At 38.3% G+C, this 57671-nt stretch carries 39 protein-coding genes (2 of these 39 only partly in view); 22 read left to right on the top strand and 17 right to left on the bottom strand.

The window, feature by feature from the left end; translation table 11 throughout:
* The 3 genes from CWD90_RS04815 to CWD90_RS04805 form a co-directional block, all read left to right on the top strand.
* Positions 1-1184: the 3' portion of a response regulator gene (locus CWD90_RS04815; RefSeq protein WP_103474783.1), read on the top strand. The gene continues 487 nt to the left of window position 1, outside the view; only the last 1184 of its 1671 coding nucleotides appear in the window; its start codon lies beyond the left edge, outside the window; its stop codon occupies positions 1182-1184.
* 521 nt (positions 1185-1705) lie between these two features.
* Positions 1706-4117, top strand: coding sequence for an amino acid permease (locus tag CWD90_RS04810; protein WP_103474782.1), 2412 nt, complete (start codon positions 1706-1708; stop codon positions 4115-4117).
* A 213-nt stretch (positions 4118-4330) separates the two neighbouring features.
* Positions 4331-6586: a ligand-binding sensor domain-containing protein gene (locus CWD90_RS04805; protein WP_103474781.1), complete on the top strand. Its 2256-nt coding sequence runs from the start codon at positions 4331-4333 to the stop codon at positions 6584-6586.
* A gap of 379 nt (positions 6587-6965) precedes the next feature.
* Here CWD90_RS04805 and CWD90_RS04800 read toward each other — a convergent pair whose 3' ends face one another.
* Both CWD90_RS04800 and CWD90_RS04795 read right to left on the bottom strand, forming a co-directional pair.
* The gene (locus CWD90_RS04800) at positions 6966-8426 is read right to left on the bottom strand and encodes a sulfatase (protein ID WP_103474780.1); all 1461 of its coding nucleotides are present in this window, start codon (positions 8424-8426) and stop codon (positions 6966-6968) included.
* 180 nt (positions 8427-8606) lie between these two features.
* Positions 8607-12695: a hybrid sensor histidine kinase/response regulator transcription factor gene (locus tag CWD90_RS04795; RefSeq protein ID WP_103474779.1), complete on the bottom strand. Its 4089-nt coding sequence runs from the start codon at positions 12693-12695 to the stop codon at positions 8607-8609.
* 317 nt (positions 12696-13012) lie between these two features.
* Here CWD90_RS04795 and CWD90_RS04790 point away from each other — a divergent pair, with 317 nt between their 5' ends.
* From CWD90_RS04790 to CWD90_RS04765, 6 genes are all read left to right on the top strand, one after another.
* A complete protein-coding gene (locus CWD90_RS04790; RefSeq protein ID WP_103474778.1) occupies positions 13013-16060 on the top strand; it encodes a SusC/RagA family TonB-linked outer membrane protein in 3048 nt (1015 codons plus the stop codon).
* Positions 16061-16072: 12 nt separating this feature from the next.
* Positions 16073-17632 carry a RagB/SusD family nutrient uptake outer membrane protein gene (locus CWD90_RS04785; protein WP_103474777.1) on the top strand — a complete coding sequence of 520 codons (1560 nt, stop codon included), beginning with the start codon at positions 16073-16075 and terminating at the stop codon, positions 17630-17632.
* A gap of 72 nt (positions 17633-17704) precedes the next feature.
* Positions 17705-19192 (top strand): arylsulfatase, encoded by a 1488-nt coding sequence (locus tag CWD90_RS04780; protein ID WP_103474820.1) that lies wholly within the window; start codon positions 17705-17707, stop codon positions 19190-19192.
* A 252-nt stretch (positions 19193-19444) separates the two neighbouring features.
* Positions 19445-20872, top strand: coding sequence for an arylsulfatase (locus tag CWD90_RS04775; RefSeq protein WP_103474776.1), 1428 nt, complete (start codon positions 19445-19447; stop codon positions 20870-20872).
* Positions 20873-20886: 14 nt separating this feature from the next.
* A complete protein-coding gene (locus CWD90_RS04770) occupies positions 20887-22485 on the top strand; it encodes a glycoside hydrolase (RefSeq protein WP_103474775.1) in 1599 nt (532 codons plus the stop codon).
* A 448-nt stretch (positions 22486-22933) separates the two neighbouring features.
* Complete coding sequence (locus CWD90_RS04765; protein WP_103474774.1) at positions 22934-25675, top strand: family 78 glycoside hydrolase catalytic domain; 2742 nt, start codon at positions 22934-22936, stop codon at positions 25673-25675.
* A gap of 9 nt (positions 25676-25684) precedes the next feature.
* Here CWD90_RS04765 and CWD90_RS04760 read toward each other — a convergent pair whose 3' ends face one another.
* The 3 genes from CWD90_RS04760 to CWD90_RS04750 form a co-directional block, all read right to left on the bottom strand.
* A complete protein-coding gene (locus CWD90_RS04760) occupies positions 25685-28372 on the bottom strand; it encodes a glucosidase family protein (protein WP_157941157.1) in 2688 nt (895 codons plus the stop codon).
* A gap of 716 nt (positions 28373-29088) precedes the next feature.
* Complete coding sequence (locus tag CWD90_RS04755; protein ID WP_192877987.1) at positions 29089-29766, bottom strand: LytR/AlgR family response regulator transcription factor; 678 nt, start codon at positions 29764-29766, stop codon at positions 29089-29091.
* A complete protein-coding gene (locus tag CWD90_RS04750) occupies positions 29753-30784 on the bottom strand; it encodes a sensor histidine kinase (protein ID WP_103474772.1) in 1032 nt (343 codons plus the stop codon). The genes CWD90_RS04755 and CWD90_RS04750 overlap by 14 nt, the downstream gene beginning before the upstream one ends.
* 191 nt (positions 30785-30975) lie before the next feature.
* On the opposite strand from CWD90_RS04750, the gene CWD90_RS04745 reads away from it, so the two are divergent.
* The 9 genes from CWD90_RS04745 (at position 30976) to CWD90_RS04705 (ending at position 39431) form a co-directional block, all read left to right on the top strand.
* A complete protein-coding gene (locus CWD90_RS04745; protein WP_103474771.1) occupies positions 30976-31266 on the top strand; it encodes an EF-hand domain-containing protein in 291 nt (96 codons plus the stop codon).
* 36 nt (positions 31267-31302) lie between these two features.
* Positions 31303-32286, top strand: a complete 984-nt coding sequence (locus CWD90_RS04740) for a YHYH protein (protein WP_103474770.1) — start codon at positions 31303-31305, stop codon at positions 32284-32286.
* Between the two features lie 69 nt (positions 32287-32355).
* Positions 32356-33018, top strand: coding sequence for a DUF6702 family protein (locus tag CWD90_RS04735; protein WP_157941156.1), 663 nt, complete (start codon positions 32356-32358; stop codon positions 33016-33018).
* A 152-nt stretch (positions 33019-33170) separates the two neighbouring features.
* Positions 33171-33935: a YHYH protein gene (locus CWD90_RS04730; protein WP_103474768.1), complete on the top strand. Its 765-nt coding sequence runs from the start codon at positions 33171-33173 to the stop codon at positions 33933-33935.
* 11 nt (positions 33936-33946) lie between these two features.
* The gene (locus CWD90_RS04725) at positions 33947-34546 is read left to right on the top strand and encodes a toxin-antitoxin system YwqK family antitoxin (RefSeq protein WP_103474767.1); all 600 of its coding nucleotides are present in this window, start codon (positions 33947-33949) and stop codon (positions 34544-34546) included.
* Positions 34524-35216 carry an SCO family protein gene (locus CWD90_RS04720; protein WP_103474766.1) on the top strand — a complete coding sequence of 231 codons (693 nt, stop codon included), beginning with the start codon at positions 34524-34526 and terminating at the stop codon, positions 35214-35216. The genes CWD90_RS04725 and CWD90_RS04720 overlap by 23 nt, the downstream gene beginning before the upstream one ends.
* 5 nt (positions 35217-35221) lie before the next feature.
* The gene (locus tag CWD90_RS04715) at positions 35222-35983 is read left to right on the top strand and encodes a hypothetical protein (RefSeq protein ID WP_103474765.1); all 762 of its coding nucleotides are present in this window, start codon (positions 35222-35224) and stop codon (positions 35981-35983) included.
* 446 nt (positions 35984-36429) lie between these two features.
* A complete protein-coding gene (locus CWD90_RS04710; protein WP_239986461.1) occupies positions 36430-38022 on the top strand; it encodes a sulfatase family protein in 1593 nt (530 codons plus the stop codon).
* A gap of 41 nt (positions 38023-38063) precedes the next feature.
* The gene (locus CWD90_RS04705; RefSeq protein ID WP_103474763.1) at positions 38064-39431 is read left to right on the top strand and encodes a sulfatase family protein; all 1368 of its coding nucleotides are present in this window, start codon (positions 38064-38066) and stop codon (positions 39429-39431) included.
* Positions 39432-39698: 267 nt separating this feature from the next.
* On the opposite strand, the gene CWD90_RS04700 is transcribed toward CWD90_RS04705, so the two are convergent.
* From CWD90_RS04700 to CWD90_RS04685, 4 genes are all read right to left on the bottom strand, one after another.
* A complete protein-coding gene (locus CWD90_RS04700; RefSeq protein ID WP_103474762.1) occupies positions 39699-40424 on the bottom strand; it encodes a LytR/AlgR family response regulator transcription factor in 726 nt (241 codons plus the stop codon).
* Positions 40405-41265 (bottom strand): sensor histidine kinase, encoded by an 861-nt coding sequence (locus CWD90_RS04695; protein ID WP_239986460.1) that lies wholly within the window; start codon positions 41263-41265, stop codon positions 40405-40407. The genes CWD90_RS04700 and CWD90_RS04695 overlap by 20 nt, the downstream gene beginning before the upstream one ends.
* 209 nt (positions 41266-41474) lie before the next feature.
* Complete coding sequence (locus CWD90_RS04690; RefSeq protein ID WP_103474760.1) at positions 41475-41819, bottom strand: DUF4907 domain-containing protein; 345 nt, start codon at positions 41817-41819, stop codon at positions 41475-41477.
* 76 nt (positions 41820-41895) lie between these two features.
* Positions 41896-42912: a Kelch repeat-containing protein gene (locus CWD90_RS04685; protein ID WP_239986459.1), complete on the bottom strand. Its 1017-nt coding sequence runs from the start codon at positions 42910-42912 to the stop codon at positions 41896-41898.
* A 220-nt stretch (positions 42913-43132) separates the two neighbouring features.
* Here CWD90_RS04685 and CWD90_RS04680 point away from each other — a divergent pair, with 220 nt between their 5' ends.
* Positions 43133-44452 carry a DUF4270 family protein gene (locus CWD90_RS04680; RefSeq protein ID WP_103474758.1) on the top strand — a complete coding sequence of 440 codons (1320 nt, stop codon included), beginning with the start codon at positions 43133-43135 and terminating at the stop codon, positions 44450-44452.
* A complete protein-coding gene (locus CWD90_RS04675; RefSeq protein WP_103474757.1) occupies positions 44445-45692 on the top strand; it encodes an OmpP1/FadL family transporter in 1248 nt (415 codons plus the stop codon). Before CWD90_RS04680 ends, CWD90_RS04675 begins: the two co-directional genes overlap by 8 nt.
* Positions 45693-45900: 208 nt before the next feature.
* On the opposite strand, the gene CWD90_RS04670 is transcribed toward CWD90_RS04675, so the two are convergent.
* The 7 genes from CWD90_RS04670 to CWD90_RS04640 form a co-directional block, all read right to left on the bottom strand.
* On the bottom strand, positions 45901-46632 hold the full coding sequence (locus CWD90_RS04670) for a LytR/AlgR family response regulator transcription factor (RefSeq protein ID WP_103474756.1): 732 nt from the start codon (positions 46630-46632) through the stop codon (positions 45901-45903).
* Between the two features lie 3 nt (positions 46633-46635).
* The gene (locus CWD90_RS04665; RefSeq protein ID WP_103474755.1) at positions 46636-47676 is read right to left on the bottom strand and encodes a sensor histidine kinase; all 1041 of its coding nucleotides are present in this window, start codon (positions 47674-47676) and stop codon (positions 46636-46638) included.
* Between the two features lie 6 nt (positions 47677-47682).
* Positions 47683-48903 carry an ABC transporter permease gene (locus CWD90_RS04660; RefSeq protein ID WP_103474754.1) on the bottom strand — a complete coding sequence of 407 codons (1221 nt, stop codon included), beginning with the start codon at positions 48901-48903 and terminating at the stop codon, positions 47683-47685.
* A 2-nt stretch (positions 48904-48905) separates the two neighbouring features.
* Positions 48906-49649 carry an ABC transporter ATP-binding protein gene (locus tag CWD90_RS04655; protein ID WP_103474753.1) on the bottom strand — a complete coding sequence of 248 codons (744 nt, stop codon included), beginning with the start codon at positions 49647-49649 and terminating at the stop codon, positions 48906-48908.
* Positions 49650-49655: 6 nt separating this feature from the next.
* The gene (locus CWD90_RS04650; protein ID WP_103474752.1) at positions 49656-50879 is read right to left on the bottom strand and encodes an efflux RND transporter periplasmic adaptor subunit; all 1224 of its coding nucleotides are present in this window, start codon (positions 50877-50879) and stop codon (positions 49656-49658) included.
* A gap of 11 nt (positions 50880-50890) precedes the next feature.
* The gene (locus tag CWD90_RS04645; protein ID WP_103474751.1) at positions 50891-52222 is read right to left on the bottom strand and encodes a TolC family protein; all 1332 of its coding nucleotides are present in this window, start codon (positions 52220-52222) and stop codon (positions 50891-50893) included.
* Positions 52223-52504: 282 nt separating this feature from the next.
* Positions 52505-53254, bottom strand: coding sequence for a hypothetical protein (locus CWD90_RS04640; RefSeq protein WP_103474750.1), 750 nt, complete (start codon positions 53252-53254; stop codon positions 52505-52507).
* Between the two features lie 590 nt (positions 53255-53844).
* Between CWD90_RS04640 and CWD90_RS04635 the strand changes: the two genes are divergently transcribed.
* Complete coding sequence (locus CWD90_RS04635) at positions 53845-54660, top strand: AraC family transcriptional regulator (protein ID WP_103474749.1); 816 nt, start codon at positions 53845-53847, stop codon at positions 54658-54660.
* 70 nt (positions 54661-54730) lie between these two features.
* On the top strand, positions 54731-57205 hold the full coding sequence (locus tag CWD90_RS04630) for a TonB-dependent receptor domain-containing protein (RefSeq protein ID WP_103474748.1): 2475 nt from the start codon (positions 54731-54733) through the stop codon (positions 57203-57205).
* A 104-nt stretch (positions 57206-57309) separates the two neighbouring features.
* On the opposite strand, the gene CWD90_RS04625 is transcribed toward CWD90_RS04630, so the two are convergent.
* Positions 57310-57671, bottom strand: the 3' portion of a protein-coding gene (locus tag CWD90_RS04625) for a T9SS type B sorting domain-containing protein (RefSeq protein ID WP_103474747.1). Its footprint extends 487 nt past the window's final position; 362 of the gene's 849 nt are visible here — the last part of the coding sequence; its start codon lies beyond the right edge, outside the window; it ends in the stop codon at positions 57310-57312.

The following is a 57671-nucleotide window of genomic DNA, read 5'->3' as shown; positions in this document are numbered from 1 at the left end:
ATCAATTAATCTATTTCTCTTATATAAACGCGGGATTCTATTCTAAAATACATAATCAACGGGAAGTAGCCATAGAGGCATCAAATGCCAAGTCTAGGTTTTTAAGTATGATGAGCCATGAAATAAGGACTCCCCTTAATGCCATCACTGGTCTCTCACATATATTGGGCGACTCTAATCCACGCGAGGACCAAAAGCAGAATATTGAAGCCTTGAACTACTCTGGCAAAATTCTACTGAATTTACTGAACAATGTTTTGGATTTCAGTAAAATGGAATCAACAAAAATTGAACTTGATCCAATTCCCACAGACATTATGGCGGCTGTGAAGCAGATAAAAAAGATTCACGAGCCCAGTTGTTTGCGAAAGGGTATTGCCTTTGAATTGGAAATTGATAAAGAACTACCTGTTGTATGGTTGGATATTGTTCGTTTTAATCAAGTAATCAATAATCTCGTTACTAATGCCATAAAGTTTACGGACAAAGGAGGCGTAACATTGAAAATTGTAAAACAAGAAGAAACTGATGGCCATGTACTCATGCGTACAGAAATCATAGATACTGGAATTGGTATTCCCGAAGAGCAACAAGAGAAAATATGGCAGGCATTTACTCAGGCATCAAGTAGTACAAATCGTTTATATGGAGGTACCGGACTTGGCTTGCCAATTGTTAAAGGTATAGTTGAGGCCATGGGCTCCATGGTAAAAGTTGAAAGTGAGATGGAAGTCGGAAGTCGTTTTTATTTCGATTTAGAATTGAAGTTGGCCTCTAGTAAAGAGTTGGATCAAATCACACAAAAAAAAGTGCACGATCTAAAAGGCAAAAAAGTATTGTTGGTCGAAGATAATCAGATCAATGTTATGGTAGGTAGGCAGATATTGGAGAAGGCAAACCTAGTGGTAGATGTAGCCTATGACGGTCTTATTGCAGTAAACAAAGTACGTGAAAGTAATTACGATGCGCTACTTATGGATATTCAAATGCCCGTAATGGATGGATATACCGCATCCAGAGAAATCAGAAAATTTAATACCACTGTTCCTATCTTGGCGCTATCGGCTTCTGTATTTCAAGAGGTGAAAGACAAAATGATCGAAAGTGGTATGGATGGCTTTATTTTTAAACCTTTTGATCCTATAGACCTGCTCAACAAAATAGAAGAAATAATGGAGAAATAGTGCTTGATACTCAATGCCAAATAACATCAGAGGTGTAGGTATCTTGTAAGTTGATGATTTCTGAAATAGAAAATTTCATATCAGGCTGGTCTACCTTGTTGTTGGAGGAAATGTAATTTTCGGGTTGGTGATTGCTCCTCGGCTTAATCCGACTATTATTTAAAAATCCACCCTTGTTAATCTGAGGATTTTATACAATGCCTTGACTTCCAAAAGTTAGTTGCCCAGAATACTAGTTCAACAAGGCGGACAGTATACCCTAATTGTCTTAATTTTTACTAAAATTATTTGGAAGCTTGACTAATTGGGCCTTTTAATTACCTTCATTATCGAAATAAGGATACTCTTTTGTATCTTGTTAGTAGCAGTATGGAAATAGGGTCCGGTTGGGATCCTCAAGACAAATCTACCATTTGTTTTATAGTTTTCGCTAAAACTTTCCTAGGGAAGGTTTTATCCATCAATAATGCAATTATAATTAGCTTATAATTTTGGTGAACCAGTATCAATATTAACAACATATGCAACAGAACTTCGTAAATAAAGTTCAGACATTTGGTACCGCACCCGTTTTTTTTACGGCCATAGCCACAATTTTGGGTGCCATTATGTTTCTCCGATTTGGTTTTGCCGTTGGGCAAGTAGGATTTTTGGGAGCTATTGCCATAATTTTAATCGGGCATGCGGTAACGATTCCCACAGCCATGGCCATTGCAGAAATTGCGACCAACCAGAAAGTGGAAGGAGGAGGGGAGTACTACATTATTTCCCGTTCTTTTGGACTGGTTATTGGCACCACCATTGGCATTGCCCTTTATTTTTCCCAAGCCATAAGTGTAGCTTTTTACGTGATGGCTTTTTCGGAGGCATTTACCATCTTTTTTGATTGGTTGATCGCTGCCATGTCTATGCCGGATTGGCTAGTATGGCTCTTAAGGCAAAAACAGACCGTTGGTATTCCCGGTTTGTTACTGCTTACGTATGTTATGCTGACCAAAGGTGCGGATTTGGGGGTAAAGCTTCTCTACACGGTTGTGGCAATTCTTGCCATTTCGTTAATGGCATTTTTTATAGGTACAACAGAATACAGCAAGTCCCATGATTTTGATCCTTTTGAGTCCATAGCCGATGTGGTGGAAAGACCGGAGGCTTTTGTTATAAATCCACCTGCTTCGGAAAACAAAAGCAATAATGAATCTGATAGTCTTACAGAGGGAGGACCATTTAAGAATGATAAGAAGGCTGAAATTAGTGCGAATTCAGAAAATAATAAGGATAATGGCCTGCCTGAGGCCATTAGTTTTTTCATTGTTTTTTCAATCATCTTTCCTGCTTTTACGGGGATGACCGCTGGCGTGGGATTGTCCGGTGACCTTAAGAATCCAGGAAGATCTATTCCGCTGGGTACCTTGGCAGCTACCCTTTGTGGGATGCTCATGTATTTTTTAATTGCATGGAAATTAGCTGTTTCGGCACCACCTCAGGAGTTGGCCGATACATCCCGATTGATTATGGCCGATATCGCCTGGCAGGGCTGGTGGATAATTCCCATTGGACTTGCAGCAGCTACTATTTCTTCGGCCCTGGGGAGTATTATGGTTGCTCCCCGTACGCTGCAGGCCATTGCTCGCGACGGTATTTTTCCAACACCAAAATTCAACCACTGGTTATCCAAGGGGAAAGGTGAAAAAGATGAACCTTATAATGCCTCGGTCTTAACTATAATAATTGCAGGTGTATTTATTCTTATGGGTGCCCTAGATAGCGTAGCCCAGATTATTTCAATGTTTTTTATGGTGGCCTATGGGTCGCTATGCCTTATTTCTTTTTTGAACCATTTTGCAGCCGACCCTTCTTACCGGCCAAAATTTAAATCACGTTGGTATGTGTCTTTGTTTGGCGCCATTAGTTGTTTTGCGCTGATGTTTTTTATGAATGCTGCCTATGCCCTAATGGCCATTCTTATGATTTTGATTTTATTCTTATGGATAGTGAATTACAATCAGGATAAAAGAAATCTTGCCGTGATATTTCAGGGTGTTATTTTTCAGTTAAGTCGGCAGATGCAGGTATTTCTTCAAAAAGCGGAAAAAGAAAAGTCCCATAGTTGGCGACCCTCAACCATTGCTATTTCAGAAGACAGTTTTACGAGATTTTCCGCGTTTCAGCTGCTAAGGTGGATCGCCTATCGTTATGGTTTTGGGACCTATATCCATTATGTTAAGGGATATTTGTCCAAAGAGACGAATACGGAAGCTGCTCGCTGTAAAAGACAGTTGATCGCTATGGCCGATGTTAGTAAGAGCAATGTTTTTATCGATACCTTGGTTTCCCCTTCCTTTACCTCTACGGTAGCGCAGATTATCCAGTTGCCAGGAATAGCTGGCAAGGAAAATAATCTTCTTTTGTTTGAGTATCATAAAAACCATCCGGATAATGTGATGGACATAGTGGATAACTTGGGACTTATTAAATCGGTTGATTTCGACCTTATTATTCTGGCCAGTTCGGAGAGGGGATTTGGTCTAATGAAACACATTCACCTGTGGATTTCTCCCTATGATTTTGAAAATGCCAACCTAATGATCCTCCTCGCTTATATTTTGTTGGGACATCCGGACTGGAAAAAAGCAACGATTAAAATTCATGCTGTTTTTCCCGAAGATTCCATTGATGAGGAGCGGGAGCGGCTATTTCTGCTCATCCAAACAGGACAGTTGCCCATTTCACCTAAAAACATTGAGTTTATCGCCCAAAAATCCGCAGTGAGTATTAAACATATTATTAATGAAAAATCCCGGGAAGCAGATTTAACCATCGTCGGGTTTGTGGAAAAGGCTGTTGATCACCTGGGAATTCAGGCCTTTGACGGTTATGGGGATATTGGAAATGTGCTTTTCGTAAATGCAGCTGCATCCAAAGAGATAAAATAATTTTCTTGAAGGCAAAATTATTCTTCTGATGGGAGTTCTAGAATTCTCAAATACTAACCAATTTAGAATTGGCAATACACTTTTAGCATATCGGGGTTGTTGTTATTTTCGTTTAAAATCTGATAAAAGTTAAGGATCAGAAATCAATTTATATTGATTGTACAATATCAGCCTAGCTTGTATTAACTTTATAGGCCATAATTAGCTACATCAATGAAAAAAATCATTTTCTTTCTATTTCTTATTCCTATTCTTTCTTTTGGTCAAAATAACAATCTAGGAGCCGAATCAATTACAAACCTTAAAGCATCTTATATAGACAGCCCTTTTAATCAGGAATATCATGAGGGGTTTATTGTAGATGAAAATAACGCAGATGCCAATAATGTACGGGCAATTCAACCAGCCTTGGATGGTACTATATGGATTGCAACGAAAGGTGGGATTTATCAGAAAAAAGTCAATTCCAGAGAATGGCATTTGGTGGTGATGGGAGAAGATCAAGGTCCAGCTTATGACGTTGAAATAGACAAGGACCAAAACGTTTGGATGGCGACTTGGAACGGGGTCTATAGGTATAGACGAGGCAGTATTGAAAAAATGGGAGGCCCTAGGGCGCCCTTAGCCAAAATAGTTTCGGCAAAAGAGGGTGTTTATGCGTTGGGACCATACGGAATATGGTTGTATAAGAATAAAAAATGGCAAAAGAAAAAATATAAGACAGCCAGTAGTATAAGAACAGTGCTTTCTGATAATGCAGATGGACTGTGGATTGGTACAGATGTGGGGCTCTATCATTGCAATGATGAAGGAACCCAAGTATATCAAGGAAACGACGATTTGATAAGCGCCTATATCAAAGGAATGGATTTTGATCAAGAAGGAAACTTGTGGATTGGTGGTCTGGGAGGGGTGTCCATTAGGAACCAGGCTTCCAAAATTGGAGAAAAAACACCCAAAGACGGCATTCCCAATTCCAACGTAAATACTGTGGCAAAAGCCCTAGATGGCAGAATGTGGGTAGGTACCGAATATGGGATTACAAGATTTGATCTGGGAAAGGATGAATATTCGGTAAGGGTAGGTAGACGTTGGCTGGTATCGGACGAGGTAAGGGATATAGCCTTTGATATTAATGGAAATGCATGGATAGCTACTGCCAATGGGGTAAGTGCCATAAAAAAGAGACAGATGACACTTGCTGAAAAAGCGGATCATTTTTATGACAAATTAATACGGCGCCATGTAAGGGACCCTTGGATCATAGCAAGGTCAAGGTTGGCCATACCCGGTGATACTACATCCATTGAACCCGAGGATGATGATAACGACGGCGAATTTACCTCGAACTATTTAGCGATGGAATCCTTTAGGTACGCTGCCACCAAAGATCCAGAGGCAAAGGAACGGGCAAAAAAGGCTTTTAATTTTTTACAACTTTTGAGAGAAGTGACGGGTGACGATGGGTTTTTTGCAAGAAGTATAATCCCTGTTTCTTGGAATCCTTTACATGATGTAAACAGAACTTACACCGAGCGGGAATTTGCGGAGGAAATAATTGAAAATCCCAGACAAAAGCCGGTTGAAAAACGTTGGCATGTTTCCAAGGATGGAAAATGGAAATGGAAAGGCGATACCAGCAGTGATGAAATATCCGGACATTTATTCGGATATTATTGTTACTATACCTTAGTGGCCGATGATGATGAAAAGCAACGGGTAGCGGATCATTTCAGTAAAATTATGGACCACCTAATTCGGAACGATTTTAATCTTGTGGATGTGGACGGTACCCATACAAAATGGGGCGTTTGGTCCCCGAATATTCTTAACCATAATCCGGATTGGTCCCCGGAACGGGCATTGAATTCTTTGGAATTGCTAGCTTTCTTAAAATTCACTTTCCACGTAACGAAAAACGAAAAGTATCAAAAAGAATATTTGAAATTGATAAGGGAAGACGGGTACTTGGAAAACGCAAAAATGTTGCACAATACCAACCCGTCATGGGAAACGTACTTTGATATCTTTTTGTCTTTGTATATGTATCCAACCCTAATCAACTTTGAAGATGACCCAACTTTAAATAGGGCGTATCAAGACCATTTAGATCAATGGTTTAATAAACATAAAAGGGCAAAAAGTCCATTGGTTAATTTTACGTATAATTTTTTAACTGGAGGTTCTGATGAGTTGGCTAATTCAATAGATTTTCTTAAAGATGCCCCCTTGGACTTGGTAGATTGGTATATTGATAATGGAAAACGTGAAGACCTCAATGTTATTAGACAACCTATACTAGAGGAGCTTCAAACAGTATTGCGCCCTCCAAGTGAATATAGAACTACCCGTTGGGATCAAAATCCATATGTTGCGGTTACTGGTGACCCATCTCAGGAAAAAGAACCAGTCTATTGGCTTTTGCCATATTGGATGGGTCGCTATTTAGATTTGATAACAACTGAATAAGTTTTGTTCCTAATTATAAATGAAAATCTTCGATTGCACGACCCCGCATATGATAAACACAGCCAATAATGGATTCCTGCCTCTGCAGGAATGACATTTAAAATAAAAGCGAATTCTCCCATTCAAAATTCCTGCCAATGGTAAGGGTGGGAAATCTTCATAAATTTTAATTTTATTCCTATAATAGTAAAATCGCTCCAAACGATATACTCAAATTCATTTTGTCATTCCTGCGCAGGCAGGAATCCACTGGACTAATATCTTCTTTTGGGAACAAACAAATCATACATAATAAAGTGTAGGCCTAGCGCCCAATTTGCAATCCTAATTCATTAGTTCATATTCAACTACATCAATCATTTAAAAAGGGCTTGCACCTCTATTTCATATCAACTTTTTTGATCATCTCTTGTTCAAAAACAGCATCGTATTCAGGATTTTTTAGTGTTGGTACAGGGGCATGCGTATTTATTCTCCAAGCTTTGAGTTTTTTAAGTAGTTCTTGGGTCTTTTCCGGATGTTGTTCCGCTAGGTTATTTTTTTCTCCCGGATCTGATTTTAGGTCATAGAGTTCCAAACGGCTATCTTCAAAATATTCATGCAATTTCCAATCGGCGGAAATAATCACGGAACCCGGTCTAGTCCTAAATAAGGGATCGCTGCCTTGATCTTGGACTTTGCTATAGTCCTGCAGATAAATGGGGAAATGGAAGAAGAGGTCTCTTTCTTTTGGGGTTTTAGCTTCCAAAATGGGATTCAGATCTACACCGTCCAAAACATAAGCCTTCTTCCTAGGGTTTGCAATTTGTTGCAGGGTGGGGTAAAAATCCAAATTGCTCACACGGGCCATGGAGCTCGAATTAGGTTTTACCTTTCCAGGCCATTTAATCACCATTGGAACCCTAATTCCTCCTTCATAATACGAACCTTTACCGGCACGTAAGGGGTTTTGTTCAGAAATGGCCCTAATACCTCCATTATCCGAGGTAAATATTACCAGCGTTTTTTTTTCCAAGTCGGTTTTTTTTAGTGCAGTAAGTAATTTGCCCACATTTTCATCCATTGAGGCTACCATAGCCGCATAGTCTGGCCTATTTTGTCCATCGGATCCTTTCTTGTCCTTAAATCTTTCAATAAGTTCCTCTTTACCCATAATAGGCGTGTGTACCGTATAGAAGGGTAGGTAAAGAAAAAAGGTACTGTCCTTATATTTTTCTACAAAAGAGATAGCCTCCTGCGTAATACGGTCGGTTAAATACTCGCCATCGGGTCCATTGGTTATATGGTCTATTTTATATGGGGAAAAGTAACCGTCTTTGCCAGGGTTCCCTTTGGAACTACCTCCTATATTTACATCTATACCCTGTATGGCGGGGTCGTTACCTACATGCCATTTCCCAAAACTTCCAGTGATATATCCTGCCGACTTCAACATTTGGGGCAGGGTGTAAATGGTGTCATTCAGGTGTTCCGTATTTTTTATGGGTATCAATTTTCGGGTTTTGGAATTGCCGCGTTCCGAAGGACTTACAGTAAAAACTCCATGCCGGGGTGTATTGAGTCCGGAAAGCATACTAGCCCTGCTCGGTGCGCAATTTGCAGCGCCGGCATAGGCATTGTAGAATACCATTCCTTCTTTGGCCAAAATATCCAAATTAGGTGTCTCATAATATTGGCTGCCCATAAAACCTAAATCCTTCCAGCCTAGATCGTCAACATTAATGAGTACTATATTGGGAAGGGTGTTATCCGTAATGTTGTCGTTATATGACTTACAGGATAGAAAGGCAGTCACCAAAACTAAGGTGATAACGATGTGGTGGTTTTTTATGTGTTTCATATGTGAAAGGAATCCAGTGCGGTTGATTCGGTAAATTAATGAATATTGAAACAAAATTATCCTAAGGAAATTACTTTAATGATAGATTATGTATCAAAAACAGGGCTCATATGTTGAGAGGGGCGAAAATGGTGCTCATTTCACATTTTTATGCCAGTCTTTTTGAATATTGGATTTCTTTTAGGCCTTCTCGGTTGAAAATTGTTTGGCATATTCGGTTGGACTCTTCCCAAACTCTTTGCTAAAACATTTACTGAAATATTTTTGATTATTAAAGCCTGTCATATAGGCCACTTCCGAAATATACATCTTGTTTTTCTTTAATAATTGGGCCGCCCTTTTTAACCGTATTTGCTTTATAAAGTTCACTGGAGTGTCGTTGACAATGGCTTGGAGTTTTCTGTATAAATTGGCTCTGCTCATACCCACTTCCGAGGCCAGGTATTCTACACTTAGCAAATTGTCGTCCATAGAATCTTCGATGATTTGGATCAGTTTTTTTATAAACCTTTCTTCGTTGGATTCCACTTCAATATCCGAGGGTTCAGAGGTAATTATTTTGCTATACTTTTCCTTAAGTTCCTGGCGGGAAATTAATATGTTTTTTACTTTCCATTTCACAAATTCTAGACTGAATGGTTTTTCTATATAATCCGCTGCTCCGAGACTCAGGCATTCTATTTTTGTTTCTTCAGAATTTTTTGCGGTCAGCATAAAAATGGGAATGGTATTCACATTATTATTTTCTTTAACCCTCTTAAGCATGGATATGCCATCTTCAACGGGCATAAGTATGTCACATATGACCAATTGTGGTTTTTCTTCAAGAATGATGTTGTAGCCCTCTTGGCCATTGGTGGCTTCCAGTACATAGAAATCATGTTTCAATTCCTCTTTGACCATAAACCGTAGGTCATCATTATCCTCGACGAGAAGTATTTTTGGTTTACCAGGGGAGATAGACTGTGACTTGGCTTCAAATTCAGTAGAAATTTCATCAATTACCTGAAATTCAGAATTGTGAATAAAACTTTTTGTCAGTGGTTTACCCGTATTGATCCTTTCTTTTTTATCGAAAGCATTTTTGTTGATCGGTAGAAAAAAGGTAAACTCTGTGAATACGCCTTCTTCACTTTCTACGCCTATAGTACCATGATGTCTCTCTACAAGTTTTTGTACCAATTCCATCCCTATGCCGGTGCCAGGAATTTGATTACTATAGGCCTTTGTTGCTTGGTAATAGCGATCAAAAATATGTGGTAAATCTTTTTTAGGGATTCCAATACCATTATCCCGAACGCTGCATTTAATGTATTTGTCTTTTCCTTTAAGCTTTGTTATAGAATATAGATCATTGGTATTGGCGAATTCAAAGGCAACACGGATTTCTCCCTTTTTTGGGGTATACTTGAATGCATTTGACAAAAGATTAAAAAGTATTTTTTCCAAAATGTCAACATCGTACCAACCCCTAATTTCTTCTTTTTCGCAAAGGAGGTCATATTTTATATTGTAAATCCTAGCAAAATCGTTAAAGGCATTTTTTATGATACTTATGTCTTTTACAATATCATTTTTGGAAATATTTAGTTTTAGTTTGCCTTCATCAAACTTTCTGATGTCCATTATTTGATTGATCAGCCTATGCATTCTAAGAGTGTTGTTGTAAATGCGTTGGGAGGTTAGGGGACTTAAAGTAAACTTCTTTTCCTTGACTACTTTTTCAATTGTCCCGAGAATTAAGGCCAAAGGCGTGCGCAATTCATGGGAAATATCAGTAAAAAAGACCATTTTCATTCGGTTAATTTCATTGTCTTTTTCTCTGCTGATTGTCTCGGCGACTAAATTTTTCTTCAATTTATACCATCGTTTCACCAGTAAGAATGTGATGTAAATCAAGATCGTTAGGAGCAAAGTATATATGAAATAGGCTAAATTACTTTTCCAATAGGGAGGGGAAATTATGAAGTCAAGTTCTGTTGGCTCCGTATTCCATACGCCATCACTATTGGAGCTTTTTACTTTAAATATAAATTTCCCGGGAGGTAGGTCATTATAATTGGCATTTCTATTTGAAGCCTTGGTATAGTGCCAGAAATCATTGATGCCTTCCAATTTATAGGCATATTCATTTTTATTAGGGGAGGTAAGGTCTAAGGTGGAGAATTCAATCGCAATATTGTTGTTGTTGAAAGGTAATTCCAACCTTTTGTTGGCAATATTGTAGGGTTGTGTGGACGGTATTGGTTCTATTTTAGATGCTTCAGTTTCATTGCCAAGGATACTGAATTTGGTGATAATAGTATTGGGCAAAAGGTTGGATTTTTGATAATTTTTTGTGCGAACACTATAAAAACCGCCTGGACAGCCGAAATATAGTGTCCCATCTTCGTCATTGGAATGTGAGTTGAAAATGAAATGACTTTCTGCTAGTCCGTCTTCTATTCCAAAATTCACGAATTTCTTATCCAAGACATTGAACCGTGAAATCCCTCCATGGGTACTTAACCATAAATTACCGGACATATCCATTTCAATACTGGAAATGGTGGTAGACAATAAGCCTTCTTTTTTGCCATAGGATTTTATGGTTTGCTTCTTGGCGTCGTAAAAATTTAATCCTCCACCCCTTGTTCCAATCCATAAGTTTCCTTGTCCTGTTTCCAAAAGGCTAAGTATGGCGTTGGAAGAGAGGCCACCCTTGATGGTAGGATTGTATGTATCTATTTTTTCATTAATTAGGTCAACCTTAAAAAGACCTTCTCCCCTTGTGCCGATCCAAAGGTTTTGCATTTGGTCTAAAAGCATTACGGATACATTCTTTCCCATTAAAAGGGAAATAGTTTTTAATTTAAAATCTGACATACTTGTCTTGGAATTCACAATATCGATTCCACCTCCCCATAGGCCTACCCATATTTCATTTTTATCTAGGGGAATAATGTCTTTTATGCCTTTGGAAAATTGTTGAAGGGTATCTACTTCCAAAGTTTCGCTTTTGTTGTTATAGTTGATAGATTTTAAAAGAGATGTACCAAACCCGATTAAGAGTTCTTTATTTTGATAATCTTTTTTTACGACGGTGTAATTTTCATTGGTGCCCAGTAGTAGTTCGCTTGTGTTTGAGGCTATTTTAAACCGGTAAAGACCTTTTTGATTTATGGTCATTAGAACCTCTCCGCTATTCTCCCTCATAAACGATTGAGGGAAGAAATTGGTCAAATGCTCATCTATGCTGGTATATTCGAAAATGGAAGTTCTGCCAATATATTTGTTCACTCCTTTGTTCGTCGCAATCCATAAGTTATTATATTGGTCAAGGGCCAAGGAGTTGATTCTGCTTTCCGAAGATTCGTTCTGATTGTTGGAGTTATTTATGTTCTCAAAAGTATATTTGGTGTTATTTAATGTTCCTTTTATTAGGCCGGACTGGGTTCCGACCCATAGTGTTCCAGTTTCCTCATCTTGTATTAGTGAGGTAACTTGGGTAAGAATTGGTCTGGAGTCCGGAAAATCTGTATAGGTTTCTAATACCTCCAATTGGTAATTGTCCTTTCCATAGCCAAGAACAAATATGCCTTCATTTGTAGTGGCAATAAATGCGTTGTTTTTTGTGTTAATTAGGGCCTCGGTACTTAATTTAAACCCAGACTCCATTAATTTATTGTCATTTCCTAAAACAATAATGCCATTGGGAGTTGCAAACCAAATTCTACCAAACTTGTCTTCTGCAAAATGATTGATTTGTTTATCAGAAGACCAAATCCTACTTTCTTGCTTATAATTAAATTCCGTTTGAAATTCAATTTTTTCTAATGCTTCATTTGGAATTATTTTCACGATTCCAGTGTTCCTCAAATTGGCCCAAATAGTTCCATCCGAGGATTTTCCTAAAACCGTGCTGGTGCTGTTTTTGTAATAGCCTTTGAAACTGTTTGTTTTTCTTTCGTAGAATATTAAATAGCTTTCACTCCCTATCCATAAATTTCCTAGATTATCTTCAATAATGGAATTTACACTATTGTTGGGAATCGAATTCTCATCAAAGACATCGTATTGATTTTCTATTAGGGAATGACCATCATATCTATACAGTCCGCTATCTGTGCCTAGCCATAGAAACCCAAAGTGGTCCTCAAAAACAACATTGGTCTTTCTGTTAAACGGAATGCCATCTATGTTCAATTTATGAATGTAGGTTCTATTTTCCTGGGCCATACTGCCGAGGTGGAATAGTAGTACAAAAAAGTAAATTGTGATGAACTTCATGGCTTTCAAATTGAACCCTTAAATTATTAGGTAGCAACCATAGTACTATTATGGTCCGCCTACTTTGGCTATTACAGATTAAACAAATCGTATTCGACAGTTAATAAATGTACGGGTCTATTAAGGAGTGCGGGGGCATGTCATGTCAATAATTAAGGGTAATAATGTTGCAATTTAAGCCATTTAAGCCTTTAAAACAAGGAAGTGCAACATAAGTGCACCTATTTGGGATTTATAGTCTTAGATCCCATTATACATTTACAGCAAGCTGATTGTAGTGGAATAATCGGGTTTAATATTAACCAACATATACCAATATGAATTTAAAAAGAATTTTATTGCTACTGCTGTTTTTCAGTATGGTGTCGCTTCAAGCGCAGCAAGTTATTAGCGGAACTGTTACCGATGCGTCAGGTCAGCCGCTTCCTGGAGTGAATGTCTTAGTTAAGGGCACTACTACAGGAGCTGTCGCAGATTTTGATGGAAATTATTCGATTAAGGCGGCAGAAGGTGCTGTTCTGGAATTTAGTTATTTGGGCTTTATTGCTCAAAACGTTGAAGTGGGAAAAACAACCACTGTGAATATGGTGCTACAGGAAGATGTTTCTCTTTTGGATGAGGTAGTGGTTATAGGATATGGTACCTCTACCAAAAAGGATTTGGTTTCTTCGGTATCAAGTATAAAATCCGATGTATTGGAAAACCAACCTGTCGCTAGGGTAGATCAAGCCTTACAAGGTCGAGCTACAGGGGTAGAGGTTACTTCTAATAATGGAACACCTGGTACAGGCTCTACCATTCGTATTAGGGGTAATAGCTCTATTAACGGTAATAATGATCCACTTTATGTCATAGATGGTTTTATTGCCGGTACCGGTTTTAATCTCAATACGATTAATGTCAATGACATTGCATCTATAGAAATATTAAAGGATGCTACCGCTCTTTCCATTTACGGAACTAGGGGCGCCTCTGGTGTAATATTGATTACAACCAAAAATGGTAAGGGAATGGCTCCTGGAAAGCCAGTAATTGCCATTAATCATTATCAAAGTCTACAAGAAACGGCGAACCGAATCAATATTCTAGGAGGGCGGGATTTCATTGACTACAAAAACGAATCTTATCAGTTTGTACCTGGACCTGACGGTTTCGGGTTTACGGACACTTCGCTTCCATTGGTTTTGAATCCTGAAAATACCACAACTACAGATTGGTTGGATTTAGTAGAGCAACCTGGTTCTATCTCCAATACTGATTTATCCATTACTGGGAATTCTGAAAACGCCAATTATTTTATTTCTGGAAATTACTTTAATCAAAAGGGATTGCTAAGAGGGTCTGGTTTAGAAAGGGTAAACTTTCGAACCAATATTGATGTCAAGGTTTCTGATAGGTTTAAGACCGGTATTAGAACGAACATAACGCATTATAAAATAGAGAACAATAAAGTGGATTATGGCAATATTGTTTCAAGCGTATTGCCAACAAGGCCAGTTTATCTTGAAGATGGAAGTTTCTCTTTTGAAAATCCAATAAGTGCCGGTCTGGAGCGAAACCCGGAAGCGGATATACAACATAGGGTTGATCACGACTTGGTTACCCAAATCATAACTAATGCCTATGCCGAGTATGAATTGGCAAAAAACCTTTCTTTTAAATCTACTTTTGGTGCACAGTTAAACTATGTTAAGCAAAACAACTACTTGCCAGGGATTTTGCCCGAACGTGTAAATGGTGGGTTTGGTAGAATCAATACCAATTTCTCTAAAAGTATCTTGAATGAGAATACGCTTAATTATGACTTGGATTTAGATGACCACTCCATAAAAATATTAGGAGGTTTTACCTGGCAGAAGGATAATAACGAAAGTACATTTGCCGAGGCTGATAATTTCCCGAACGACGTGGTATCGTTCAACAACCTGGCATTAGGTGATTCAGAAACAGCAACGGTTGGTTCTGGATATGGCCAACGAACCTTGACCTCTTTTCTTGGTCGTGTTAATTACGGTTATAAAAGTAAATACCTACTCACATTGGTAGGTAGATATGATGGATCTTCTGTATTTGAGACTGGTAACAAATATGCCTTTTTTCCTTCGGTCGGTGCCGCTTGGAACGTTGATGAGGAGGAGTTTTTGAACGATTCCGATGTAATAAATAGGTTTAAAATTAGAGGAAGTTATGGTATTGTTGGGGAACAAGGTGTTGCAGCCTACAACTCCATTGCAACTTATGCCAATACTACTACTGTATTTAATGGCTCTTCGGTGAACGGAGTGCTTGTTGGTCAAGTACCGAGTAGCGGTTTGACCTGGGAAACGACCAAACAGATGGATTTTGGTCTAGAATTGGGCTTTTTGAACAATAGGATTTCCTTTGAAGCCGATTATTACAAAAAGACAACCGACGATTTGCTTTTATCAGTGGCCTTATCGGGCCAGGTAGGTGCCAATTCAACAACCCAATTACAGAATTTAGGTTCAGTAGAAAACAGGGGATTTGAATTTGGTCTTAATACCATTAATGTAAGAAACGATAACTTTACTTGGGAGTCCAATTTAAGCATATCCTCCAACAAGAGTGAGATATTGGAGTTGGATGATCAAGAATTTATTTCATTGCAATCTACCGGTAATCAAGGAGGTAATTCAGCTAGGTTAATTGTTGGGGAGGCACTGCCAACCTTTGTAGGGGCTAAATACTTAGGTACTTATAAGACTGCTGAAGAGATTACGGCAGACGGTAGGGCGGGTCGCTCGTTTATCGGAGGCCCTAGATATGAAGATGTAAATGGTGATACCAATATCAATGACGAAGACTTTCAGGTGCTTGGTAGTCCGATACCCGATTTTTATGGAGGATTTAGAAATACCTTTACGTATAAAAACCTTTCATTGGATGTATTTTTTCATGGCAGTTATGGTGCCGAAATCTGGAATGTGCGAACACAGACAGCATACTATGGCAGGGGTGAACAAAATGTGGATCCTATCGTATTGCAACGTTGGATAGCAGGAGTAAATGAAACTTCCGATATTCCGAGGGCAGGACCGTCTAATAGTCTATTTAACGTAAATAGTGATTTGAACATAGAAGATGGTTCTTATTTGAGATTGAAAACGATGTCCTTGAATTATGATATTCCTATGGAAGCAAAAGGGCTAGGAAATGTATTTAGCGCAATGAATGTTTATGTTACCGGAACGAATCTTTTCCTTTGGTCCGACTTTACATTGGGAGATCCAGAGGTAAATAACTTTACTGCTGGTAGTGGACTTGGTTCAGTTTCCCAGGGATTTGCTTCAGGTCAATATCCTTATGCTAAGTCAATAACCCTAGGTGTAAAACTAGAATTTTAAAAAAAAATCGATATGAAAACTAAAATAACGAGCAAATTTTTAATGCTACTTATGGGCTTAATTGTTTTGAGCTCATGTGATAAGTTTCTAGAAGAAGATCTAAGGGACGAGATTACACCGGATGCTTTTTTCACCAACGATAAAGAAGCTGAACTTGCTGTAAATGGGGTCTACCGGCTGTATCACAACAATAACCTTTACGGACAACGCGGGCTGGACAATTATTACACAAGCGGTGCCGATATACAGGCTGCCAGTAGAAACGTGAACAATGAGATACACAATTATCTTATTCAAGAAGGTACGGCAGATGGTAATGGTAGTTGGATTCAACTATATCGTGTGGTAAATAATACTACCGAGTTTATCTCAAATATTGAAGGCAATGAAAGTTTATCTCAAGAAGCTAGAGATCAAAGAGTGGGAGAGCTATTGTTTTTAAGAGCGTTGGCATATTATCACTTGACCAATCTTTGGGGAGATGTTCCTTTTTATAATGAGCAATTACCGGTACCTGAAAGGTCTGTACTGGGAAGATCGCCAAAAGCGGAAATAAGAAGCGCTATGAAAACAGATCTGGCTAAGGCTTTTGACTTGTTGCCTAGCACTTATTCCGGTAGTAGTTTAGGTAGGGCTACTAAGTGGGCTGCTGCAACCCTTAAGGCTAAATATCATCTTTTTGATAAAGAGTGGGCATTGGCGAAGGCTGAATGCGATATTGTAATTGATCAAAGTCCACATGTACTTTTGGATAATTACGCCGATGTATTCGATCAATCGGATCCAAGCAACCAATACAATGACGAATATATTTTTGTAATCGATTTTGAGGCTGATTTAGTTGGTGAATTATCTACTACAAGAACAGACGATTACAACCCCCGTATTAGGGACGAACCTGCGAATCGTAATAAAGATACCGTGGTAGACGGGGTTTCCGGTTCCAAGGTTAATATATTTCAAGGTCTTTTGCGCACAAGAAGTGAAGATATGACCGGTTTTGGTTGGTCGGTTCCTTTGCCGGAATTTGCTTTGCAAGAGAATTGGCAGGATGGGGATTTACGTTATGATGCCACCATTGTTAGTGAATATTTAGGGTGGAAATTATCTTTCCCATACTTCCGTAAAAATTGGAATTTGGACCAAGTAAATTCCTTGCGCTCCAATCACCCTGAAAACTATATCGTTTTTCGTTTGGCGGATGTGTATTTAATGGCTGCAGAGGCAGAGAACGAAGCCAATGGTCCAGGGAACGCCTTTGCTTATGTAAATAAGGTAAGGGAACGCGCTTTTGAGCCAGATCAACCTTGGAGTGGTTTGTCCCAAGACCAATTTAGAGTAGACATGTACGATGAGCGAAGATTTGAGTTGAGTGCCGAAGGACATCGTCGTATGGATCTAATTCGTTGGGGTATTTTGTTAGACAGGGTGAAGTCGGTTCAACATAGGGCCTGGAATAACCCCGGTGCTAACATACAACCGTATCACGTTTTATTGCCCATTCCACAGAATCAATTGGAACTAAATCCAAGTTTATTGGAGTCGGATCCTACTAATAACGGATACAGATAATAGCATAAAAAAAGTCACTACCATGGGGCGAATTTTCTTTGTCCCATGGTATTATTTGATACTATTCTTATTATGAGACAATTCTCTTATTTAGTAACTCTTTTACTGTTGATTTTTGGGTTGTTCTCTTGTAAAAACAAGGGGCAGCTTACAGACGCATCTAAAAAGAATAGCGCCCAGGAAAAGGTAGCGAAACCGAACATCATATACATATTGGCCGACGATTTGGGTTATGGCGATTTAAGTGCCTACGGGCAGCAAAAGTTTACAACACCTAATATAGATCAGTTGGCAAGGGAAGGAATGCTTTTTACCCAACATTATTCTGGGAGTACCGTATGTGCACCTTCCAGATCGGCATTGTTGACAGGCATGCATACAGGCCATACTTTTGTGCGCGGCAATAAGGAAATACAGCCTGAGGGACAATATCCAATCCCTGACAATACCTTTACTATGGCTGAAGCCATGAAAAAAGCGGGCTATGTTACGGGGGCTTTTGGTAAATGGGGATTAGGTTACCCAGGTTCTGAAGGAGATCCCTTAAACCAAGGTTTTGATACTTTTTTTGGATATAATTGTCAACGCTTGGGACATAATTATTATCCGCGTCATTTGTGGGCCAATAATGATTCCTTGGTGCTGGAGGAAAATTCAGGACATAAGAAGGGCGTCTATGCACCCCAATTAATTCATGAAAAGACCTTGGATTTCATAGAATTCAACAAGGAAAACCCATTTTTTCTTTACGTTGCTTCCATCATACCGCATGCAGAATTGGCAGCACCAGAGGAAGTATTAAAAAAATATAGAGGTAAATTTTTACCGGAAATAGCGTATAAAGGAGTGGATGATGGACCAGAGTATCGTAAAGGTCCCTATGAATCACAGAAAGAGACCCATGCTACCTTTGTTTCAATGATCCACATACTGGACAACCAAGTAGGTGAAATAATGGCCAAATTGGAAAAGCTTGGTATTGCTGAAAATACCATAGTCATATTTACTTCGGACAACGGTCCGCACTCCGAAGGAGGTGCTGACCCCGATTACTTCAATAGCAACGGTCCATTTAAAGGAACTAAGCGGGACCTCTATGAAGGAGGCATACGCGTACCCCTAATCGTAAAATGGCCAGGGCATGTAGCACCAAACACCAGAACCGATCACGTTTCGGCCTTTTGGGATGTATTTCCCACTTTTTCGAATATTGTTGATATGGAAGTTCCCCCTTCTTTAGACGGTGTTTCTTTTTTGCCTACCCTTTTGGGTAAAGCAAAAGAACAAAAAGAACATGAATATCTATATTGGGAATTTCATGAGAAAGGTGGCCGACAAGCTATTCGAAAGGGCAATTGGAAGGCTGTAAAGTACAATGTTTTCAGTCCGACAGATTCACCAATAGAACTTTATGACCTTGATACTGACTTGGGCGAAGAAAATAATCTTGCAAAAGATTATCCGAAGGTCGTAGCCGAGATGAAAAATATTTTTGAAGAAGCCAGGACGCCTTCAGAGGTGTTTACCTTTGATCAAGGCACTTATTTGAATGTTGAATAAAAATAGTTAGTAGTTAAGTTAGTTTTTTAATTGCAAAAGGGGCTTCTGTGTTGGGAAGCCCCTTTATGTTTTATAATATTTACCGTGGCCATTTCTTTTGTTACAAGTACAAAGTTGGAACCAATAAATAGGAATAAGCCTTAAATTAATATTCTAAAAGAATTCACAATGATAATTAAGACAGTGATCAGTTGTCCTTGTATATTGCTTCTGAAAACGAATTTTTCAATTATTAAATAAAATCCATAAAACATGAAGCGATTAAGGACCATCAGAAAAAGAATACCACTACTGTTTTTTATCCTATTGTTAACCCTTTACGGCGGTGCGCAGAACGCAGGGAAAATTGTTAGTGATAACCAAAGGCCCAACATCATTTACATCCTTGCGGATGATTTGGGGTATGGTGATTTAAGTTGTTTTGGCCAAAAGAAATTTTCAACACCGAACATTGATAAGCTGGCTGAACAAGGTATGATTTTTACTCAGCATTATTCCGGGTCAACGGTCTGTGCTCCTTCCCGATCTGCATTGATGACGGGGCAGCATACGGGACATACACCAATTAGGGGGAATAAAGCTGTGCCCTTGCCATCCGAAAGTGTAACAATAGCAGAGGTTTTAAAAGAAAAGGGCTATTCCACAGGTGCCTTTGGCAAATGGAGTATGGGAAATATTGGGTCTGTAGGTGATCCCTTAAGTCAGGGTTTTGATCATTTTTACGGCTATATTAATCAGACTTTGGCGCATAATTATTACCCCTACTTTTTATGGAACGATAGTGAAAAAGTTATTTTGGAGGGGAACAAGGACAAAGCTACTGGCGAATATGCCCCCAATTTGATCCATAAAAAAGCGCTCGACTTTATTGATAAAAATAAAGACAATCCCTTTTTTCTTTATTACCCCTCTATCATGCCGCATGCAGAACTTGTGGCACCTAGCCCTTATATGGATAAGTATAAGGGCACCTTGGAGCCGGAGAGTCCATATAAAGGGGTTGATGATGGTCCCAAATATAGAAAAGGCCCCTACGCATCCCAAGAATATCCACATGCTGCCTTTGCAGCCATGATAAATGTATTGGATGATCAAGTGGGGGAAATTATGCAGAAGATAGAAAGGTTGGGCTTGACAGACAATACCATAATTATCTTTACATCCGATAACGGACCGCATGAAGAAGGAGGTGCGGACCCTGATTACTTTGACAGCAATTCGATTTACAGAGGTTACAAACGCGATCTATACGAGGGAGGAATTCGTGTGCCCATGATTGCAACTTGGCCTCATAAAATTGAAAAAAACACGAAATCGGATCATATTTCTGCCTTTTGGGATATCCTGCCTACCATTGCCGATCTTTTGGATATAAAAGTGAAATCGGAAATGGATGGAATATCTTTTTTGCCTACGTTACTGGGTAAAAAGAACCAAAAGGAACATGATTATTTGTATTGGGAATTTCATGAACGCGGAGGTAGACAGGCCTTATTGGCTGGAAATTGGAAATTAATAAGGTATAATGTAAACGAAGCAGGAGATTATGAGCTCTATAACCTGGAAGAAGACCCCAGTGAAACTAAGAATGTTATTAAGGACTACCCCAAAAAGGCCAAAGAACTCATTGAGGAATTAAGTAGAAGCAGAACACCGTCCAAGGAATTTCAATTTAAATAAACGGTGATAGATACATGATTAAGAGATGTAATTTACTACTGGATAAACAAGCCCCTAAATATTTTAAAACAAAATTCAATGTTATTTTTGCTTGTGCTGTAATCATTTCCCATTTTGCTTTTTCGCAGAAAAGGGAGATGGTAAAGGTTGATATTTTAATTGATAAGGAATATCAGACCATTCACAACTTCGCAGCTTCCGATGCATGGGCGGCCCAGTATACGGGCTTATGGCCAGATAATAAAAGGAACCAAATGGCCGATTGGCTGTTTAGTATGGAAAAGGATACTGATGGGTCACCAAGGGGAATTGGGCTATCGGCCTGGCGATTTAATATTGGGGCAGGAAGTGTAGCCCAAGGAAGCGAAAGCGGGATAAAAGATTCATGGAGAAGGGCAGAAGGTTTTTTGCAAGACAATGGGAGTTACGATTGGCGAAAGCAAGCAGGACAACAATGGTTTTTACAGGCAGCAAAAGCACGAGGGGTAGGGCAATTTATAGCTTTTGTGAATAGTCCGCCCATACAAATGACAAGGAACAATAAGGCGCATTCAGAGGACGGATTGGCTGCTAATTTATCCCAGGACAAATATGGAGATTATGGGGCGTTCTTGGCAAATTTCCTTCACCACTTTAAGGATAGTCTGGCCATTGATTTTGATTACATAAGTCCGTTCAACGAACCTCAGTGGGAATGGAAAGGCGGGCAGGAAGGTTCTCCTTGGAACAATAATGAATTGGCAGATGCCACAAGGGTAATCGATTCTGTTTTTATCCATCAAAAAATAGATTCCAAAATAGAGCTTACGGAGGCCGGGGCCATAGACTATTTAACAGGGGAAAAAGAAAAGCATAAGAACAGGAGCAATCAAATTGAATCCTTTTTTAGCCCAGAGAGTCCCAACTTTCTAGCCAATTTAAAATCGGTGGCTCCAAAGGTTGCGGCACATAGCTATTTTACTACTTGGGATATTCAAAAACTTAAAAGGGAAAGACAGCGAATAGCAGAAAAACTACTAAAATATCCTTCGTTGGAATATTGGATGAGCGAATACTGCATTTTGGAGAACAATAAGGAAATAAAGGGAAAAGGCCGAGATTTGGGCATGCAGACGGCACTTTATGTGGCCCGTCTTATCCATGCCGATCTAACCATTGCCAATGCGAGTGCTTGGCATTGGTGGTTGGCCATGAGCCCATACGATTTTAAGGACGGACTTGTTTATGTTGACAAGGAGATTGAGGATGGCAATTTTTACGATTCCAAATTGCTTTGGGCCTTGGGCAATTACTCAAGGTTCATAAGGCCAGGGGCTATAAGGGTTTTAGTGGACTACAAGGGTATCAATGAGGAGGGTAATTTAAAGGATGGGGTGTTGGTGTCCGCCTATAAAAACCAGAATAAGAGCATAGTTGTCGTGGTGGTAAATCAACAGGATAAAGCTATCGATTTAAAGTTGAATATGGCATTGTTAACAAAGACAAGGGTGAATAGTTACATAACCAACGAATCCTTCAACCTTCACAAAATGGACAAAGGCTTTTCAATAAACAACTCGATCGAGGTCCTTGGAAAATCGGTGACAACTTTTGTGTTGGATGCTGTGGAATAAAGTATTTAAGTATATCGTAATGTGATTTCTACAAGATTAGGAATTCCGTTGTGCCCTAGCGCTTTTAGGCAGTTCAAGTGGCAAAAAAAATGTTGGGCTCTATCCAGAACACAAAAATATGAAAGAATTGATTTACGGACGGTACTAAATCCAGTCTTAGTAAGTTAAATCCAGAGGATGTATACATCCCTTATTCATAGCCAAAAGGATTTACACCATGGAATCCATAAGAAATAAAATAACTGTAAATTTAGGCTCAAAGTAATCTCATGTGAACTTGTCGTTTGCCACGCATAGGTTTAATAGTGGTAAGTGTTTTTTTAACTTTTAAGTAAAGAAGTGGGTGTCATGTTCAATGATAATCCATGAGTATGTTTTATGTCTGCAGAAATAGAAAATCAACAATACGTACAACTTTAAGTTTTTGGCAGTATGTAACTTTTAAATTATGAAGCAAAAGGCCCCGATATTATTAATGTTATTATTGTCTATCAGCATAAACGCGCAAATCACAGTGGGTACTGCTTATTGCGAGAATAAAATAAATCCCTTGGGAGTACCCCTTGAGAATCTTATATTTTCATGGGAATTGCGGAGCGAGCAAAAATCTGTTTTTCAAACCGCCTATCAATTGGTAATATCAACAACCGCGGACAAATTAGACTCCAATAAATTTGATGTATATGATTCGGGCGTTAAGAAAGGTTCACAATCCATCCAAATACAATTTCCCGGTAAGACCCTGGAACCGTCACAAACATACCATTGGAAAGTTAAGGTTTGGAACAATAAAGATAATAGTTTCAAATGGAGTGGGAATCAATATTTCACCACAGGATTATTTTCTGACAATGATTGGAAAAATGCGAAATGGATAGGATATGAACATTTTTTGGATTCCCAGCGGGTAGTTCCCTTTGTTCATGGAAAAATGGATGCGGATAATCCCAAAGTAATAAGCAATGCGGTATCGCCCTTATTTAGGAAGGAATTTGTTGCGACAAAAAAAATACAAAAGGCCCTATTTTTCATAAGTGGTTTAGGCCATTATGAAGCTAGTATAAATGGGTCTAAAATTGGAAACTCATTTTTGGCTCCTGGATGGACAAATTATGACAAAACGGTTTTGTACAATTCTTACGATATAACCCATCAATTACAAAATGGCAGGAACACCTTAGGGATTACCCTGGGCAATGGATTTTATAATGTTTCCCAGGAGCGCTATGTAAAAGGCACAGGAGCCTTTGGAAACCCTAAAATGATTGGCTTATTGAAAATTGAATATACCGATGGTACTATTGATTTTATTGTTTCTGATGATACGTGGAAAACAAGTCCTTCGCCAATCACCTTCAATACTATTTTTGGTGGTGAAGATTATGACGCACGATTGGAACAAAAGGGATGGAATATGAATTCTTTTGACGATAAGGTCTGGCGACAAGCGGTTCTTGTAAAACCTCCTTTGGGTGAATTATTGCCCGAAATGGATTATCCCGTTCAATTGGTTGATACCTTGAAGGCAGTTGGACTTGAGGAGCTAGAAAAAGGGATTTCTGTATATGATTTTAATCAAGACGCTTCTGGAATTTTAAAAATCAAGGTAAGGGGAAAGGCCGGACAAACCATAAAACTGACCCCAGGTGAAATACTTTTTAAAAATGGTGCCGTAGATCAACGTATTGCCCCAAATCATACCTATTCCTATACTTTAAAAGGGGATGGAGAGGAGATATGGCAGCCCAAGTTTTCCTATTATGCCCTTCGTTATGTTCAGGTATCAAGAGAAGCTGGTCATATTTCGAACGGCGAATCCACCCTACCTGAATTATTGGATATAGAGTTACTGCACAATAGAAATTCAACACCTGAAAATGGTTCATTTTCTTGTTCTAATGAATTGTTTAATAGGATTTACAGTTTAATTGATTGGGCTATAAAAAGTAATCTACAGAGCTATATTACAGATAACCCACAAAGAGAAAAGCTTAGTTGGCAAGGTGAACAGAATTTCATGCGCAAGTCTATCAACTATGCCTATGAGGTTCAGAATTTGTACCATAGCTTGGTTCAGAACATCATGGATACTCAATACGATAATGGTCTAGTGCCTGATACAGTTCCAGAATATATCAAATTCGATGGTCCATTTGTAGATTCACCCGAATGGGGTACGACCGCTATTCTTAATATGTGGTTTCTGTATAAATACTATGGCGATACTAGGACTATGAAAAAGGCATATCCAATGATGGTCAAATATGCCAAGTATTTGGAGGGCAAGGCGGAAGGAAATTTATTGACCTATGGTCTTGGAGATTGGTTGGATGTTGGCCCTAACCATAAAAGCCCTGCCAACCTAACCCCAATGGGATTAACAGCTACCGCATATTACTATTACGCCATTCATTCGCTGGGTAAAATGGCAGGATTAATTGAAAACACCCAGGATGAAACATATTACATGGATTTGGCAAAGAATATTAGGGATTCTTTCAACGAAAATTTTTTTGATAAGGAAACCAAAGTTTATGCCACTGGCAGTCAAACGGCCATGGCCATGCCTATAAGTATGGATATAGTAGAACCTGAATATAAGGCCATTGTGTTAAAAAACCTTGTGAATTCGATTACGGCCTATGGTAAAATGTTGACCACGGGAGATGTTGGTCACCGTTATTTGGTGGATGCGTTATACAAAAATAACGAGCAGCAACTTCTTTTCGATATGACAAATCGGGATGATGTTCCGGGATACGGCTATCAACTTAAAAAAGGGGCTACCTCCTTAATAGAGACTTGGGACGGAAATGAATCTTGGAACCAACTGGCGATGGGTCATATTTTTGAATGGTTTTACGGAGGGATTGCTGGAATTTCACAAGAAGACAATTCAATTGCTTATAATCATATAAGAATTGAGCCTCAACCTGTTCAAGGGATTAGTAGTGCAAAAGGAAGTTTTCATTCCCCATACGGTTGGATTAAAACAGATTGGATAAAAAATGAGGTACAGTTTCTTCTAAAGCTGGAAATTCCTGTAAATACAAAGGCTACGGTATATCTAAAGGTAGCCCCTTCAGAAAAATTATTCGTAAATGGCGATCCAGTAGACTACAAGATTATGGATGCCAATAAGATTTACTTTGACTTGGGTTCGGGCCACTATGAAGTAATCGTTAAATAATGTGCTTATTTAAAATTTAAGGATGACCTTGGCTTCACCCTTAAAGTGTTTAATTTTCACCGATTCGGTATCCGAGTCGTACTCCCCACCTATCACCTCAGTCGGTCTTTTGTTTTCTGGATGGGGCAACCTTATAGTCACCTCGTCTGGTCTACTATCAGAAGCACATAAAATCGTGGCTTCTATAATCCCATTGGCAACCTTGGATTGAACCTTGACCGTTAAAGGCCCAAAATAACTTTTAACATTCAATAATTCAATTTTTTTAGTGTCTTCCAACCATTTTCGGGGGACTGTTTTCAATAAATGGAGTACGGACCCTTCTTCCATGTATAACATCCATCTGGTTTGCATTAGGAACCAAGCCTCTTCATGTGTCTTATGAGGGCTTATCTGGTGGTTATGCTCCCAAAAAGTATAGGTTTCCCTGTCTACTAATCCAGCTAGAGTATTGTAGTATGTTTTAAGAAATGGCTTTACCATTCCCAATTTTGCCTGTATCCAATTATGACGACTATAGTAGGGTTGGCTAAAGCCTGAATTATTCTGATAAAAAAGTTCACCATGATAGTCTAGAATAACTTTTGTAATGTCATCATTAATATCAAATACCTCGGTAAACACCAGATACATAGGTCCTATGAGTGCATCGGGGGCAGTGAAGGTACCATGGGAATAATATTTTTCTTTTTCAAGAAACAGAGCTCTTGGTCCCTTGGCTTCTGCCCAAGGAGGAGCGGTAGGACTCCAGGTGCCATCACCCATAGGAATAACAGGTGACCCAGCTACCGAATTATAAAATGTCTCCTGGATATCATTTTTCCATTCCTCCGCTTCCCTTTGTATGCGTTTGGATTGCTTCACATCTATATCCATTAGCATCTCTGAGGTACGGATTAAACCCAGATAGGCATATCCGTTGAGCATAAATTGACGGAAATTGTCCTCCGGATCGGCTACTTTACCGTCAATTAGTCCATATCCCTTGCCCTTTAGGGAATCAATCTTATTTCTATCTCTCCATTCCAGTAGAAAGTTTACGGATTTAAGCAGTTTTGGCTTTATTTTTTCAATCCATTCTTTGTCCTTGGTGTATCTGTAGTATTCCCCAATAGACCAAAGAACGGCACCGGTCTCTACCATATATCGGCCAAAATTCTGTATAAAGCCATTCTCATGTTGTTTTTCCAAAAAATAATTTAAAGACCGTTTGGCAATATCTGGCCATCCATAGGAATTGTAAAATTGAATTATTGGCGAACTTTCTGTTCCTATAGGGGAATACACCCCAATAGCTGGGGTCAGTGTACCGTGAGGTTCGTTTCCGTAGGTAACCAGGTCCAGGTGTAAAATACCTGCCTTGATCATTTCATCAATACGTTGTTCGGGCACATGTATTTGGGCTCCCTTTTGTAACTTGTTTTGCCAAAAACTCTTGCACTCTAAGAATTTTTCTTCAAAAGTTAGTTTTGAAAGCGCCATAGCCCGCTTACTCGAGATTGGTGAATGCGGAACATAAAACTCCAAAATTACCGTTTCATTTGGGGGTATCAGAACTGCCATTTCTTCGTTCTCTAAAGGCTTTCCGTTCAACTTTGAAATAGCGAACACAGTGTCTGTAGCAAAGGATGAGAATCCTGTTGGAGGGTCATATTTGTAATTTGAACTTACCGGGTTTACGGTTTTGAACCAAGCATAGCGAGGGACTGCTCCTTTATTGGTGATTTCAGACTTAAAATAAAGCACCGTTTCTTCATTCGGGTCAAAAGACGCGTCGAGCTTGATTTTCATTCTTTCTTCTTGGTCAGGGGTAAGCATGTGTCCTGTACTATGCTGATCTGCAACTAAAAAATCAGTGCCCTTTTGATGGGCAAGAAGTGATTTTTCCAAAGACACAAAGTAAGTAGAATGGTATTCTATATCATCATCTATGTGTATCGAATTAAGTATTGGTAAAATCCCTTCCTCCAGATGACGATGTGTATTTATGCTATTCCCAACCCCACGCCCTACAGTGTATTGATAAGCAATCGGCGGATGACTAAATTTGGAAATCATAAGAGGTGCAGAAGAAAAAGTAGGGGTCATGACGTTTTGTGCCATAGGATTGTCTGGCATACTTTCAGTAATCTTAAAAATCCTAAAATCCCTTGATAACCCAAGCAAGGTGGGAACACTTTGGTTTAGCGATTTGGTTCCAGCTACTTCAAAAGATTCCTCCGGCTCAATTTCAATTTTTTGAAGCTTGGTCAGTATCTTGTCTCCTGAAATTTTGGACTGCACTTCGGAATAAGATCGTTTGTCAACATCCTTAAGTACTACCACTGAATAATTAGGAATATATATAGGATAATTTACTGTGACATCCCTCAAAAAGAAAGAGAATGGTAACCTACCGGTTTTTATCGAAATTAAGGTGGCTAGTGGACCTAATTGATTCTTGCTATTCTCAATCTCCAATGATATTCGTGCCGATTTGGAGGAGAACTCAAAGGCATTGCCTTTAACTGTTCCTTGTCCCTGGATAATTTCAATTTTTTTAAGAGTGCCATGTAGTACTTCAATGGAGCCAGAAGGTTTTCCTGCCCTCCATTCAATGGAAATTTTGTCCTGAGCATATACTTCAGCCGGTAATGTCAATAACAAAAGTGTGGTAATTATGCTAATTAAAAGTGTTGGCGCCAATTTTATTATCATAATTATAACTTTTTTATACTTAGAACCTTTTGGCCTTTTATTAAGGCAAATAGCAAGTTTGGTTTTGATTTTAATTACCCTTTCAAGACAATTGATAGAATAAATTTTAAGATAAGATAAATTTAACAAATCGAAAATGAATGTAAGATTTTAACCCTTTGGACTCTGTTCCGACCTTCTGCGTATTGCCCTAAGGTAGTGGTAAAGTAATTATTTTTTGGAGATTCATAATCGGAAATTTCTTGGTCGAAGCTTTGCTTGGACAAAGTCATTTTTAACTAAAAAAACACATGCAGACACGAATTTATCTATAGAGGGGCAGTTTTACTATGATAATTGCCAATTGAAATAAAATCAATGTTACATGTTCCGTTCAGATTCAACTAAAATGATTGATCTGCCTGTTGACTATATTTTTGCGTATGGGCTATATTTATATATTCCTTTTCAGGATTGGTCCATTAATGCTGCCAGGCAGGAAGGCCCTGACATGGTGAGGCAACCCATTTTTAAGTAATAGTAAACTACCAAGTTTCCGTCAAGTAAGTTTAGAATTACCTCTGTAGGTAAGACTGGGTATGTTAAGGTTAATGGGAATCCTGCATAAGAAAAAGAACCGGCATATTAGTTATGGCTATTTGGGATGAATAGTTTTTTAGGAGTGGATTAAGGCCTAAAAATAATTAGTGATATGTTTTATACTATAACAGGAACCCTTAAAAAAGTTCACTTTTCACCAAGTCATAATAGCTGGCGCTTACTGGAATGGCCACTTTTTCAATAAACAGATCCTTTCCCTTCAGGGCACTCACTTTTTTCTTATTAACGATAAAGGACCGGTGCACCCTCATGAACAATTCCTTTGGCAATTTTTTTTCCAAAGCCGTTAGGCTCTGATTGCTCATAATTTTACCTTCTGTGGTGTGATAAATGGCGTATTCGCTATCACTCTCAATATAAAGAATGGCATCATACCTCAGTTTATGTAGGTCGTAACCTGATTTAACGATAATAGAATCTTCCGATGCTTCCTGATCAGTGTTTGTTTTTATTTTGTTGACCGCTTTTAGAAATCGTTCAAATGTTATTGGTTTAAGCAGGTAGTCCACAGCATTTAGTTCATAACCCTCTAGTGCATATTCGGAGTAGGCTGTGGTAAAGATGATCTGTGTGGTATCCGGAATCATTTTTGCGAAATCGGTACCTTTAATTTCGGGCATTTGGATATCCAAAAATAGGAGGTCTATTTTTTGTTCTTTTAAAACTTTAATGGCGTCCAAGGGATTTTCAAAATCGGCCGCCAATTCCAAAAAATTCACTTTTTTAATATAAGTTTGGAGCAGGCTACGTGCCAGCTCCTCATCGTCTACAATTAAACATTTAATTGGCCCCATTCAAATCTATTTGTAGTTGTATTTTAAAAGAAGTTGCTTCTTCTTGAATCTTTAAGGTATGCTTTTTTGGATATAGTATATCCAATCTTTTCTTTACATTTTCTAGTCCTATTCCTCCAACCTTGTCTTGGTGCATCGGTTCTTTGGGAATGCTGTTTTCAATTTCAAAATAGATTTTTTTGTCGTCCGAAAAGATACTGATTTTTAAAAAGGCATCGGTAATCTTTTCCAAATTACCATGCTTTAGGGCATTCTCAACAAAGGGGATAAAGAGCATTGGCGCTACTTGTACAGCATCATTTTTAATTTGAAATTCGGTATGTATGGGATAGGTTTTGCTGCTTTTTAAGACGTACATGGCCAAATAATCCTTTATGTAATCGACCTCTTTTCCAAGGGGTACAAAAGCTTGTTCGCATTCGTACAAAACATAACGTAGCATATTGGACAAAGTACTTATGCCCTGTTGGGTCTTATCCGAATTGGTAACGGATAGGGCGTAGATATTATTTAGGGAGTTAAATAAAAAATGAGGGTTGATCTGTGATTTTAGTAGTTTCAGTTCGGTCTGCAGATTTTCATTTTTATTGCGGATGGTTTCTTCTTCCTTCTTTTGAGCGAACAAAAATGTCTCTACAAAGGTGGCCAGCACATAGGCAATAGACAGCACCAAAAAGTGGATCAAAAATTGAGGTGGCGCCTTGGGTCGTGCTCCAGGTGGTGGACCTACTTCATGTGTTGGCGGGCCTCCTAGTATTCCCATAAGAGTTTGGGAAACCAGGACTGAACATAAAACAATCAAAATCAAAGAAACGATTGCAAAAAGAACATACTTTTTTTTAAATAAAAGAGCTGGAGCTGTATAATAGATCAATACGGCTACAACTACAATTTGCAATATAAAAGGTAGTGTATTCCGTTGAAGAAAGAGCACATCATCGGTCATAAGCAACCAAGCCATGAGCCATACGCTAAGCCATAGCAAGATGTGAAAGAGAAATCGTTTTGTTTTGTTCATGATACAAATAAACGGAAATATTTTTCATGCCAGTGCGAAAATGGTGCTTGTATGCCGACCTAAATGTAATGTTCACAGTTGTTAAGGTGGCATTGGCTTAAAACTTCCTTTGGTTCGCTGAATGGATCCATTTAGGGTTCAACCATTGCCCATCTTTGTAGTCGAAATAGTGAATTCTAAAAACAATTACAATGAAAAAAATGATAGTAAAATCAGCAGTATTAACAGCAATGGTAAGCTTATTTTTTAGCGCTAATGTTAACGCACAACAGCCTCAGGGCGGTCAAGGGCAAAAAGAACCGCCAACAGTTGACGAAATTTTTAAGCAAATGGACAAGGACGAGGACGGAAAACTTTCTAAGAAGGAATTAAAGGGCCCCATAAAAGATGATTTCGCGAAAATAGATACCGATGAAGATGGCTACATCACCAAAGAGGAATTAGAAAAAGCTCCCAAGCCCAAAGGGCGGAAGCGTGAATAGGATATGAGCCCAATTGTAAAATTCTAAAACAAAAATATGAAAAACTTAATTCCACTTTTATTTGTAGGCACCATGCTTTTAATGTCCTGCAATAGTTGCAGTAATGATAGTACCGATGATAACGATACTGTAGATGAGTCTACGGTTGTAAATGTTGATGCATCCTTATTCCTGACAAGTAATGGATCCGTTACCATTACAACGGTACCCTGTACACTTTCCGATGGCACGTCAACCGACTGTTATCAGATTGTGGCTACCAGTACACCGGCAGACCATGAAATGGGACCTTGGTGTCCAGACAATATATCCGATGATGCATCGGCAGGTGGAATTTGGCTGGAAAATGGAGAAGTGTATGATGTAGATGGTGCCTTTATTGAAAACATGGCCAATTTTTATAACGATAGCACATGGAAAATGTATGATGCCAATGGGGATATATATACCACTGAAACGGAAGATGATTGTGCCAATGCTGCCAACCCGAATGTAGGGGAAGAGTACGAAAATTTTTGTGTGGAATGTCTACCCTCCTATGTTACAGATTTAACTCAGACGTATATACTTCCAATTACGCCTGTTAAGCAATCGACTTCTACGGATTTTGGTGGATTTGGCCCTCCAGGGATGGGCGGCAACGGACCTTCCCAAAGGGGTGTAGCTTTTAACGGGGTTGTTTTTGATGCTCCGGCGCCTACAGACGCCATTTTAGGCGCCTATACTTTGGCTCCTTTTGATGACGCAGGAGGGCATATAAATTTAAATGCCGGTTATCATTATCACGCCGCGACTGGAGTATCTACCCAATTGGCACAAGACGATAGTCATTCGGCTATGATCGGTTATGCCATGGACGGGTTCGGCCTTTATGCACAATTGGATGCCAATGGGGAAGAACCTACGGATTTGGATGATTGTAGGGGGCATACGGACGAGACACGGGGGTATCACTATCATGTAGCTGCACCTGGCTCAAATAGCTTCATTAATTGTTTAAACGGGGCTTACGCCAACTAATATTAATAAAGAAGAATCAAGTCTAGGCCTAACAACTTAGGCTTGATCCTTTATCTAAAAGTTAGGATTATGTATAGAAGAATTCTCTTCATTTGTTTCCTTTTTATGGTGTTGACGGTTAAGGCACATCAGGCAGATGTATCCACTACAATGCTCGTGGAAAAACAAGACAACAGTTGGGTTTTGCAGATTAGTGCTTCTTTAACTGCTTTTCAGCAAGAAATTCGCACCCATTTTTCAGAAACACCTTATCAAACTCCAGAAGAGTTTCAGCAAATGGTATTGGAACATATCAAAAACAATCTCCAGATTAGTTTTAATGGGGTTGGAGATATTTCTTTGAGCAATGGGAGGGTTATTCTAGGTCATGATACCAAAGTGGTCTTCGAAGTCTTCGGAATACCTTCAGAAATAAATTCGGTATTGGTTAAAAATAGCGCCTTTAAGGACATTCATAAAAACCAGAGTGCCCTATTTCTTTTTAAGGAAGGATTTAGCAAGGAACAATTTGTTTTAAATGAGGCCAATGATCACACTTTGGCGTTGGAGGCTAGCGGTAATAAGTTTGTGGAAACGGGCCGAAATGAGGCAAGTCTGTTTTCGTCCAATATAGGAGTAATTTTATTAGGTGTTTCAGCAATAGTGGTTCTAGGAGTAAGTGTTTTAGGGATAGGATTTTTGTTCAAGAAATTCAAAAGTCGTAAAGAAATTCCTTTAACTATTGTTCGCTGATTTCTTTCCGCTTAACTAAACAAGCCGTTCACTTAAAGTTCGGGACTGGTCATAGATTTCCAGATTTTGATGTTTCCTATTAAACGAGCTTTGTCCTTGTGTGAGTACATAATAAGTAAAAGTTAAACTAAAATTATTTTAAATTAATTGATATGAAAAAAGAAGTAAAAGTGAATAAAAGTATTATGGCAATAGCAATGGGTGTGGCCTTACTTTTAACTACTCTAATTGCCTGTAGTGCCGATAGTGCTGCTGATGAGGATACTGAAGAAACTGTTGTCACCGAACTGCATGCTGCTTTTGCAGCATTTAATTCAGATGCCACCACTATTTATTTGGATGGTGCCAATGTAGTTATAGAAACTACAGGTTTGCCCAATCATGAGTCGGTTTATTGGGGAGAAGGCAATTCCCTATATAAGGATGAACCAAATGTGGCAACAACACCAAGTATCATGTCCAGTAATAATAATGCCACCACAATTACAGTGGATGCAACTCCCAATTTAACAGGAAGTACGGTAGCTACACAGCTGAATACCATCGGGATTGCGGTAAGTGGAGCCTCTATATTTAATGATCAGGAGGGAAATGGGGCATTAAACGAAGCTGCTGCCAGTTTGGATTGGACTGGGGCTCATATTGGCCCTGGTGTTTATCATTACCATTTGGAGCCCAAGGCTTTTACAGATGATGATGAAAACCTAGTAGGGATCCTCTTGGATGGCGTATTTCTTTACGGAAGACAATGTAGTTCCACAGGAACATATCCTACAGATTTGGATTCTTCTGGGGGCCATACTACTGCAACACAATATACAGATGGTGTAGAGGAATATCACTATCATATAATTAATGAAGTATATTCTACTACAGGATCTTATTTAGCTTTTGCTGGTCCATATCAAGGATACTAAAAAAACGAACAATGCGACCATTACTCCTATTAATTGTTACGGCCTTATCCCTGATAAATTGCAAAGAAGCCACAGGTGTAAAAAGCGAGGTGGAGAAAGCTATTGTAATCTCCAATGTAGAGGTATCCAAAAAGGAACTGGTGCTTAACCAAATTGAAGGCAAGTGGTATTACAAAAACCAGCCTTACAATGGTTATTCGTTGAAATTTCACCCAAATGAAACCATGGCCGAAAGACTGGGCTTTCTCAATGGAAAAAGAGAGGGCGTGGCAAGAAGATGGTCCGAAAATGGGGTACTTAGGGTAGAGTCGACCTATCATCAAAATAAGTTGACGGGGATATATAAAAGTTGGTGGGAAAACGAGGTGTTGGCGGAAGAATCTCATTACGTTAATGGCCTAAAGCATGGGGAAGAAAAACAGTGGCATGCCACAGGGCAATTATCCAAAGTAAGGCAATTGGTGAAGGGTAATGAGGAAGGATTGCAAAAGGCCTGGTTGCCCAACGGGAAGTTATATGTTAATTATGAAGCCAAAAACGGACGTATTTTTGGAATGCTAAGAGCAAATTCATGTTATAAGTTAGAAAATGAGCTGGTTATTAGAGATTAGAAAAGTTAGGTTTGTTTTAATGTGTTTGTTTGCAATTCTTACGAGCTGCAAGGAAAAAGTTAAAAAGGAGAATATTATAGTGGAGGAAACAAGTAGGGTAGCATACCTGCCTTACTATAACGATGAATCCTTTACGCCACATTGGTTAACGCCCAATAGTGAAGAAGAGAAGAGTTTTCATAAAATCCCTGATTTTAATTTGGTAGATCAACTTGGGGATACTGTTTCCCAAAAGACTTTTGATGATAAGATATATGTAGCGGATTTCTTTTTTACCACATGTCCTGGTATATGTCTAAAAATGACGGGTAATATGGTTAAGGTGCAGGAAGCGTTTAAAGATGACCCCGAGGTACTATTGTTGTCACATTCGGTAACACCCTCTATGGATTCTGTTCCAGTGTTAAAAAACTATGCCGATAAAAATGGTGTTTTGGATAATAAATGGCATTTGGTTACAGGGAATAAAACTGAAATTTACAATCTGGGAAGAAATCAATATTTTGTAGAGAACGATTTAGGGGTTCCAAAGGATATAAACGATTTTTTGCATACCGAAAACTTCTTGCTTGTAGATAAAAATAAGCATATTCGAGGTATCTATAATGGGTTAAATAGGGCGTCTATTGCCCAACTCATTACAGATATCAAAGCATTGAAATTGGAATAATTAATATGCGCCTATTTGCTAAAATCCGACGTACCTTATTAATTTCAGGTAAACTTAAAAGTTATCTATTATATGCTTTTGGGGAGATATTACTGATTGTTATTGGTATCCTGATCGCATGGAAAATAAATGATCTAAATGAGATCAGGAAAAACCGGATAGTGGAGATGAAAATCTATCACAGCCTATATCAAGAATTGAACACAAATTTGAAAGTACTTAATGAGGGCATCGTTAAGTACTCTAACAATGTTAACAGATTGGAAGCTACCTTAAACTACGTTGGCCTAGCTTCCGAAAAAATTACACCAGGGGCCAAGGATACCATAGTGCATATTAATTATGCTCCAATGGTCTTGATGGACGGGGCCTTAAATTCTGTTATAAGTACCTCTAAATTTGAGATTATTGAAAGCGATTCACTAAAAACCCTTATCTCCAATTACCCCACTGAAATTGCAGAATTTAAGATTACAGACTCAAAGATCAATGATATAGTGATCAATCACTTACAGCCGGTATTGGAAAAGCATCTTGCCTTAGTGGATATACTTCCACAGGACAACCCTAAGTATAATAAAATCAGGGACTTTGGTAGAATATCCAATTATTACACCTTACTAAATGCCAAGGAATATCAGAACGCGTTGGTGGATAGATTGTTGCAAACTGAAAACCTTTTAACTAGAGCGAAAAAATTAAGGAATAGGACCCAAGTCATCGCCATTAAATTAAGACAGGAATTGGGGTATTCCCCAGAAAGCTGATAAAGGTGGTTTATTAATTTTTGAAAGGTAATCCCTTCGGATCCCTCTGCAAGCAGTCTTGTTTTTTTAGTTCTTGAAACCAGAAATCTCCATGACTATGAGAGGACAATTAAGAAATAGGGGATTTATTCCTCTTAGTTAGTTTAGTTAGATTGAAAAGGGAGGTAGTTACTCCCTTTTTTTAAATCGATTTTTTTGGGAATCACCAAACAATAGGATGGTGGAAAGGCAATACCTCACCTAGCGGACTCATTCCGATTACTTATCTAAAGAATTTAAAACTTCAAACATTTCGGAAAAATCTTTTAAGGAGAGGTTTGGAATGTACTACAGGACCAATGTAACAAATAATTATTGGAGGGTGAGGCAATAAAGTTTTCAATGGTATTGGTTATCCATTGGTTTTAAGGACGAATTTTCTTAATATTAGACCATAAAACCAAGACATGATGAAAATAGAATACTTTTTTGCGCTCATTATTTCAGCCTTAGTGTTAACACTTTCCAGTTGTAAGGATAAAACCGAAGTGAAAACCGCGGTCAATACCGAAAGACCAAATATTCTATTTATTATGTCAGATGACCATACTGCTCAGGCCTGGGGTATTTATGGCGGAATTTTAAAGGATTATGTGCACAACCCAAATATAAAACGGTTGGCCTCCGAGGGCTGTGTTTTGGAGAATTGTTTGGTTTCCAATTCAATTTGTACTCCTAGTAGAGCAACTATCCTTACAGGGCAGTACAGTCACATTAATGGGGTTACCACCTTGGGTGCAGGCTTATCCCCAAATCATAATAATATAGCAAAGGAGCTGCAAAAGGGCGGGTATGCTACCTCCATTATCGGGAAGTGGCATTTAAAGCAAGAGCCTGCAGGATTTGATTACTACGCCGTTCTTCCAGGGCAGGGGGATTACTGGAACCCTAGATTGAAAACCGCCGACAATTGGGAGGATTACTATGGAGGTGGTAAGGTGGTTGAAGGTTTCAGTACCGATATCATTGCCAATAGAACTATGGAGTGGATAGAAAATAGGGATAAATCCAAGCCTTTTATGGCCATGTGCCATTTTAAGGCTACACATGAACCTTATGATTACCCTGAGCGGTTTAGTCATTTATATCGCGATGAGGAAATTCCAGTTCCTGATTCATTTTATGATCATGGAGCGGAAACCACAGGAAGGGTTTTTAAGGGGCAATCCATAGACAACCTACAAAAACGATATTTAGATGCTACGGCCAACCCCGAATTGCGAAAAGATTATATGGCCTATCCGGAATTACCTTTTTCGGTAGATGGTTTGAATGCGGATGAGGCACGAATGGCAACTTATCAGAAATTTGTCAAGGATTTTATGCGATGCGGAGCAGCTGTTGACGATAATATAGGGAGATTGTTGGATTATTTGGAAGAGTCGGGTTTGGCAGAAAACACCATAGTTATATATACTGCCGACCAAGGGTATTTTTTAGGGGAACACGGTTGGTTCGACAAGCGTTTGATTTATGAAGAATCCATTCATATGCCCTTTGTTATTAGATACCCAAAAGAAATTCCTGCTGGCACCAGAAACGCGGATATTGTTGAAAATGCAGATTTCTCTGCCTTATTCGCCGATTATGCAGGCATTCAATATCCAGAAACTATGCAGGGTCATAGTTTTCGGGAGAACTTAAAAGGAAATACCCCTGCAGATTGGCGCAAGCATGGCTACTATAGGTATTGGGACCATAGCAAAGACCGCCCTGGCCATTTTGGAATTAGGGGAGAGCGCTATAAGCTTGCGTTTTATTATGGCAACGGACTCAAGGTAAATGGGTACACTAAAGAAGAGCAGCCGGATAAATATTGGGAGTTCTTTGATCTGGAACAGGATCCCAAAGAACTTCACAATGCTTATTACGACTCTGAATATCAGGATATTATTTCTGGGATGAAAGCCGAAATTCTTAAACAACGGGAAATGCTTGGTGATCTTGATGAAGGCAATGAGGAAATTCATCAAATCATTGCTGACCATTGGGAAAGTTAGGAAAACGAGCGCCTAACAATTAAGGATTAAATTATTTGAATATGATGAAGTATACAAGATTGTTATTGTTGTCCGGTTTTTTAGGTGCTGTTTTTATACTTAGTGCACAGAAGAAACAATCTGAGCCCAACGTCATTATTTTTTTTACGGATGATCAAGGATATCAAGATGTAGGTAGCTTTGGTTCGCCACTAATTAAAACGCCCAACTTGGACCAAATGGCGAATGATGGCATAAAATTCACTGATTTTTATTCGGCATCCCCTGTTTGTTCCCCTTCTCGTGCCGCCTTGCTGACAGGCTCTTACCCGCCTCGTGTTGGAGTACCGGTTGTTTTATGGCCGAAAAGTGATAGTGGATTGGCTACGGAAGAACTGACCATAGCTGATATGCTTAAAACCAAAGCTTATGCTACTGCCTGTATTGGGAAATGGCATTTAGGGGATAAGCCAGAATTTTTGCCTACATCTCAAGGATTTGACAGTTATTTTGGAATTCCCTACAGCAATGATATGTCTGTAAATCCTAATTTTAAAGTAGCCCAAGATGCCGTTTTTAGGGAAGGCATGACTCTGGATAGTCTTAGAAACGCCAAACCTAAAAAGTACTTTGTTCCCCTGCTTCACAATGATGAGGTCGTGGAATACCCAGTGGATCAAACTACCCTAACAAAGAGATACACCGAAGAGGCGGTAGATTTTATTAAAAAAAATAAGAACAATCCCTTTTTCCTGTATGTGGCCCAGACCATGCCCCATATTCCACTTTATGCCTCACCGGATTTTAAAGGGAAAAGTGCTAGAGGGCTATATGGCGATGTCATTGAAGAAATTGATTGGAGTATGGGAAGAATTCTTGAAACGCTAGAATCCTTAGGTATTGATGGGAATACCTTGGTTATCTTTACTTCGGACAATGGACCTTGGGACCTTAAGGACGGCCAAGGGGGAAGTGCGTTGCCGTTGCGAGGGTATAAATTTCAAACCTATGAAGGTGGCATGCGTGTGCCAATGATTGCACAATGGAAGGGAGTCATTCCCTCTGGAGTCGTTTGTTCCGAACTGGCTTCTACCATAGATATATTACCCACTATTGCTTATTTAACAGAAAGTGAAGTTTCGGAAAAACCCATGGATGGAAGGAATATTTGGCCTTTGCTTTCCGGGGATAAAAAGGCCAAATCTCCACATACAAAAGATGGATTTTATTATTACTCTGGAAACACGGCCGAGGCGGTGCGAAGCGGGGCTTGGAAATTAAGGGTAGTTAAGGGCGAAATAGAATTGTACAACCTAGAAAAGGATATTTCCGAAACTGAAAATGTGGCTCTTAAAAATCCAAAAATTGTAAAAAAGTTACAGAAGATGTTATCGGGCTACGATGCCGATTTGAAGTCAAACTTACATTAAGAAATAACTGAAAGCGAAGTGGTGACTTCGTCTAATATTAATCCTTTACTTATAAATACTAGGGACAAAAGCCTTTATAAACTTGTCGTACAAAATTCAATAAACGGTAATTGTTTTTAGTAACGGGAAGTAGCCAATAAACTTATTGCCTAAACCTTGAAATATGCCTTTGCCGATTGGAACCAATTGATAAAAAGGTTTTAGTGGCCATTAACTCTAAGTTGGTTTTTTAAATGATACTCGTATAATGCCGATGATAAGGCTTCATCACAAGCCCAGAAATGAAAAGAACTGAGTCTTATGACTTTCTCCTATTGGGATTCGGGTATCATTGATCACAATTCGATTCCTTTGAATGGTCTTAATGACATTTACGTTGACTACAAAAGATTTATGAACCCGTATAAATTGGTTTTGGGGCAATTTGTCCAAAAGGTCCTTGAAGCTTAGAAGGGTCAAGATTGTCTTATTGGTGCCTATAATATGGATTTTCAGGTAATCTTTAAGACCCTGAATGTATTCAATTTGATCAAGATCTATCTTAATATTTTCATGTTCGGATTTCACAAAAATAAATTTTTGGGTATCCTTGTGCCCTCCATTGGAAGGAAAAATATTGGCTGTTGAAGGTTTTTCCTTTTGTGTCAAAATCTCCTTGGTTCTTGAAACGGCCTTTATAAATCTATGGTAAGGGATAGGCTTAACCAGATAATCAACTGCGTTCAGCTCAAATCCCTCAACTGCATAATGCGCATAGGCTGTTGTAAAAATAAACAGGGGCCTGTTATCTAGGGCGCTTATAAATTCCAAACCACTAATTTGGGGCATTTCTATGTCGCAAAAAATTAAATCGACCTTTTTTTCCTTAATAACTGTTATGGCATCCAAAGGATTGGTAAAAGTACCTACTACCTCCGTAAAGTCTATTTTCTTGCAATAGTCTGCCAATACATCTATAGCCAAAGGCTCATCATCAATGATTATGCAATTCATAGTTTTTTAAATTTAGGGTTAAATTTACCTCATAGGTCTTTCCGTCATCCTGTATAAGCAAATCATGTGAATGGGGATACAAATAGTTCAACCTATTCTTGACGTTCTCCAGACCCACTCCGCTACTATCTGATTTTGCTTTAAAAGTTCCTATAATGTTGGTTACCTGTAGATGTATGGACTCATTATCTATGGAAAGGTTTATTTTAACAATGGTTTTGCCGTTATAATCGGTACCGTATTTGAATGCATTTTCAATAAAGGAAATAAATAGGAGGGGAGGGACAAATTTTCCCTTCTCTTCTCCCGATATTTTTAGCGTCACATTCTCACTATTGGCGAGTCGAAGCCGTTGCAATGCTACGTAACTTTGTATGTATTCCAGTTCCTTGTGTAGGGGTACTAATTTTTTGTCTGCCTCGTAGAGCATATACCGCATAAGTTCAGATAAATTGATGACCGCTTCGGAGGTATCCGGAGATTGTTTTACCGAAAGCGAATAAATAGTATTCAAGGAGTTAAAAAGAAAATGCGGGTTTAGCTGGGACTTTAAAAATTGAAGTTCTGACTGTATTTTTTCTTTTTCTACCAATTTACGAAGGTCTTCGTTTTTCTGCCATTCCGTATAGACCTTTAACATGGTACTGAAAATATAGGGAACGGCGAATATAACTGTCGTCATTAAAACAAAACGAAATGCTCCAGGACCATTACCTCCAGGAGGTCGCATGCGAACTGCTCGTCGTGGAAGGTCGTCGGGGGGCGATGGAGGGAACGCTATATTAGCAAAAAATCCGACTGCCAAAAGTAGTAGGACAGACAGCGCAATATAGTTCCACATGCGGTTTTTCAGCAAAAATTTCGGTACCAGATAATAATAATTAAGATAGAAAATTGCCATGGCCAAGAGTACTTTTGCCAAAAGGTTATAGGGAAGAGATCCGGACCCAGTCAAAACAGGGTAAGACAGCAAGCCGCAAAGCGTGCACCATAAAAGGACGTGAACTAGCCATTGCGGAATATTTTTCTTATCAAGTACCATGCACTTCTTTAGTCTAAGGTAAATTTCATAATCTGTAATTCCTCTAGTTCGGAAATTGTCAAAATAGGACTCTCCTTATTTTGTAATTTATTAATAACCTTATCGGCTGTACGTTTGGCATCCTGGGTGCTTACGAATGGTTTTTTTCCGGGGAGAACGGGAATGTACTCCTGGCGGATAAGTACCTTGTTACCTAATGCTATTTGATATCCATATCCGTTTTCCAAATTCAATATTTCGGTACGGAGCTGCAATTTACTTTCTTTTGAGCCAACACTGTAATTTGAAAAGCCCAATAACAGAAATCCAGATACAACCGCTATTAAAACATATGCTATTAAAATTTTTTTCATTTTTTTTTCATTTTAAAAGCGCCATACCACGAGGCATGGCGCTTTTGCTGACTTTAACACTACAAAATCAAAATTACTAGTCTTCGTCGTCGTATTCGTCATAAGGTAAAAATTCCTCCAAATCATCCAAATACAGACTTCCTGTTCGGCCCAAGCCAATAAAAGTCCTTACATTATTTGAGAATACCACCGCGTCCTGTCTCGATGTTCGTTCAAAACCTGTTTTGGATTCCCAAGAATCTGTACTTGGGTCATATTCCCAAATAGATTGTAAGGTGCCACCATAGGTTCCAGTGGCTATATATCCATAGTCATTTAGGGTGAAACCTACCGCATTGCTACGCACAATGGTATAATCATCATCTTCATCCAAATCCAGTTTTTGCGTCCAACTTTCTGTGGTGGAGTCAAAAGCCCAAAAATCCTGCAAATAGACACCGTTGGAAACTCCTGTTCCCATATACACTTTATCCCCTATGGTAAAGGTTGTTGCCGCCCTTCTTTTATCTCCACCAAAGCCGACCAACTCTGACCAGCTATCGCTGTTGGGATCGTATTTCCAAAAGTCCTTGCGATCGTTGTCACCGTCAAAGCCTGTGCCGAAATAGCCTAAGCTGTTTATTCCGAATGCCACCGCACTTCGCCTTGGGGTAGATGGGAATGTTGCAATTTCCGTCCATGTGTTGCTGGCTGGGTCGTAAGAATAAAAATCTGACAGTTCGTCCAAGCCATCATATCCAGAGCCGATATATCCCTTATCATTGACTGCAAAACCTACGGCTGCATTCCTTGCAGTTCCGGGGAAATCTGCTTTTTGAGACCAATAATCGCCATCCATATTATAGGACCAAAAGGAGGTTAGGTAATCATCTCCGTCAAAACCTACACCACTATATCCGATGTTTCCAATAGTAAAGTAGGAGCTGCCACTGCGTGGACTGCCGTCAAACACAGATTTGTCCGTCCAGTTACCCAAGTCGTCATCATCGTCATCGTCATTGGAACAACTTGCCATTAAGCAAAGTGTTGCGCTGACCATCGTTAACATTTTAATGTGGTTTACCCTTCCCTTCATGTTATAAATGTATTTCATTAGTTATTTTTTTTTCAAAACTAGATGGCTAACGTGGTGTTTGAAACTTAAATAGATAAAGTCACCTATTTAACATATAAAAGAGGATATTTTATCTACGAATGGTAGACGGCATTTAATAGCTAAAATTTGCCCTTTGGTCTTATAAGTTAGTGGGTTGGTCTATTGGGGTTTCCGAGCTAGGGAAACGCTTTTACTTTTGGCTTTAAATAATAAAAGAATGAGACAACTCCTTGCACTTATTGCCTTGCTGATAATTATGGATTCATGCAGCACAGATGCTATTAATGATTCTGAATTTGTGGCTGGTGGGACATTTACAGACAGTAATATTCGGGTGGTGCAAATAGATACCATGAATGTGGAGACATACACCATGAAGTTTGACAGTATTGTAACTTCACAGGCCTCCCGTATGCTTATCGGTAAATATATAGACCCGGTATTTGGGGCCGTGAAAAGTTCGAGTTTTGCGGAATTGTTGCCCAATAGCTATTATATCGATTCCGACGCGGAATATGATAGTATCGCCTTCTTCCTGAAGTACGACAATTACTATTATAATGACACCCTTAAAAATAACACCATCCATATTAAAGAGCTCAGTGAACTTTTAAAGCCAGCGGATGGGAGTGAATTCTATAATACCAGCAAGGTGGGGTTCTTTGAGGAAGATTTAGGGTCTGTAACCTATACACCAAGACCTTTGGGAACGGATTCGTTATATATTAAATTAAGTGACTCCTTAGGGTTAGATCTTTTTGAGCAGTTGCAACAAAAGAATATTACAAACACCGAGGAATTTAAGGACTACTTTCATGGGATTACCTTTCAGCCAGGCGACGACGACGACGGTTCCATAGTTGGTTTTTCATTTGCTACCAGCGTAATGAGGATGTATTACACCATTTCCCAAGAGGAAAGTCGCACGCAGTATACTACAGATTTTGCAATAAACACCACCAGTAGTCCTATTCCATTTTTTAACCAGATGTCCGTGGTGGAAACCAATGAGTACCTAAAGACACTCACAGATAAAGAAGTTGCTCTCAACAGTTCCGAATCGGATAACCAAAGTTTTATTCAATCCGGTATTGGATACACGACGAAGATAGAATTTACAAATTTAAAAACCTTGTTCGATATTCCAGGACGGGGAACCTTACTGAATGCCGTTCTTAAAATTAAACCAGCTTTGGCTTCTTATAATGATGAACTGGCTCTAAGGGACAACCTATCGCTTTTTATCGTAGACCAAAACAATGATTTAACAGATCAATTGGTAGGAATGGATAATACGGGAGTACAGGCCACTTTGAACCGTGACGGGGAGGAATTCAATGACATATATTATGAAATACCACTTACCAGCTATATAGAAGGATTATTGTTGGCAGAACGGGAAACCAATGATGCAATTATTCTTTTGCCCGAGAATTACAATAGCACTGTAGATCGATTTGTTTTAATCGGAAATGACGGCACTAACCAAGGTATCCAATTGGAACTTACCTACGCAATATATGATGAAGATGAATAAATTACCCTTATCTACCCTATTTATAACTTTCTTAACTGCAATTCCTGTTTTGGCTCAATCCGAAGGCCTAACAAGTTCGCCTTATTCACTATACGGTCTAGGTGCAATAAATCAGACGAGTATTGGGAGAACCAATGGGATGGGTTATTCTGGATTAGCAATGAAATCGGACACAGAAATAAACAATTTAAATCCGGCCAATTTTGCCTTGACACCTCAAAACTCTTTCTTTTACGATATTGGGATAAGGGGGAAGTATAACAATTATAGTAATAGGATAAACGACGAATCAAAAGCCACTGTCAACTTTTCCAATTTGGCTCTTGCCTTCCGAATAGCGGACAGACTTGGAGCAGGTATAGCATTGGTTCCATATACCGATGTGGGATATACCTTGGTAGGAGTAAAAACAAATATAGAGGGGACTGAGGAAACTTTTGAAAGTAATGTTAGTGGTCTTGGAGGATTGAGCGACTTAAAGATCAACCTGGGATATGGTATTACTGATAAATTAAGATTTGGGGCCAGTTTTTCCGTACTATTTGGCAAGATTGAGGAGGAAGAATCCTTCCAAATCTATAATAGTGCTTTTGTTTCCACTGAAGATACCAATTATAGTGGCGCTCGTTTTGGGCTAGGTATGCAATACGACCTTACAAAGAATATTACACTTGGGAGTACAGTCCAATTCCCTACCAGTCTAAAGGGTAGTGTAAGGCGTTCAGTGATTAAAAGCCTGGACGCAGTGGAAATAACGGTAGAGGAGGATGAGAGTAATACTGTTGCCGATTTTAAAATGCCAATGGAACTAGGGGTTGGGTTAAGTACAAAATTTTTAAAATCCTTTACGCTAAACGCCGATTATAAAAAGAATTATTGGAGTGATACCGGGCAGTCCGAAAATATTGGGGAATATGCTGATCAGGATATCTATGCCCTTGGTTTGGAATTTGTAAGAAATTCTTCCAGTTATAAGTACAACCAGCGTATTCGTTATAGAACTGGTTTTAATTACGACACCGGGTATCTGTCCATTAACGATGCTAAAATAGATGGTTATAATTTTACGGCAGGGGTAGGTTTGCCCATTGGCCGTGGTAATAATTCCATGCTTAATTTGTCCTATTCCTACGGGTCCACTGGTCTAATAGAAAATATACTTATCAAGGAGAATTATCATGTGCTAACAGTTAATTTTAGCTTGGAGGACCTATGGTTTAAAAAACGAAAAACCGACTAATGCCAGTTCTTAATGAAGTTTAAAAATAAGGAGAGTTTAATTTTATATTAAACATCTATAAATTTAATAATGCTAATCTAATAACGCAATCGAGAGGTTTTAGCTAATTAGGACTTTAAAATCAGGGGTCTAGATCTCCACGGGTGTTTAGTGCTATTTATTTGGAAGTCCGATTACAGCCCTACAGATTTCGAAGCAAAAAAGTAAATTAGTCCAAACTATTTTTGGAAATATAGTTTAAAAATGCTGGCTTATAATTTTCCGAAACTGTAATGCGTTGATTTCCAATTATGATCTGACTGCGCTCTATAACATCAATATTATTTAGGGACACAATAAACGAACGATGCACACGCATAAATTGAGTTTCGGGCAATTCTTCCTCTAAAGATTTTAAACTCATCAAAGTTAATATAGGTTTGGGATTATCTTTTAACCATATTTTAATATAGTCTTTTAAGCCTTCAAAATAGAGTACGTCTGCCAATTTAATTCGCAGTTGTTTGTATTCAGATTTTACAAAAAGGAATTCTTTTTCATCGGAAAGTACGGTTTGTTGTTTGCCTTTTACTAAAGAAAACCAAGTACTTGCTTTGTTGGCTGCTGCCAGAAACTCTGCATAGTCAAAAGGTTTTAATAAATAATCTAATGCCTCTACTTTAAAACCTTCTAATGCATATTGGTCAAAGGCAGTGGTGAAAATAACTCGGGTTTCCTTTGGAAGCATTTTAGACAATTGAATCCCTGTCAAATCAGGCATTTGGATATCTAAAAACAATAAATCAACAGGATTCGTTTTTAAAAATTCCATCGCTTCAATGGCACTACTGCATTTTTGTTTAAGCTCCAAAAACGGTGTTTTTTCGACATAACTTTCTACCAAATTCAACGCCATCGGTTCATCATCTACAATAACACATGTGATTTTTAAGTTGCTCATAATTTAAGCTGTTTCTATTTTTAAATGTACTAAAAACCGATTGTCATTTACAGTTGTATTAAAACTGTGTTTATTTGGGTATAGTAATTCTAAGCGCTTCACTACATTTTGCAGTCCAATTCCAGAACCACTTTTGTCGTCTGTTTTTTTAGGAAAATTTTCGTTTTCAATGGTGAATAGAACTGTTCTTTCTTCTGAAGTCATAGCAATGTTTATATGACTTTCTTTACTTGCTGAAACCCCGTGCTTAAAAGCATTTTCTATTAATGAAATAAATAATAAAGGTGCTATTTGAATGCCATTTTCTTCTGTTGGGAAACTATAACTGACTTTTGTTTTATCCGATACCCTTAATTTCATTAAATCGATATATTTTTTCATAAAATCGATTTCTTTTGAAAGTGGCACCAAATCCATATTGGTTTCGTACAACATATAACGCATTAATTTACTTAAACTATGAATGGATTTTTTTGCCTGCTCTGGCGAAATATCAACCATGGCATAAATGTTATTTAAGGAGTTAAAAAAGAAATGCGGTTGCAATTGGTAATGCAAATGTTGTAATTCTGATTTCAACTTTATGTTCGCTGCTTCTTTGCGTTCGGCTTCCGTTTGTACCCAGCGTTGGGTTGTTTTAATGGCTATTGAAAAAAGCAAAGGCGCCATGTACGATAGCATTTGTATATAAATAATTAATTTGACTGGTGGCCTTCCTCCTCCATCGGCATTACTTGGACGTCTTTTAATTAGGTCTTGAAAAAAGGCTTCTTCAATTTGATCTTTTAATACTAAAAACAAGGCAATCATTCCAAGATTGATAGCAATAAATAGCATTAATTTCTTACTAAATAGAAACCTGTCAATAAGCACAAAATAATTGACATAAAAAACAACCGCATAAAACAGTAATGGAATCCAATAATGTGCAAACACCCGATTTAGATCTTGCTCTTGTCCGTAAGACAACACATATGGCATACTGAAGAGCACCAACCATACGAGAAGATGAGAAAATACTGTTATGGTTTTATTTTTATACATAATTTATTATTCATATCGCAATGCTGTAATCGGGTCTAAAGCCGATGCTTTTCTTGCAGGATACCACCCAAAGAAGATTCCTGTAATTGCACAAACCGCAAAGGAAATAACAATAGAATACATTGCCACACTTGTAGGCCAATTTAAGAATTTTTCAATGAATACCGTAGAACCAAGTCCTAAAAGCACGCCTAATGCACCACCTGTTATACTTATTAAAATGGCTTCTATTAAAAATTGCATCAAAATATCTGATTCTTTGCCACCTACAGCCATTCGTAGACCAATTTCTTTAGTACGTTCTTTTACCGAAACATACATAATATTCATAATTCCAATGCCACCTATTAATAATGATATACTTGCAACAGCCACTAAAAGGATGGTTAACATTTCACTTGTAGAACTAAAGGTAGAAATGAGTTCTTCCATAGAGCGTACATTGAAATCATCGTCTTCACCATCAGCTAATTTGTGCTGTTCGCGTAAAATATTAGAGATTTCTAAAACGGCGTTTGGTGCTTCTTCTTCACTTACGGCGGATGTTATAATCTGATTTAAATGATCGATAGCCAAAATACGTTTTTGCACTGTTGTATAAGGCGCTATGATCACGTCGTCTTGATCTTGACCAAAAGTATTCTCCCCTTTTTCTTCTAAAACACCAATTACTTTAAAAGGTATATTATTGAAACGAATCATTTGCCCAACAGGTTCTTGACCATCTGGAAATACATTATCAACAACCGTTTGACCAATCAACGCCACTTTAGAGGCTGATTTTACCTCAGCATCAGTAAACATACTACCACTTTGCAAATCGACCACTTTAATCTTTAAATATTCAGAATTGACACCATAGATAGATGATGGCCAGTTATTAGAACCGTTTATAACCTGACCTCTACCATCTACTAATGGTGAACTATAACTCAAGAGCGTAGTCTTTTCTCTAATAGCCTCAAAATCGTTTAAGGTAAGAGATTCCATTACACTTGCCTCTTGTCTAACACCACCGCGCGTATCTGACCCTGCTTTTACGGTAATAATATTCGATCCCATACTTGAAATGTTAGCGCGAATACTTTCTTTTGAACCTTCTCCAATGGCGAGCATCGCAATTACAGATGCTACACCTATAATGATGCCTAACATTGTAAGTAATGTTCTCATTTTATTAAGAACAATGGCTTTAAAAGCGATTTTAAATAAATTTAATAGTCTCATAATTAATGGTCTTCTTTAGGTAATTTTGCTAACTGTTCTTCTGCCGATTGTACTTTATGGTTTTTATAATCTTGAATTATATTTCCATCTTTTAATACAATGGTTCTATTGCTAAATGTTGCAATATCCTGTTCGTGTGTTACAAAAGTGATGGTAATGCCTTGTTTGTTTAAGTCTTGAAACAAAGACATAATTTCGTAAGACGTTCGTGTATCCAAGTTTCCAGTGGCTTCATCGGCTAGAATCATAACCGGATTATTAACCAACGACCGTGCAATAGCAACACGTTGTTGTTGCCCACCTGAAAGTTGTGATGGTGTATGATCTAATCTGTCGCCCAACCCGACTTTTTGCAAGGCTTCTATAGCACGTTTTCTGCGTTCTTCTGTAGAAACTTTACTGTTATATAAAAGCGGTAATTCTACATTTTCGATAGCAGATGTTCTTGCTAATAAATTATAGGATTGAAAAATAAATCCGATTTTTTCATTGCGTATCGTTGCTAACTGATTCTTAGTAAGATCTTTTACCCTAACGCCATCAATTTCATAAATTCCCGATGTAGGTTGATCTAAACAGCCTAAAATATTCAACATCGTACTTTTTCCAGAACCAGAAGACCCCATAATGGTTACAAACTCACCTTCTTTTATATCAAACGAAATACCTCTTAAAGCGTGAACCGTTTCATTGCCCATGATAAACTCACGTTTTAAGTCTTCTATTTTTATGATTTCTTTGCTCATGATTCTTTATTTTTTCTTACCTCCTGGACGTTGTGGCATAAATGGACTTTCGCTTTTTGCTGCTGTTTTTGCTTCTGTTTTACTAACGCCTTCTAAACTGTAGACTAATTTGTCTCCTTCAGAAAGTCCGTCTAAGATTTGTACGTTGACGCCATCGCTTGCTCCTAAAGTGACTTTATTAGCTTTAATTTCACCATTACTACCGTAAACCCAAACAACGTTTCCATTAACTTCATCTGCTGATCTTTCTGTTGGTCTTTCACTTGTTTGCTGTACCGTAATATTTTGTTGTTCATTATAAGCTGTTAACTCTGGTCGAGTTGGTTTAAAATTAATGGCTTTGGCTTCGGTAGTTAACACATCTTTTAATTCCAAGGTGTAAATTGAAATGGTTGCTGTTAAGCCTGGTTTTAATTTTAAATCTGGATTATCTGCTTTAATCACTACTGTGTAAGTAACCACATTTGAAGTTACCGTCGGGTTCAATCGAACTTGTGTAACAACTCCGTCAAATTCTTCCCCTAAATAAGCATCAACTGTAAAACTAACTCGTTGTCCTTCTTTTACCTGCCCTATATCTGCTTCATCAACATCAGCTTCTACTTGCATTTCTTTTAAATCTTTTGCAATGGTAAACAGTGTTGGTGTGCTAAAACTTGCCGCAACCGTTTGTCCTTCGTCAATGGCTCTCGACAATACCACACCATCAATTGGCGAATAAATATCGGCATAACTTAAATTGGTTTTCGCCTTTTGTAAATCCGACAAACGCTGGGTTACAGTTCCTTTTGCAGTTTCGTAATTGTAGTTTGCGTCATCAAAATCAGACTTGCTAATCACTTGACTGTCATACAAGATTTTTTGACGGTCGTAAATGGTTTTTGTGTAATTTCTTTGATTTACGGCATTGTCATAAGTAGATTGCGTCTGCGTTAAAGTGGCCAGTAGATTGGTTTTATCCAATTCGGCAAGCAATTGCCCTTCTTTTACTTCGCTGTTGTAGTCTACAAATATTTTTTCGACCACACCGGAAACTTGCGTACCAACCTCTACTTGGGTAATAGGCTCTATGGTTCCTGTAGCCGTAACCATTGTGGTTACATTCGCTTTTTTGGCGATAACTGTTTTGGCTTCTATTGTAACAGCATTGTCATTTTTAGCAAAGCTGTAAACTATGATAGCGAGTATGACTACTACAATGCTACCTATTATTAATTTCTTGTTTTTCATTTTGTTATAGATTAAAGTTTAATGTCGTTTCCTTGATAAAATTGTAATAGTTGATGGTATAAAATATTTAAGTATTTGGCTTGTAAATAATTTTGTTGTGCGTTGGTAAATGTGTTTTGACTAATCACGAGATCCGTAGTGCTTAAAGCGCCTAATTCATATCGCTTTTGTGCGAGTTTAAACGATTGTTCTGCTGCTACTTTTGAGGCTTCAGCCGCAATCACTTGTTCTTGTGTTGAAAGTGCATTTTGGTAAGCAGTTTCAATTTTTCTATAGACTTCTTTTTCAGAATTTTGCTTCTGTATTTCAGCTTTTTCAATATTAATAGTCGCAGTGTTTACAGCCGCTTTGGTCTGATTTCTATTAAAGATTGGAATGTTTAATGAAAGGCCTATTCTTTGGTTGAAATTAACATTAAACTGATCTGAAAAATTATTGTCGTTAATACTGGTATACCCAGTACCCATACTGCCTATTAAAGATAATGTAGGTAGATAACCCCCTTTAGCGATGTCCAACTCTTTTTCGTTGACGGCGATATTTAATGTACTTGCCTTTATTTCTGGCAGATAACCTAAGGCATTATTATAAATCATCATTTTGTCATTTTCAAAGTTGATTAAATCCATATTTTTATCAATGGTTTCAACCTCCATCTCTTGTGTTGGTGGCAATTCTAGCAATTGCTTTAAAGCAATGATGTTTTGTTGGTAATTGTTTTTTGCAGCGATTACATTGTATTTATTGGTAGCCGCTTGACTTTGTGCTTCTGAGTAATCATTTAGAGCAATTTCTCCGGCATCTAAACGTGCTTTGGCTCGTAACACTTCTTTCTCTGAAGCCACCAAATTGTTTTCGGCTATGCTAATACTTTCTTTACTGTATAAACTTTGCAAATAGGTTTCTAAAATGCTGACAACAATGTTGTTTTTGGCTATTTCTTCAATAAATGAACTCTGTTCTAAAAGTAATTCACGTTGTTTTATATCATTATTAATTTGATTGCCTTGAAATAAGGTCATCGAACTATTTATGCCCATATTGGTGCTATAGATTTGGTCTGAAACAAAATCACTTGTAATTGGGTCAATGGAATTTCCGTTAGAAAAATTTTGAGAAGCACTACCAAATAAGTTAGGTAGCCTGGAAGATTTTGCTTTATCATAATTTACTTCTGCAATATTGGTATTTAATAAAGCATCCTTAATAGTTATGTTGTTTTCTATGGCGTAGGCAATACATTCTTCTAATGACCATACTTTTGGTGTTGAAGTATTAGAAGCTTCTTGTGCATATGAAAATTGCACAATTAGAAAGCTCGCTATGATGAGATATAATTTCATTTTTGTGGTGTTTTAAATTAACACTACAAATGTGAAACTAAATGCTACCCTAATAAAGTGTAATAGACGTTTGGGGCAATTGTATATACAGAAAGTCTTTTTTTATCGACGGGATTTTTTGGCTTTTCTTGGGGATAAAAAGTAGGGCACCATCATGCTATTTAAGATTTTTATATCTCAATGTATCCAAAAAAGAATGCATAAAATAACCGATTACAAGAATGTAATCGGTTATTATAAAAGAATCTAAAATTTAGTATTGTAGTGTTTAATCTTTCACTCTTACTTTTTATCATTTAAATCAAACCAAAAATCTATAGTTGCTTCCTGTACCAATTCCCTTGCTTGAGTCGATCCTCCTCTGTTTCCAGCACCTCCACGGCCACCTCCACCGCCTCTAGCACGTTCACCTTGACCACCGCCTTGTCTACCACTCCTGCCCATATTGGCTTGTTGCTTGTTTTCCTTTTGTTCTTGCTTGGTAGAAACAACTCCAATAGATAATTTTGAGAGATCATCATTTTCCTTTACAATCTTTGAAGCAGGAATCTTTAAATGGAATTCTAAAATTGGACCCGCTTCCGTACTTTCTTCATAACTATAATTCATTTCAATTCCCAAACTATTTAAATCCAAATTAAAATCTTGAGATGAATCGTAACTTGTATAATTTGCCGTTTTTGGAAGGTTTTCTAGCATTTTATTGATATCCGGACCATTTTGCTCGCCATTTCCGCTACGATCACCTCTTTCAGGCCTAGTACCTTTTTCTGGACGCTCTGTTTTTAAAGGGTATTGTATGCTTACATTTTTCTTTTTCTTCCCTTTTACATCAAAATATATTGTATACCCACGGTGAAGCATAACTTGCATGGTCTCTTTGAACTCTGCATGTAGTGTTACATACAAATCTTTACCATCAAAATTTGCTTTGTATTCAATATTATCTTCACTCCCCATAAACGTAGATTCATCCTGGGCAATAATAACACTACAAATTAAGAAATGTAGGATCGCTAATTTTATTTTCATAGTTATTGTTTTATTTCAGTCTCGTTAATTTTTGTTTTTCTTAGTCCTAATTATTTTAGTTCACTACAAAACTTCTTTAACCATAAAACCTACCTCCATATTTTGGGAATTCACAGTAACATCGCCTTGAGGAAAAGAAAACTGACACTGAAAAAATCTGGAAGGATGAGCTATAATTTTAACTTTTAAATGAATTGATGTAACACTACAAAAGTGAAATTTTATTACATTTTACGATCAACCGATAGACGTTTGGGGTAATTGTCTAGACAGAAAGTCTTTTTTTATCGATGAAATGTTTTCACAAAAAGGAGCACTATAAGAATTTGTGAAATTTCAGGGCAAATTCAGTTGCTGGATTATCAGTAAATGGACTTCTTAGAGGCATTTTACAGCATTAAATGAATTATAATTATCTTGTTTCTGTGATTTTTGTTTTCTAATTTCCCCAAAACATATTTGCAGGTCGGCTCCCGTATGGAAGTTTTTTTTGATTATGCATATGTTTTTTGATTTTGCTTTAGGAAAATTGGAGTGGCTGTAGATTTATCCGGTAGAAGGGAGTCCTAACTCCATATGATTTAAAGATTATGAGAAAAGAAATAAACACCTATTCGAAAATTTCCCCCAATGCCGATATAAAAATTCAGCCATTCGATATTAATAAACGCTATACCAAACCACACCGTCATAATAAGTACTTGGAATTAGTTTATTTCACGAAAGGATCCGGGTTTCATGTTATGGACGAAAAGGAATATACCATAGAACCACCGGTGGTCTTTATTATTAAAAACGATGTGGTACATCATTGGCAAATAGACACCGTGCCCCAAGGTTATGTGTTTATTGTAAAAGAGGATTTTTTGCACAATACTTTGGACAAGCATATAAATAGTCAATTACACCAACTAAGAAATCATCAGATTATTAAAACGGAGTTGGATTCCAGTATAGAGGGTTTATTTGAAATTGCTTGTCAGGAAATTAAACTCAATAATCAAGTTAAGGATGTAGTAATTGAAGGTGTGGTGAAGGCCTTGTTGTCTAAAATATTGGGTTATGCCACTATTGTCGATAATCACATATTAAAAGATATGCTGGTGCAATTTAACGAGCTACTGGAAAGTCAACCTAAAAACGATGTGGCCTATTATGCCCAGTTACTGAATACCACTGCTCAAAACCTAAATACTCAGTGCAGAAGGGAATACAACAAGACGGCATCGGAGGTAATCGCAGGTCAAATTGTTAAAGAGGCACAGCGATTATTGCGGTATACGGAGCTGACGGTTACTGAAATTGCCTTTAAATTTGATTTTAAGGATGTTTCCCATTTTGTGAAGTATTTTAAACGCCATCATGGTGTGACCCCAAAGCAATTTAAAACTGGAATAATACCTTAAAAATTTCAAATATACCATGATACGGTAATAAGTAAACGTAGATTTGACGTTTATAAATACTTGTTTCAAAATGAAATTAAATACATCTCTTCTATTTACATTATTTCTAAGCTCATCATTTTTATTTGGACAGATTACCGGGAGAATTGTAGATGGTTCAGAGGAATACCCATTGGAATATGCCACTGCCGCCTTGTATAATCAGGAAAATGGGGAATTGGTGACAGGTGTAATTACCAATTTGGAAGGTGTATTTACGATTCCTGATATAAAAAGGGGGGTTTATTATGTTGAAGCCTCATTCATAGGATTTCAGACCAGCACAATACGGGATATCCAAATCTTAAATCGTAACAATACAAACGATTTAGGTCTTATATCCCTCAGCATCGGAAACAATCAACTAAGTGAGGTGGTGGTGCAATCGGAGAGGAAAACCGTAATCAATAAAATAGATCGACAGGTATATGATGCTAAGGCCTTTCAAAATACCCAAGGTGGATCTGCCACAGACGTAATCAAAAACCTGCCTTCGGTAACAGTCAATGGGCTTGGCGAGATCAGTGTGCGTGGAACTACCGGCTTTGTCGTATTGCTAAATGGAAAGCCCTTGCAGGGCAATGCTGCAAACCTGCTCGCGCAATTCCCTGCAAATGCCATTGAACGGGTAGAGCTCATTACCGCCCCTTCGGCCAAATATGACCCGGAAGGCAAGGGGGGCATCCTCAATGTGATTACAAAAAAAGGAGCGGCCGATGGCGTATATGCACAGATAAATGTAAAGGGCGGTTTACCGTCCATTGAAAAATACGACAATGCCGACCCCCATCAACGCCATGGTATGGATGCTACCTATAACCTTCGTAAAGGGGATTGGAATATTTCCTTGGGAGGCAATTATCAGCGCAACGATATAGGAGGAAGGAGAGAAGGCGATGTATATACGATTATCAATGATACCCTTACCCAATTTCCTTCGGATGGGGAACGCAGTTCTGATGAACTAAATTATAGTGGAAGGTTTACGGTAGATTATACCCCGGATACAAAGAACACCTTTTCGCTTGGCTTTTATGGAGGGAAACGAAGCACGGACCGTCTTGCGGATATAGTTTATTATGACAATCACGCTATTACTCCTGCTCAAGGTGGAGACCGGGTGTACACCTTTCAATATTATAACCACAACCTGCGGACACGCAAGGGAGATTTTGTATTGGGAAGTTTTGATTATGGCCATAAGTTTGATGACGGTTCCCAGTTGTCATCCTCCATTTTATATGAATATACCTTACTGGGCGGTCCTACTACCAACCAGAATTTGGGTTTCCCTGATAACAATATTGTTTGGCAGGATGAGTACAATACCAATGACAACCCTTTGCATGGTGTACGTTTTCAGGTGGATTATGCCTTTAAGCCCTTCTCATTTGGACAATTGGAAACAGGTTATCAGTATAGAAACCTAAATCATACTGGGGATTTCGTTTATGAAAGAAAAAATAATAGTACGGGAGAATTTGAACTGATTCCCGAATTTTCAAGTGAGGTAGATTTGGCGCGGAGCATTCATTCCGGCTATGCCCAATTGAGCGGCACCCAGGAGAAATGGGAATATGCAGGCGGACTTCGGTTGGAAGCCATGGATAGGGATTTTGATCTTAGGGACAAGACCAATACCATAGATACTACCTATGTTTATGATCATGTTAAATTGTTCCCTTCGGCATCGGTGCAATATTCCTTTGAAAACAACACTAAATTGAAAGCTGCGTATAGTAAGCGCATAGAACGCACCACGACCTTTAAAATGAACCCTTTCCCTGAGCGCGAACATTCCGAAACCTTGGAACAGGGAGATCCTACGCTCTTGCCGGAATTCATTGATCTTGTTGAGGTAGGAGTGACCAAGAATTTCCAAAAGGGTAATTCAATTTTCGCCACTGCCTATTTTAGAAACGTTGATAATTTGGTGAATAGGGTAAATACGGTTTATAACGATACCATTCTGAACCGAATCTATTCTAATGTAGGAAAGAGTAGGTCATTGGGATTGGAGCTGGGAACACAGCTGAAGCTAACTGAAAATTGGTCCAATTTTATAGGAGGCAATGTATACAGCTATAAAATAGAGGGTGCTTTTGATAATAGATCCATTGATAGCGATGCGGTGGTCTATTCCATTAACGCCAATAGCACCTATAATTTTTCCGATACAGCATCGGCACAGTTTACCTTTAATTATCTTTCCGATCGTAACACTGCCCAGGGTGAAGATTCGCGTTTTTATTCGCCTAACCTTACTCTGCGTAAATCCTTTTTGGATAATAGGCTTACGGCTACTTTGCAATGGCAGAACATAGATATGGGATTGTTAAATACCAATGAGCAACGCATAACCACTTTCCGGGAAAATGAGTTCTATACTACGACCAATTATGTGTATGAGGTAGATATGGTAATCCTTAACCTATCCTATACCTTCAACAAAAACAAAAACAAATCCAAGTTCATTGAAAGTGAATTCGGTAAGCGGGAGTTTTAAACATTTCAATGGAAATGATATTTGTTCCATATCAAGAAGCTAATTTCTTTACCGGACGTTGGCAAGATGTACTTTTTTATGAATGGGATTATGAAAATAGAATTTTATCTCTTTAGCGCAAAGTGTCCACTTAAGTAGTTATTATCGCCAAGGTCCATAGTAAACCAATAATCCGATGCTGGCAAAGGGGTGCCGTGGGAACTGCCGTCCCAGCCTTGGCTGTCATATTCCAATTGACGTACTAGATTTCCATACCTGTCATATATAAATACTGCAGATTTAAGGGTTGGATTCAAATCTGTCCAGTTGGGATGCCAGAGATCATTTATACCATCTCCGTTAGGTGTAAAAAATTTTGGATATACCCTAATTTTGGTCAGGTCTATACAACTAGTGGGGTCTATGGTAACACTAAAACTAGATTGTTCCCTACATGGACCCGTATCGGTAATTATGTATATGAGCT

This window comes from Arenibacter catalasegens (assembly GCF_002909235.1).
Lineage (GTDB): Bacteria > Bacteroidota > Bacteroidia > Flavobacteriales > Flavobacteriaceae > Arenibacter > Arenibacter catalasegens.
The sequence above is the reverse complement of the archived record's forward strand: the minus strand, read 5'-3'. Positions and strand labels throughout refer to the sequence as shown.

Coding starts and splice junctions, on each gene's coding strand:
- CWD90_RS04810 (WP_103474782.1), top strand. CDS start 1,706: ATGCAACAGAACTTCGTAAATAAAGTTCAGACATTTGGTACCGCACCC.
- CWD90_RS04805 (WP_103474781.1), top strand. CDS start 4,331: ATGAAAAAAATCATTTTCTTTCTATTTCTTATTCCTATTCTTTCTTTT.
- CWD90_RS04800 (WP_103474780.1), bottom strand. CDS start 8,426: ATGAAACACATAAAAAACCACCACATCGTTATCACCTTAGTTTTGGTG.
- CWD90_RS04795 (WP_103474779.1), bottom strand. CDS start 12,695: ATGAAGTTCATCACAATTTACTTTTTTGTACTACTATTCCACCTCGGC.
- CWD90_RS04790 (WP_103474778.1), top strand. CDS start 13,013: ATGAATTTAAAAAGAATTTTATTGCTACTGCTGTTTTTCAGTATGGTG.
- CWD90_RS04785 (WP_103474777.1), top strand. CDS start 16,073: ATGAAAACTAAAATAACGAGCAAATTTTTAATGCTACTTATGGGCTTA.
- CWD90_RS04780 (WP_103474820.1), top strand. CDS start 17,705: ATGAGACAATTCTCTTATTTAGTAACTCTTTTACTGTTGATTTTTGGG.
- CWD90_RS04775 (WP_103474776.1), top strand. CDS start 19,445: ATGAAGCGATTAAGGACCATCAGAAAAAGAATACCACTACTGTTTTTT.
- CWD90_RS04770 (WP_103474775.1), top strand. CDS start 20,887: ATGATTAAGAGATGTAATTTACTACTGGATAAACAAGCCCCTAAATAT.
- CWD90_RS04765 (WP_103474774.1), top strand. CDS start 22,934: ATGAAGCAAAAGGCCCCGATATTATTAATGTTATTATTGTCTATCAGC.
- CWD90_RS04760 (WP_157941157.1), bottom strand. CDS start 28,372: ATGATAATAAAATTGGCGCCAACACTTTTAATTAGCATAATTACCACA.
- CWD90_RS04755 (WP_192877987.1), bottom strand. CDS start 29,766: ATGGGGCCAATTAAATGTTTAATTGTAGACGATGAGGAGCTGGCACGT.
- CWD90_RS04750 (WP_103474772.1), bottom strand. CDS start 30,784: ATGAACAAAACAAAACGATTTCTCTTTCACATCTTGCTATGGCTTAGC.
- CWD90_RS04745 (WP_103474771.1), top strand. CDS start 30,976: ATGAAAAAAATGATAGTAAAATCAGCAGTATTAACAGCAATGGTAAGC.
- CWD90_RS04740 (WP_103474770.1), top strand. CDS start 31,303: ATGAAAAACTTAATTCCACTTTTATTTGTAGGCACCATGCTTTTAATG.
- CWD90_RS04735 (WP_157941156.1), top strand. CDS start 32,356: ATGTATAGAAGAATTCTCTTCATTTGTTTCCTTTTTATGGTGTTGACG.
- CWD90_RS04730 (WP_103474768.1), top strand. CDS start 33,171: ATGAAAAAAGAAGTAAAAGTGAATAAAAGTATTATGGCAATAGCAATG.
- CWD90_RS04725 (WP_103474767.1), top strand. CDS start 33,947: ATGCGACCATTACTCCTATTAATTGTTACGGCCTTATCCCTGATAAAT.
- CWD90_RS04720 (WP_103474766.1), top strand. CDS start 34,524: ATGAGCTGGTTATTAGAGATTAGAAAAGTTAGGTTTGTTTTAATGTGT.
- CWD90_RS04715 (WP_103474765.1), top strand. CDS start 35,222: ATGCGCCTATTTGCTAAAATCCGACGTACCTTATTAATTTCAGGTAAA.
- CWD90_RS04710 (WP_239986461.1), top strand. CDS start 36,430: ATGATGAAAATAGAATACTTTTTTGCGCTCATTATTTCAGCCTTAGTG.
- CWD90_RS04705 (WP_103474763.1), top strand. CDS start 38,064: ATGATGAAGTATACAAGATTGTTATTGTTGTCCGGTTTTTTAGGTGCT.
- CWD90_RS04700 (WP_103474762.1), bottom strand. CDS start 40,424: ATGAATTGCATAATCATTGATGATGAGCCTTTGGCTATAGATGTATTG.
- CWD90_RS04695 (WP_239986460.1), bottom strand. CDS start 41,265: ATGTGGAACTATATTGCGCTGTCTGTCCTACTACTTTTGGCAGTCGGA.
- CWD90_RS04690 (WP_103474760.1), bottom strand. CDS start 41,819: ATGAAAAAAATTTTAATAGCATATGTTTTAATAGCGGTTGTATCTGGA.
- CWD90_RS04685 (WP_239986459.1), bottom strand. CDS start 42,912: ATGAAATACATTTATAACATGAAGGGAAGGGTAAACCACATTAAAATG.
- CWD90_RS04680 (WP_103474758.1), top strand. CDS start 43,133: ATGAGACAACTCCTTGCACTTATTGCCTTGCTGATAATTATGGATTCA.
- CWD90_RS04675 (WP_103474757.1), top strand. CDS start 44,445: ATGAATAAATTACCCTTATCTACCCTATTTATAACTTTCTTAACTGCA.
- CWD90_RS04670 (WP_103474756.1), bottom strand. CDS start 46,632: ATGAGCAACTTAAAAATCACATGTGTTATTGTAGATGATGAACCGATG.
- CWD90_RS04665 (WP_103474755.1), bottom strand. CDS start 47,676: ATGTATAAAAATAAAACCATAACAGTATTTTCTCATCTTCTCGTATGG.
- CWD90_RS04660 (WP_103474754.1), bottom strand. CDS start 48,903: ATGAGACTATTAAATTTATTTAAAATCGCTTTTAAAGCCATTGTTCTT.
- CWD90_RS04655 (WP_103474753.1), bottom strand. CDS start 49,649: ATGAGCAAAGAAATCATAAAAATAGAAGACTTAAAACGTGAGTTTATC.
- CWD90_RS04650 (WP_103474752.1), bottom strand. CDS start 50,879: ATGAAAAACAAGAAATTAATAATAGGTAGCATTGTAGTAGTCATACTC.
- CWD90_RS04645 (WP_103474751.1), bottom strand. CDS start 52,222: ATGAAATTATATCTCATCATAGCGAGCTTTCTAATTGTGCAATTTTCA.
- CWD90_RS04640 (WP_103474750.1), bottom strand. CDS start 53,254: ATGAAAATAAAATTAGCGATCCTACATTTCTTAATTTGTAGTGTTATT.
- CWD90_RS04635 (WP_103474749.1), top strand. CDS start 53,845: ATGAGAAAAGAAATAAACACCTATTCGAAAATTTCCCCCAATGCCGAT.
- CWD90_RS04630 (WP_103474748.1), top strand. CDS start 54,731: ATGAAATTAAATACATCTCTTCTATTTACATTATTTCTAAGCTCATCA.